The organism is Sporosarcina siberiensis (assembly GCF_042681925.1).
Classification (GTDB): domain Bacteria; phylum Bacillota; class Bacilli; order Bacillales_A; family Planococcaceae; genus Sporosarcina; species Sporosarcina siberiensis.
In genome coordinates this window covers 1-57,671 of the sequence record NZ_JBHUGI010000014.1, presented here as the reverse complement: position 1 = coordinate 57,671, position 57,671 = coordinate 1, and the positions used below count along the sequence as shown (strand labels likewise).

The following is a 57,671-nucleotide window of genomic DNA, read 5'->3' as shown; positions in this document are numbered from 1 at the left end:
CAACATTCCAGGAGATGCCTCATGTGCTTTACGATCAAGTCTTTGCGGCTGATGTTTCCCAAAGAATGTTTGAAACACAATAATCATCGAGTAAACAAATGTGAACACACTTGCAATCCAAGCAACAACTGGAATGAACGTTCCCCACGTACCTATATCAAACAAATTAAGAGTACTAATGTTTAAGGCAGCTTCAAAAAACATTTCTTTACTTAAAAAACCATTGAAGGGCGGTAAACCTGCCATTGAAAAACTACCTATAAGAGCGATGGTAAACGTTACTGGCATCAATGCCATTAGACCGCCTAATCTACGGATATCACGAGTCCCCACATTGTGGTCAATAATTCCAATAACCATGAATAAGGCACCTTTAAACGTTGAATGATTGATGAGATGAAACAATGCAGCAAATGTTGCTTGCGTAAAAATAACCGAATCTGCACTATAACCGGAATTGAGAGCGGCCGACCCGAATCCGAATAAGCTCATAATGAGACCCAATTGGCTAATTGTCGAATATGCAAGTAAAGCTTTTAAATCTGTTTGTCTTACAGCATTAAACGCACCCCAAAACAAAGTGAAAATACCAACAAAGCTCACAGTATAAAACCAAGTAGCTTCACCGCCAAAGACGGGCGTCAGACGCGCTACAAGGTAGATTCCCGCTTTCACCATCGTTGCAGAGTGTAAATATGCACTAACAGGTGTCGGTGCCTCCATCGCGTCAGGAAGCCATATATGAAAAGGAAACTGTGCAGACTTTGTAAACGCACCAAGAAGCACTAAAATCATTGCCAATATAAACAATGGGTGATCCGTATACTGGCCAATTACAGCAATAATTTCACGCACACTAAAGGATTCGGTCATCGCATAAAGCATTATAAAACCAGCGAGCATCGCCACTCCACCGGAAACAGTAATGAGCAAAGACTTTTGTGCACCATAACGGGATTGCTTACGGTGGGACCAAAATGCGATGAGTAGAAATGACGAAATACTCGTCAATTCCCAAAACACGTAAAGTACCATTAAATTATCCGAAAAAATTACACCAAGCATCGATCCCATGAACATAAGTAAATAAACATAAAAATGGCCTAGCGATTCCCTATTCGATAAATAATAGATTGAATATAATATTACAAGTGTTCCGACGCCAGTAATTAGAAGGCCAAAAATCATACTGAGGCCATCCAAATATGTAGTGAAATTTATTCCGTAAGTTGGAATCCATTCTAGTGTTTTTATGTATGTTTTCCCGCTAGCGACATTAGGGATATAGCTTGCAAGACCAATGAATAAAATGAGTGGAACAAGCAAAACAAACCAACCAATATTTATAGTCGGTATTTTTTTGTATATAAAGGGAATAAATAGAGCAGCCAAAAAGGGAATAAAAATCACCATTGCTATTGTATACAAACAAAAACCTCCAATCGGTGACTCATAAAATCACTCTGAAATACCTGGTACTCGAAATCTTTTCATAAAAATCCGGTGTGCACTTGACTCACACTGTGGCAAAATGGATAATAGGATGTTATAGAGACCTAGAATTATACTAATTGGAAAAGACTAACGTGATGAAAGAAGTATTTTTGCGCAGGTAACCAAAGTGAATTATACACTATAATCAGCTTATTTGCACCGAGTAGTCCTGTCTATTAGACTTTCCACTTGTACTCTTATTCATTCTCATATATAATTACTAAGTTTTCAAATTCTCAGTAACCAATTGGCAATAAATTATTATTAATAAAGAGGTGAAGAACCGTCATGGGCAAAGTAAAAGGTCGGATGGACGAGAGTATTCTCGTTTGTGTCTACTATGGTCCAAATGGTGAACGTCTCATTAGACGCGGACATAAAATGGCGAGTATTATGGATTGTCCGATGTATATTTTAACAGTAGACGCTCTTCCATTCGATGAATTTGATGCAGAAAAGTCGGAATATGTTGAGCGCTGGAAAGAGCTCTCCGAAGAATTAGATGTTGAAGAATTCATTATCCGTGATAATGATAAACGCCCTTCCGCCAAAGTAATTGCAGAGGTCGCACACAAACACAACATTACACAAATCATTATTGGCCAGACTGCACAAAGCAGATGGGAAGAAATCACAAAAGGGTCTTTTATGAACGTATTACTACGTGAAATTACTTTTGTAGACTTCCATGTTGTTTCCGTTGATCGGGCTATTAAAGAGGAAGTTGATGGTATCTTCGAAAAGGGCGTTCGAGCTTATTTAGTTAAAGACGGAGACGGCTTTCGTATCAAGTTTACTTTATCGAAAGATGCTCAGTATGAAGGTATTTTCTTCAAAGAAATAGGTACTGATTTTAACAATGGGATTTTCAAGTTTATGGCAAACAGTAAAATGTGCAATGTACATATTACTGATGACCAAGTTGCAGACCCTTCAACTATTACTTGCAAGTTATAATATTTCCAGCGGAAGTCTCCTTCAAGGAGACTTCCGCTTTTTTCATGGCAAAAAACTCCACATTATATGCAAAGAAAAAAGGGCAGAAATTACTCTGCCCTCTCCTCGCCTACTATTTTGACTTCAAGTTCTAACTCAACGTCAAACTTCTTTTTCACTTCGGCTTTCACCATCTCAATTGTTCGAATGTAATCAGAAGCTGTTGCTTTATTTTTATTCACAATGAATCCTGCGTGCTTCATAGATACTTCTGCACCGCCGAATCCTCTGCCTTGCATTCCACTTTCTTGGATTAGTTTGCCTGCGAAATAACCGGGTGGTCTTTTAAACACACTTCCCGCCGATGGATATTCCAGCGGTTGTTTGGATTCGCGTTGATGCGTAAGATCGGCCACTTTTGCATCAATTTCTTCTTGAACACCAGTTGCAAGTTGAAAATCAGCCGACAATACATAATAACCTTCTTTAGTGATAATACTTTGACGGTAGCCAAGTTCCAATTCTTCTTTGGTAAGTACGACGAGTTCTCCCGTTTTCGTGAGTACCGTTGTTTGAACAATAATATCTTTTATCTCACCACCGTAAGCACCAGCATTCATCGCCATAGCGCCTCCAATAGATCCCGGAATTCCACAAGCAAATTCCAACCCAGTCAACCCTGCCGCAGCTGCACCTCTTGAAGCGTCGATTATGAGTGCACCACCCTCTGCATGTACAGAAGTTCCATTTATTCTAATTTCATTTAGTTTAGACAAGTGAAGAACAATTCCGCGTACACCACCGTCTCTAACAACCATATTCGATCCATTCCCTAAAAGAAGTAAAGGTATTTTTTTCTCATATGCGTAACGCACTGCGGATTTCGTTTCTTCAATGGTTGCTGGGATAACTAGTAAATCTGCTGAACCACCTAGTTTTGTCATCGTATATTTATTAAGTGGTTCATCTATTTTCAATATACCTTTTGTTATTTTAGTTTGAAGTTCATTAAACCAATGATGCTTTGACATCAACATACAGTCCTTTCGATAAAAACCTTTTCATCACTATAAGTATGCTCGGAATCTGTACTTTTGACAAGGCTTTCTAATAAAAAAAATATGGTAACATTTCACACTATTTCGTTTTAATTGGTAAGCTTAATTAAAATAGCTTGACTTCAAGGTAATATGCTTTATAATAAGAATTAGATTTAAAAAACTAAGGAGGAATTTTATTATGACAAAATGGAATATAGACGCTTCACATACAAGCGTTGGTTTTTCAGTAAAACACTTGATGGTTTCAAAAGTAAGAGGACGCTTCACTGGTTTGGAAGGTACACTTGAAGGAAATCCTGAAGATTTGACAGGCGCTAAGATTGAATTTAAAATCGACGCATCTACAATTCACACAAACAGCGTAGACCGAGACAACCACCTACGTTCTGGAGATTTCTTCGATACAGAAACATATCCGAACATTACGTTTGTTACGACAGACATTGTGAAAAAAGGAAACAATAAATATGAGCTCATTGGCGATCTTACAGTTAAGGACGTAACAAAAAAGGTTACGTTTAAAACAGACTACGAAGGTACAGCGGTAAACCCTTGGGGTGTAAAAACAGCTGCATTTGAAGCAGAAACTAAAATTTCTAGAAAAGAATTTGGTCTTACATGGAACCAAACGCTTGAAGCGGGCGGCGTTCTTGTAGGCGATGACATTAAAATCACAATTGATGTGCAAGCAAACCCAGCCGAATAAAAAAAAGTCCGGACATTCAATCGAAAAGATTGTGTGTCCGGACTTTTTTAACTATTTACTGTTAAATCGATCGAATGCCTTCTTCTTCAGTGACTTTTCGTAAGGCATCGGCAAATGTTTCTGCCGGTTGTGCACCAGAAATTGCATACTTTCGGTTAATAACAAAGAATGGAACTCCTTGTACGCCTACTTGTCTTGCTTCACTAATATCCGCTTTCACGTCTTCTGCAAACTCATCCGATTCAAGCATCTCATTCGCACGCTCTTGTGAAATCCCTGCGTCTACTGCGAGTTGTAGGAGAACTTCTTTACTTCCAACTTCTTTGGCGTCAATAAAGTTAGCACGCAATAAGCTTTCAGCTACAATTCCACCAAGGTTTTCTGTCTCTGCCAGTTTCACTAGACGGTGTGCATCAAATGTGTTGCCCGGTTTCATATTTTCAAAATCATAGTCCAAACCTACTGTCTTAGCTTGTTCAGAAATGTTATCAGTCATATTCACTGCTTCTTCTAGACTCATATTGTATTTTTTCGATAGAGCTTCGTGCATGCTCATTTCAGATGTTCGTGGTGAATTCGGATCAAGTTCATATGCCTTAAAAACAACTTCTACCTTATCTGTTAGTCCAGTAACCTCAAGTGCCTCTTCCAAACGACGTTTACCAATATAGCAAAACGGACAAACGTAATCCGACCATATTTCTATTTTCATTATATTTCACACCTTCCCATACCTCCATATTAAATCTTCACTAAGAAGGCAACAATGAATATGCCTGATTAAAATTATAGGGGGTATATCGATGTCCAAATCTTTATGGCTTTCGACAGCTTATCCGCTCGACAATTTTCCTACCTTACAGACGGACATCCAATGTGATGTGTGCATCGTCGGAGGCGGGCTAAGTGGGATAGCCAATGCTTATTTCCTTGCGAAAGAAGGTAAGAAAGTCATACTTCTCGAGAAAAATAAAATACTAGAAGGTGCTACTGGAAATTCAACAGGAAAATTTACTGCACAGCATACTCTCATTTATGGAAAATTAATAAAGAAGTTCGGTATAGAAGCCGCAAGACTCTATTACGATATAAATATAGAAGCATTAAACTTCGGAAAATCATTCACGGGCTCGGATGAATTGGTAGATGTAGATTCCATTTTGTATTCACAAACCAAAAGTGGGACTGATTTGCTAAAATATGAAGCCGAGGCCTACGAATCGCTTGGTATTCCAGGTGAGTTTGGCAGATATACCGAACTTCCGGTACGAATGGATGCAACACTTGCATTAATGAACGAATGTCAAATACACCCTGTACGCTTTGGGCAAAAGCTAGCCCAATTGGCCATTGAAGCTGGCGCACAAATCTTTGAGGATTCTGGTGTATTACTTATGGATTTAAAAGAAAATGAACTCACTCTCCATTCCCATCAAAAAGTACGATTCAAGAAACTTGTTCTTTGTACACATTATCCAATTGAGACACTACGAAGTATGCAAACCATGAAGTTATCTGTCAATCGCTCTTACATAGTTGCAGCAGAAGCAGACATCTTACTGCATGGCCAATACATTTCCGTCGACTTCCCCAAAAGATCGATTCGAACCGCAAGAATCGATGGGAAGACTTACTTTTTGTTGTCTGGCGAAAGTCATCCTGCTGGAGCTACAGGAAATACTCAAGTTCGATATGACCAACTCTTTTCTGAAGTTCAGGAAAACTTTGGACTGTCTGATTTCACACACGCTTGGTCAACGCAAGATCCACAAACGCCGGACATGATTCCCTATGCTGGCATACTATCTTCGGGAATGCCCCATGTGTATTTAAGTACGGGATATCGGAAATGGGGCCTTTCCAACTCACTTGTATGCGCAAGAATTATTAGTGATTTAATTGTCGGAAGGAGGAATTTTGCAACCGAATTATTTTCACCAACTCGTACAAATTTTGGAACTTCCCTCCTTCAAGCCTTAAAGAATACCGGACATGTAACAAAAGAGTTTGCTATCGGTTTTACATCGCGGAGAGACTCGCCTACATGTACTCATATGGGTTGTAAAACAAGATGGAATAGCGCGGACGAAACTTGGGATTGTCCATGCCACGGTTCCCGTTTTAGAAAAGATGGATCGGTCTTGGAAGGTCCAGCTACAAAACCACTCGACTTGTAATGTAATGAGTCCCTATTTTCGGTATACTACCGTTAAAGGGGTGTTCAAATGACTTTAAGAGAAATAAAGAGGGTGCGATGGACCGATGAAGATCGCTATCCATTTAACCCAGATCTTATACAAAATTTTGAATCGCTCAAACTGGACGTTCCAGTCACAATAATTGCGGGTGATAACGGTAGCGGAAAAACGACTCTTTTAGAAGGAATAGCAGCCGCTGCGGGAAGCACATTAATAAGTGGAGAACATATGGAAATGGATAAATCCTTTTCTCCCGCATTTGAATTGGCAGACGAACTAAAACTCATTTGGTCCGTGAAGACTGGAAACGGCTTCTTTTTCAGGGCGTCTGATTTCATCACATATACAAGAAGCTTGGCAAATATCCGCGAAGAAGCTCGTATCACCATGGAAGAAATTAAAAAACGTGATCCAAATAGTCTTGAAATTTTACCCTATGCTAGAACGTATTATGAACTTCGTCATCTATACGGGGAGGGTCTTGATAAAAGGTCCCACGGGGAGAGTTTTCTTGATTTGTTTCAAGCAAGATTTAACCCGAATGGATTTTATATTTTGGACGAGCCCGAAGCACCACTATCACCAAGCAAGCAACTTACATTGCTTGCTATGATGCATGACATGGCGAAAAAAGGCGCAAGATTTCTCATATCTACGCATTCTCCAATACTTATGGCTTATCCAGGGGCAGACTTATATGAGATTCAAGAAGGTGAACTTGTAAAACTTCCATTCGAAGAGATTGGGCATGTCCGTTTAACTAAGGACTTCTTGCAAGAACCCGAACGCTATTTCAGACACTTATTTGATTGAATACAAAACAGGCTACACCGATTTGACTGGTGTAGCCTGCTTTTATTCGCTTTTATTTCAACGCTTCTGTTAAGACGGGTACAATTTGCATCTTTCTTGAAACGATTCCTTTTAACATTCCGCGATTGTTTGAGAGTGCTACGTTGAACGCCGAGCTCGCACGTTCGGCTTCTTTTCCTAGTGCTAAAAAGGTAGAGTCGTTATGGATAATATCTGTAACTACGAAGAGGAACAAACCTAATCCTTTTTCTGCAATTACGCGGTATATAAGGTCTTCAAGTTCACCTTGCTGACTCATTATGGATTCGACGTCCACTGCATTTACTTGTGCAATTTCAATTTTAATTTCATCAATCATGAATTCTTTAGCATCCAGTGCAATTAAATCCTCAAGTGATTTGCCGCTCAGATCAGTTCCAGCCTTCAGCATTTCAAGTCCGTAAACGAGTGGATCTGTTTCACAAATCAAAGCGAGTTCATCCGCGGCCAAACGATCTTCCTCTGTGAATGTAGGAGATTGAAATAAAAGAGAGTCCGAAATAATAGCTGACAACATAAGTCCGGCAATGTTTTTCGGAATTTCAATGCCGTTTTCTTTATACAGCTTTTTCACAATCGTTGCTGTACAACCAACCGGCTCCGCTCGGTAATAAAGTGGATCACTTGTTTCGAAGTTTGCAATTCTATGATGATCAATCACTTCAATAATTTGTACATCTTCAATGTCATCGACACTTTGCTGCTTCTCATTGTGATCGACTAAAATAACTCGTCCCACTTCGGTAGCAGCTTTCTCTATAAGTCGTGGAACTTCAAAGCCAAAATGCTCTAATGCGTAGGCTGTTTCACCTGTTACCGTACCCAGTCTAACCGCTTCAACATTCATGCCCAATTGCTCTTTTAAATAGGCATAACTAATCGCCGCTGTAATTGAGTCGGTATCGGGGTTTTTATGTCCAAAAACAAATACTTTTTCCATTCAAAATTTCCTCCTGCTCTTCTATAAAATATAGTATCTATAGTATCACAAATTCTTACCTAACAAAATCGAAGCAAGTCCCTCATTGTTTTCAACAAAGTCAGCCAAAGTATACGAATCTAACACTTTAAAATAAGCATCCAATGCATCATGCAAGACATTTTTCAATTTACATACTGGCGTAATGACACATTGATTCGTAGCACAATTAAAACATTCGACAAGATGAAAATCTTCTTCTGTCTTACGGACAATATCACCTATATTAATATCACCTGGTTTTACATTTAAACGAATACCGCCGCCACGTCCACGAATTGTTTCAATAACACCTATTTTTCCGAGCTCGTGCGTAACTTTCATCAAATGATTTTTAGATATATTGTAGGCATCTGAAATTTCTTGTATCGTAGACAGCTCTTTATCGCCTTTTACACCTAGATATAGAAGAACGCGTAGAGAAAAATCCGTATACATTGTTAGACGCATTATTTCACCGTCCCATCCTTTTTTAATTATAGCCTTTGTGGCCGTTTCGTGAAAGAATTGTGGCTAAATCAACAACAATCCTTAAAGATGTATATTGGATATATCTTTAATTATCGATATCGTTTATTCTAAAAGCATACGAACAAGAGAGGTTGTGCAGATCAATGTTATCACAAGACACAATGAAAATTATCAAATCTACTGTACCAGTATTGGAGCAACACGGAAATACAATCACAACTGTTTTTTACAAAAATATGTTCGAAGCTCACCCTGAACTTCTAAACGTTTTCAACAGCGTAAACCAATCTCAGGGGCGCCAGCAAGCAGCACTTGCAAACACTGTTTATGCAGCTGCGGCAAACATAGATAATCTTGCAGCAATTATGCCTACAGTGATTCAAATCGCACATAAACATAAATCACTTGGTATTACAAAAGATCAATATCCAATCGTAGGATATTACCTACTCGGTGCGATTAAAGAAGTACTTGGCGATGCTGCGACTCCTGAAATCATTGCCGCTTGGGGTGAAGCATATGGCGTCATCGCAGATGTATTCATCAACATAGAAGACGTAATGTATGCGGATGCCGAACAAATGGATGGCGGCTGGAGAACATTCAAAGATTTCACCATTGAAAATAAAGTGGTGGAAAGCGAAGTCATTACATCTTTCTATTTAAAACCTGTTGACGGGATGAAATTACCTTCTTATAAGCCAGGACAATACATCTCCCTTCGCATCAATATTCCAGGAGAAAAAAACACATTAATTCGCCAGTATAGTTTATCACAAGCTGAAAACGGTGAAGAATATCGTATTTCTGTGAAGCGCGAACAAGATTTCGAACCGAACGGTAAAGTATCTTGCCACCTTCATAACCAATTAACCGTAGGCGATACAATTGAAGTAAGTATTCCAGCAGGTGTTTTCCACCTAGACGTTGAAAATACAACGCCTGTTACACTCATAAGCGGTGGAGTCGGAATTACACCAATGATGAGTATGTATGAAACAATTGCGAAAGAAACACCAAACCGACCTGTAACATTTTTGCATTCGGCACGATCACGTTCGCATCACGCATTTGGAGATAGATTGCTTAAACTAAATGCTTCACTTACAAATTCAAACTATGCTGTACTTTATTCAGAAGAAGGCGATGGCTTCATTTCACATGAATTCCTCGCGACTAATGTATTGGAAGGCAGCGATGTCTATGTATGTGGACCAACACCTTTCATGCAATCTGTACTTCGAGATCTCTATGCACTTGGAATGCCGGAAGATAAAGTTCACTTCGAATTTTTCGGCCCTGCAGTTCAATTAGAACTCGTTGAAGCTTAATAAGCACTTCAGTCAAAATAAAACAGCCATTATCCAAGTTGGATAGCGGCTGTTTTTTGTTCGAATTTTTTTATATAATCGATGCTTAAATTATTAAACACATCCGGCTGATCAATATTGCATACATGTCCAGAATCTTTTATTTCAATAAATTCAAATACATCAATCTGACTCACTACCTCTTTAATGGACGGCATAAATAAATAGTCTTGATCCCCCATTAGAAATAAAGTCGGTATAGAAGTCGTTGAAATTTGAAGTCGGTATAAATAAGGATTGATAAATTTCATAAGTGCAAACCACTTAATAAATTCCTTTTGGCACATCCGTTTCGCTTGGTTGACGAATGCGAGTCTAGATTCCTCATGTTGTTTTCGAGGCATTAAAATATACGCAAACAATTGATATAGAAGCATATATGGAATAAAACGCTTCGTTAAGCGAGCAATCCACAGTAAGGTTTTCGTTCGAATGTCAAAACGAATAATTGCGCCTCCAAGAATGAGCGATTTCACCCGTTCTGGATTAGTGTCCGCAATCGTTTGTGCAACAATTGTTCCAAGTGATATCCCAATGACATGCGTAGAGGCAATCCCAACCTCATCTAGTACGTCTACTACTTCTTTTGAGACTTCTTTGAATGTATCTCCCTTTTTCCAGAGATCTCGTTCAGATTGTCCGTGTCCACGAAGATCAATCAGAAGTATATTATGTTCTTTCCTAAATCCTCTTATTTGCTTGTACCAAATAGATGAGCTTCCGCCTGCACCGTGGACGAAAGTAACCCATGGAGAAGACGGGCTAATTTCATATGTTTTGTAATGAAGCAAGCCGTTCACCCTTCCTAGTATTATACTTACTATTAAACCATTATTCGCGGGTTCCTTTCAACTTCTATATACGTTCTTTCACATATTTCGTCAAATAAGCTTCATAGAATAGACATTTTTTTAATATAGAAAAAAAGAGTGCCCCAAATTTCGGGACAATCTTATCTCTTTACTTTGTCCGGTAACCTAAAGGATGCAAAAATTAGTGCTGCCACGAGGAACGTTCCTAGATATCCGATTGTTGGATAAAATATCGCTACCAGATCTGTAAATCCGACAAAGCTTGCCGCAAAACCAATCATAAGGGTTATGAACACAAATACCTTGAACTTGACTGTACCGATTGTAATGAAGCGTGCACCGAAGGCATAAAACATACTTACTGCCGTATTAAAAATCATACCAAATAGAATGAACGCCATGAAAACCCCAAATATTGGAGAAATACTATTCACAAGTCCCAACATAGGTAAACTAAGATTGGCAACTTCTTCAACTTTCGAGTATATTGCTAAATTACTCAGTACAATAAGTAATCCAATACCGAGTCCTCCAACAAGTCCACCCCACGCCGCAACTCTTTCATCTTCTTCAGTACCACCCATCACAATGGCCATTGAAGCCCCAACTGCAATATTAAAGGATACATAATTGATGGCAGAAATGAACCAATTCGGCAATGATGTTTCTAAGTCCAAAGCGATTGGATTGAGTGCAGTAAAGGACTCACCCATTGTTACTAAACTATAAATTGCAACAATAATGACGGTTAATACTAAAAAGGGTGTAATGCTACCAATTACAGCGACTACTTTTTCCACGTTAAGCATAACAGTCAACAAAACGAGAATTACCAATATAAGACTACCTAGGAAACTTGGCAATCCGAACTGTTGATTTAAATTCGCGCCCGCTCCCGCAATCATTACTACACCTACACCAAACAAAGTAAAGATGATAATGTAATCCACGATAATTCCTAAATAACGCCCACTTATTTTATATACAACTTCTTTATGGGATGTGGTACGCATCCGACTGCCAAGACGAGTTAATGTCATCCCCAAATATGCAAACAACGCAGTCGCAATTATTGTTCCGATAATTCCAAGAAGACCAAAGCTTGTAAAGTATTGTACTATTTCTCGTCCAGAAGCAAATCCAGCACCGACAACGATACCAATGAAAGCGCTTCCCATTTTTAAAACCTTTTTCATGTTGACCTCCAATTTATAATGCCGCCAATCGAGATGACTAGTCTGCCTAGTATTCATAATGCTAGGACTGAAGTTTGTGACTCTGACTTAACTTATCACTATTTAAATAATAGTTCAACATTAAAAAAAGACCGAATAAACGGTCTTTTCACAATCAATTCTCTTCATTTTCCAATAGACCTACTTTAAGGATTGTAACAAGTAATTTCAGACCAGGACTAAAATACTTACCTCTATAAACATGTTTTTCACACCATTCTACTTACCTAAAACACAAAACATATTAACGGTATTTAGATACATATTTAGACCCTTTTTCAAAAAAGCGCCACGGATAATCTACTGCTTCGCCTGTGTTTCCTATCCCAACCCTAGGGCCTGTCTCAATTTCCTTGACTTCAGGCCCTTCAGAAATGAATAAAGGCTTTTCAGACCAGTGGTGGCCGTAATACTTCATCGTGATGCCAAGCGCCTTAGTGAGCTTCCCAGGGCCATTTGTCCAGTCCTTCATTTGAATTTTCTCGCCGCGATTCATCTGCATTTGTTCAAAACCCTCTATAGGTTCTGCCGCGCGAATTAAAACCCCGTGAGGCACGCCAACAGCACCACTCACCACATTCATCAGTATATGAGTATGCATTTGATACGTGTAAACCAGTCCAGCTTCTTTAAACATTACTTCTGTTCGTTTCGTTGGTTGATTGCTAAAACTGTGAGCTGCCCGGTCAATCGGTCCCTGATATGCCTCTGTTTCAACAATCCGAGCAACAAGGTAAGGAACCGAGGATCCCGGAGGCTGCTCATGAACAATGTATTGTCCTATTAAATTCCTTGAAAGCTCTAGGACAGGTGCTTGGAAAAATGTTTGATCTATAGGTTCATACATAGGAATACTCCACTCCTCGACTGTATTCTACCTATTTACTCTTTAATTAAACCCTTTTCAATAAGAAAGTCTCTCGCTACATCTTCAGGCTTGTCCTTATCCAAATCTACACGCGCATTCATTTTCAGCATATCTTCCTCTGTAATTTGACCTGCGAGTTTATTTAATGTTTTTTCAAGGTCAGGGAATTTAACTAATGTCTCTTGTCGAACAATGGGTGCGGCATCGTATTTCGGGAAAAATCCAAGATCATCTTTAGTGGTTGCTAAATCAAACATTTGGATTCGACTATCCGTTGTGAATGCTGGAATCACATCTACATCGCCATTTTTCACTGCTTCATACATTACATTTGGATCCAGACTTTTAGTTTCTTTAAAGTTAAACGGATAAGCTACAATCATATCTTCATAGCCGTCACCTTTACGTTCATAAAACGCATGAGGAGCACCAAAAACTACCTCTTCGTTGCCAGTTTGGGCTGCGAGTTCCGAGTAAGTCCCAGCATCATATGATTTTTCTTTCGAATACGCTAATGTGTAACCATTCTCAAAGCCAAGAGGTTCCAGCCATGTGACACCAAATTCCTCTTCATACCCTTTTTTTACCCGCTCAAAAACACTTGCAGAACTTTCACCGGAATCGGATTCTTCCTTCAGTACATCTTTAAGTCCTGTCCCTGTATATTCCACATAAACATCAATGTCCCCTTTTTCAAGGGCAGGCGTCATAATAGCCACTTCACCTAGTCCATCCTTAATTTCAACTTTATAATCTGTTTCACTTTCAATATATTGCCCTAAAATATGAGGTAAAATGAACTGCTCTGTCCATGGTTTTCCACTGATTACAATTTCATCTTTATTACTACAAGCTGAAAGTAAAAGTACAGTTGCTAATAATACAATACCTAATCCTTTTTTCACGTCAAATTCCTCCTATGCTTCTTTCGCGCCTTTTGGTGTCACTTTCTTTTCAATCCATTTCAATAAAAAGTCAAATGCAATTGCAAGAAGTGCAACCGGTATTGCTCCCGCTAACACCAGAGAGTTATTATAAGATTGTAATCCTCTGTAAATCACATCTCCAAGCCCACCAGCACCTACAAAAGTTGCCAGCGTTGCAATTCCTACAGTCAAAACCGTGGCCGTTCGAATCCCTGCCATAATAACCGGAAGTGCAATCGGAAACTCGATTTTCTTTAAAATCTGATTTTTAGTCATACCCATACCTCGCCCAGCTTCGATAATTGACTCATCGACACCGGTTAGACCTGCATACGTATTCCGGACAATTGGTAATAGTGCATAAATCACGAGCGCAATCAGTGCTGTCTTTGAACCTATCCCAATAATCGGAACAAGTATACCGAATAAAGCAAGACTTGGAATCGTTTGTAAAATTGCTGTCACACCAATAATAGGTTCCGCAAAACGACGATATCGAGCAACAAGCATACCAACCGGTAAGGCTATCAAAATCCCTATAAAAAGTGCTGAAAACGATAAGAAAATGTGTTGAATGAATGCTTCTATTACCAAGTCCGAGCGACTGCTAACCGTTTCAATAAAGTCTCTCACGACGAACCACCACTTTTCATTGAGGCTTGTAACAGCGAGTGATGTCCTATGTAACCTAGAATTTGTCCATCTTTCTTAACTGCCAAACGGTGATTCGGGGCTTCATCCAACAGAGCAATCGCCTCACTAACCGTAATCGATCCATTGACTTCATTTGCTAATCCGTCCCATGACTGATCGTAATAGTGCACGAATTCACTAAGTTTCTGTTGACCGAAATCGCGTTGACGTGCGATACGATCAATTCCTATAAAATCACGCACGAAATCCGACTCCTGTTGTTCAATCAGTTCGGAAGGAGTCCCTATTTGTTCAATTTGTCCTTCTCGCATAACGATAATTTCATCTGCAATTTCAAGTGCTTCATCCATATCATGGGTAACAAAAACAATCGTTTTCTTGATTTTCATTTGTAAATTCTTTAATTCTTTTTGCAATTGTTCTCTACTAATTGGGTCCAATGCCGAGAATGGTTCGTCCATTAATATAATGTTCGGATCACTTGCGAGGGCACGACTTACACCTACGCGTTGTTGCTGTCCGCCCGATAATTCAAAAGGATAACGCTTTTTAAATGTATCTGGCTCCAAACCCACCATCGTAAGTAACTCATCCACGCGAACATTTATTTTCTCCTTGTCCCACTTCAATAGTTCGGGCACAAGTGAGATATTATCCTCAATTGTCATATGTGGAATGAGACCTATACGCTGAATTACATAGCCAATCGAGCGTCTTAACTCAACCACGTCCCGATTCGAAATTGGTTCTTCATCAATCCAAACTTTGCCTTCAGACGGTACTTCCAAACGATTTATCATACGCATTAGTGTCGTTTTTCCACATCCACTTGGCCCAATTATCACGGTAAGCTTATGTGTTTTAATCGTTACGGACACATCTTTTAAAGCCTCAGTTCCATCAGGAAATCTTTTAGTTACATTTTCAAACCGAATCACAGCATCACTCCTATCTTCAAAACCTACCTTGCGTCGCACTAAAACACCTTTTCAAGAGTATACGTTTGTTAGGGCCTTGGACTTATCCTCTCTATTTCCCCACTTGTCATTTTCTAAAACCTATTGGATATTTGCGAGCAGACGTCCGATTTTCAACCAATCCTCATCGAGCGTAGGTCTATGTGACGGTCGATAAAAAACGGATGCCGGGTGGAACGTAGGAACGATTGTAAAGCTTTCATTCGTCCAATGAAACGATGTGTCCTCAAGATCATTCAAATACTGTACAGGACGTTGAAGCAACTCACCGTGAAGATCTGTTACTCTTGCAGTCTTCCCCAATAATCTTTGAAGACCTACATTCCCCAGCGTCACAATAAGTTGTGGCTCAATATTGGCAAGTTCATAATCAAGAATTGGCGCATGTGCCACTATTTCTTTTATTGTCGGAGGACGATTGTATTTGCGCTCTGTTAATGACCCATCCCGATTTTTCTTCGAACCCCATCGATACGGCCTACTTCTCACGGCACTTGTAATATAAACATCTTCACGAGTTAAACCAATTGTTGATAAAGATTTCATCAGTTCCGTTCCAGCACGGCCAATAAACGGTATTCCATCCACCAGCTCAAACTCACCAGGTGCTTCCCCAATAAGCATTAATACTGGCTTTTTTGGACCGCCTCCATAAAGAAATCCATCAACAGGAAAACCTTCAATTCGCTTTTTACCTATTGCTGCAATCGACTCAGGTATACGAAACAACAACGATCCCACCTTCCTACAAGTGTTTTTCTCAATTAAAAAGAGTCTACCCAGAAGAGGTAGACTCACATTCATTCCAATTCCAATTGTTTCGTCTCTGTCCCTAGGAATACAACCGCAAATACCGCGATTACGATTGCTACGCTGAAAATGCTGAATATAAAACCAAATTCAAAGCCTCTAGCCAAAAGAACACCTACGAGTAGAGGACCAAATATACCTCCCACTCTTCCAACCGCAGCGGCCATTCCTGAACCTGTTGCGCGAATGGCTGTAGGGTATTGTTCCGGGGAATACGCATACAGCGCACCCCAAGCTCCCAAGTTGAAAAAGGATAAGAGCGATCCGTAGAGGATAAGCATTGAAAGTGTTTCTGCATTCCCAAATAAAAATGCACTTGTAGCAGTACCGAGGAGGTACGTAGCTAAGACGAATTTCCGTCCAGCCCTTTCAATTAACCAAGCGGCTGAAAAATAACCAGGCAATTGAGCAAGCGTCATAATAAGAACGTATTGAAAACTCTTGATCATAACAAAGCCTTTCAGCACCATGACACTCGGTAGCCATAAAAACATTCCATAATATGAAAAGACAACCATAAACCAAACAATCCAAAGCATAAGCGTTCTTTTAATATATTTTTTTGACCATAGGCTTGTAAGTTTCGATACCATCGATTGTTTTGGTTTCCCATCCTCAACAAACTTCGGTGAATCCGGTAAGTTTCTACGAAGATATAGTGCATAAAATGCCGGAAGCGCCGTTATAATGAGTGCGATTCTCCAACCGTATGAAGGTATAACAAAGTAAGCGATTAGTGCCGCAATCAACCAACCGGCTGCCCAAAAGCTCTCCAGTAATACTACTACTCGTCCACGTTCGTTTGCTGGAACACTTTCTGAAACGAGTGTTGATGCTACAGGTAGCTCTCCGCCTAATCCTGCTCCTACAAAAAAACGTAAAATTAAAAATGCTGTTAGCGTCATAGAAAATGCGGATAATCCACTTGCGATCGAAAAAAGGACTATCGTGAGCATAAATACAGTTTTTCTCCCAATACGATCCGCTAGTAAACCAAAACCAAATGCACCGACGGCCATACCAATTGAATTGACACTTCCAATCCAACCCGCTTGGGTAGATGTTAAGTTCCAATCAATTGCAATTGCCGCAATTACAAAGGATAGAATTCCTACATCCATTGCGTCAAACATCCATCCCGTTCCAGCCAGCCCCAATAATTTATTCCTTGAAATCTCTTTGTTTTTCTTAGCCAATTCCTTCATAGCCTCCGATGTATACCCCTATGTCATGACACTAGTCCACTATACTGTATTTGCCGCCCTATGGCAAAATGTTTTGAAGGTAAAAAAAGGATTGGCTCAGTTACGAACCAATCCCATTCTTATTAACCATTATAGCGCTGCTTCTACTTCTTTAATCATTTCCTTCATTGAAAGCAATCCGCCGCCAGACAAGTACCAGTACTCGCCGTTTAGATAAACCATTTTATCATTTTTAAATGCATCTGTTTTTATTACTAAATCATTTTCAAGTGAATCTTTTACGCTAGATTCATTCCCAATAGCCGCGTCACGGTCGATAACGAAAAGAATGCCCGGATTGGTAGAGAGAATATATTCAAACGTAATATTTTGCCCATGTGTAGAAGCTTCAATTTTCTCGTCTGCAGGTGCAAACCCAAACACATCATGGATAATACCAAAGCGTGAACTTGGACCATAAGCACTTACTTTACCTTCAGTTCCTAACACAATAAGAGATTTTTCTTCTACAGCAGAAGCTTTTTCTTTAATTGCAGCAATTTGGGCATCGATTTCAGCAAGTTCTGATTTCATATCGTCTTCTTTGCCGAAGATTTCACCAACTAATTCCATATTATGTTTGAATGACTCCATGTAGTTTGAATAATCGAGACCGACAAATACTGTGGGTGCAATTTCCGCAAACTGATCATACATATCTGCTTGACGAGCAGATATAAAAATCACATCTGGCTTCAATGCGTGAAGTGCTTCAAAGTCAGGTTCTTTCAAGCTGCCGAGGTTTTTGTACTTAGAATCTTCGTATTTACTTAGATATCCCGGAATGTTCGATTGTGGAAGCCCTGCTACTTCGACACCTAATTCGTCAAGTGTATCAAGCACGCCAAAGTCAAAAACAACTACTGTTTCAGGGTTTTTATTGATTTCAACTGCGTTCGTATCTAGTTCGTGTTTGATAGTTACCTTTTCAGCCTCTGCTTCAACAGCTGGTTCTTTATCGGTAGTTCCTGAAGTTACAGGTTTCTTCTCATCTTTCGTGCCACATGCCACCATCACGACTAGTAAAGCCATCATCATAATTGTTAGTAGTACTTTTTTCATCCCAAAACCATCCTCTTCTTTTTTTAAAATGAATTACGAATTAAAATAAACGCATATACGACAATTACTCATTTGCTTTATCGGTATTTCCATATCGTAAATTTCTCTTAATGATTCCGAATTTATAATATCATTCGTAGGTCCATCTCTTACGACTCGGCCCTCTTTTAGTGCAACGATGCGATCTGAATAAACCGAAGCAAAGTTAATGTCATGAAGAACGATAACAACCGTTTTTCCAAGTTCATCCACAAGTCTTCTAAGAATTTTCATAATCTGTACAGAGTGCTTCATATCTAAATTGTTAAGTGGTTCGTCGAGTAAAATATAGTCCGTATCTTGAGCTATAACCATTGCAATAAATGCCCGTTGCTTCTGCCCACCCGATAGTTCCTCGAGATAATCGTGCTCCATATCCATCAATTCCATGTAATCCATCGATTGATTGATGATTCGTAAATCCTCTGCACCCAGCCGTCCTCTGGAATGCGGAAACCGACCAAAGGAGACGAGCTCCCGAACAGTCAATCTAACATTCATGTGATTCGCTTGCTTCAATATCGACACACGTTTTGAAAACTCATTGGATTTCATTTTTTTCACATTATCGTTATCGACAAGAACTTCACCCGTATCTGCATCTAAAAGACGACTCACCATTGAAAGAAGCGTTGATTTACCCGCCCCGTTTGGTCCAATGAAGGAAGTGATCTTCCCACGATGAATATCCACACTTACCTTTTCAACGACCGCTTTTTTGCCATAATACTTACTAATTTCACGGACCTGGATCATGTAGATCGACTCTCCTTTAATAGTAGATAGATAAAGTAAATTCCGCCAACGAAATTGATAATAACGCTTAGGGTTGTAGAGAATGTAAAGACGCGTTCAACAATCCACTGCCCGCCAACGAGTGCAATAACACTCATAGCTGATGCACCGATAATAAGTACAGAGTGTTTATACGTTTTAAAAAACTGGTAGGACAAGTTGGCAACGATAAGACCAAAAAACGTAATCGGTCCTACTAGAGCTGTTGAAACCGCGATTAAGATTGAAGACAATATTAAAATCTTTTTAACGACCTTATTGTAGTTGACGCCTAAATTGATCGCTGTATCTCTTCCAAGCGAAAGGACATCAAGATCATTAATCGATTTCCAACCAATTAGTAAAGAAATCCCTACAATCGCAAGAGCCCACCAAACGAGATCACCACCGACATTATTAAAGCTCGCAAACATTTTGTCTTGAACGAGCAAAAATTCATTTGGATCAATAAGCACTTGTAAAAATGTCGATATACTACCGAAAAATGTGCCTACAATTATTCCAACCAATAGAAGGAAGTAGATTGGCCGTTTCCCTGATTTAAATAAGAAACGGTATAAAACTAAAGCGAATACAACCATTGCAGCAATCGATACTATAAAGTTGATATGTTTATTAACAATCATTACATGACTCGAACCAAGAAAAAAGATAATAACAGTCTGCAGCAATAGATAAAGTGAATCTAGCCCCATTATGCTCGGTGTCAAGATACGATTATGTGTGATTGTCTGAAAAATAACAGTTGAATACGCAACAGCCACTCCCGTAATCACCATCGCTAATACTTTGATGCCACGACGCGGTAGTGCATAATCAAAACTTCCGTTCAAACCTTGGAACAGATATAGACCACAGAAAACAGCTGCAATAGCAGTGAGTACAATTATTTTTGTGAAATTACGCATAGGCTTTCCTCCTAAACAACAAGAATAGGAAGATCCCACTACCAATAACACCAACCATGAGACTAATTGAAATCTCATACGGATATATAAGAATCCTACCTAATATGTCGCAAACAAGTAAAAAAACTGCGCCCAGCAGTGCGGTATGCGGCAACGTTTTCTCAATATTATCGCCTTTAAAAATAGATACGATATTTGGAATGATTAAACCAAGAAAAGGAATCATTCCGACTGTCAACACAACTGTTGTCGTAATTAGTGCTACAAGCACCAATCCTATATTGACAATTCGCCTATAAGCAAGTCCGAGGTTTCTAGAGAAGTCTTCTCCCATGCCTGCCACAGTAAAGCGGTTTGCATACAAGTAGGCAATCACAAGAACTGGAATACTTATGTAAAGAAGTTCATAACGCCCTTTCATAATCATCGAAAAATCACCTTGTAACCAAGCCGACATATTTTGGATGACATTCGATCTGAATGCAAAGAACGTTGTTACAGATGATAAAATACTACCGAACATGAGACCGACAAGTGGAATGAATATTGCATCCTTAAACTTAATACGGTCAAGAATTTGCATGAATAAGAAGGTTCCACCAAGTGCAAATGCGAAGGCAACAATCATTTTTTCAAGCGTTGAGGCATTTGCAAATAACAGCATGGACACAAGAATCCCAAGTCGCGTTGCATCAAGCGTTCCCGCTGTTGTCGGTGAAACAAACTTATTTCGACTTAGCTGTTGCATAATGAGCCCAGCTATACTCATCCCTGCACCTGCAAGGAGAATAGCAATTAATCTAGGTAAACGACTAATTAAAAAAATTTCAGTTTCCTCGGATTTGAAATCTAGCAGATCCATCGGTGTAATACTACTCACACCTACAAATAAAGATATGAGTGATAGAACGATAAGTGCTAGGAATAAATAACGTTTCTTCATGGGTAACCCCGATATAAATTATTTGAATCTAATTGAGAATCCAGTACTGAAAACCATTATCAATTAGGCTCAATACCTACTATATATCAAGGGATAGTGGAGTGTCAACCTATAATTGAAAATGATTCTCACTCTCTTTTCATTGAGAATTCAAGAGGTTATATTAATAAATTCTAAAAAAACGCACACTCCCCTATAGGTAAAGTGTGCGTTCCAGCTATTATTGTTCCACAGCGTTATCAATTACTTCTTGTGGAATTTTTATTTCTTTAATTTCATTTATTTTGGTAATCTGCGCTTTTGTATTTTGCTTAACCCTTAACATTTCATCACCAGCTGGCATCTCAATATCTAAAACCATATTAAAGGCGTTTGTGTAAAATGTCTTTTTATCGATAAAGATTTCATAATCCATTTGGTGAATAATCATAGTTTCCAATGCCGCTAATTCTTCTTCACCCATACCTTCTGTCATACCACTTGCATCTAGTTGTTCTTTTACGAGCTCTTGAAAGTTTTCACCGGACGCTTTTAATTTCAATATATAGTTTTTGTCATCCTGTTCAAACTTGAAATCTTCTACGTATTTCACAAGTGTTCCAAAATCCAATGTCGGATCTGCACTATCCAAAATCGATTCCGATAATTGTTCAAGCAACTCATTTGGAAGTTGAATCCACGAATCCGAATCAGGTTCTTTCATGAAAAAGCCATCTGAAGTCATATACGTTTCAGCTTGTATAGATTCATCGACGCCTTCCATTTCCATTTCCATCCTTTGGTACATAGACATTGGCTCTAAAACCATATCCATCTCCATAAATGTTTTACTTTCCATGTCTAAATCTTCACCTGGCATTTTTATGTTTTGCGTCATCTCAATTTCAGCATGCATACTCTTTTGATTTTCAGATGCCTCCTGAGTTTTCTGGAATAATTCTTGAATCGTCAATTCACTACTAGTTGCTGATTCTTTTCCAGGTTCCCCTTCGGCTATATCATTACATGCTGCCAGTCCTAATACAAGAACCCCCACCGAAAAAAACTTCAACCAATTTCTCAATGATATCGCTCCTTTTCTCTTTTACCTATACTAACATATACGTATATTTCTTGAATAAGTTCCCAATCTAATCGATATCGCTTAAAATAATGTCTAATGCACTACACCTAAAGATGTACCTGTTTAACCAAATCACATGCTCTATTATTTCGACTTTTGAAATATATCGTCGTTTTCTCTCCAAAAATCCGCTATACTATCCATTATGAACAGAAAGGGGATTATTTAATTGTTAATAAAGTTCTTTTCCTATTATAAACCGCATAAACGACTTTTCATTATCGATTTTTCAAGTGCAATTTTCGTTGCATTACTTGAACTTGCCTTCCCTTTAGCCGTTCAGTGGTTCATCGATAAGCTGCTTCCAAGTGGCGATTGGGGAAAAATCGTCACCATCAGCATCCTACTGTTAACCATCTACATATTCAGTACATTTTTACAATACATTGTCAGCTATCTTGGTCATAAGCTCGGCATTAATATAGAAACGGACATGCGTCAACAACTGTTCAATCATGTGCAAAGACAGTCGTTCCGATTCTTTGATAATACAAAAACAGGCCATATTATGAGCCGGATTACGAATGATTTATTTGATATCGGAGAACTTGCTCATCATGGACCCGAAGATTTATTCATCGCAATCATGACACTTGTCGGCGCATTTATATTGATGTACAGCATCAATCCAGAACTAGCACTTATTGCAATCGTTATGGTACCTCTGCTAATAATCTTAGTTACGTTTTGTAATATTAAAATGAATGCCGCTTGGACGAACATGTACGGTAAAATTGCGGATGTGAACGCACGTGTTGAGGACAGCGTTTCAGGCGTACGTGTCGTGCAATCTTTTACAAACGAAGATTTTGAAATTGGTCGTTTTAAAAAAGATAATGGCAACTTTAGAATCGCGAAACTCGTTGCTTACAAAGTGATGGCCTGGACCCATTCGAGTATGTATATGATGACCCGATTGATGACTCTCGTTGTTCTAGTCGTCGGTGCTTGGTTTACAATCACTGATAAAATAACTCCTGGTGAACTCGTAGGATTTATTTTATTCGTCAATTTGCTTATTAAGCCCGTCGACAAAATCAGCGCTCTTTTGGAATTGTATCCAAAAGGAATGGCAGGATTTCGAAGGTTCCAGGAATTAATCGATGTAGATCCTGATATCGAAGATCTACCTGATGCGGTCGAAGTAGAACATTTAAATGGAGACATTGCATTCGATAATGTTCACTTTATGTACGATGCACATAACGAAGTCCTATCGGGAATCAACTTGAAGATTAAATCAGGCGAAACCGTAGCCTTCGTTGGTCCTTCCGGAGCTGGAAAAACGACGATTTGTTCACTTATCCCTCGTTTTTACGATGTAACTGAAGGTGCAATAACAATTGATGGAATGGATATTCGTAATATAACAACGAAATCTCTACGACAACAAATCGGGATTGTTCAACAAGACGTCTTTTTATTCACAGGTACGATTCGAGAAAATATTGCTTACGGTAAAGGCTCGGCGACAGATGAAGAAATATTCGAAGCCGCAAGAAAAGCACATTTAGAATCAATGATTGACGGGCTTCCACTTGGCTATGAAACTCAAATTGGAGAACGCGGACTCAAACTTTCCGGCGGACAGAAACAGCGTCTTGCCATTGCCCGTATGTTCTTGAAAAATCCACCAATCCTAATTTTAGATGAAGCGACATCTGCACTCGATACAGAAACAGAACGCATCATTCAACAATCGCTCGCAGAACTTGCAGAAAACCGAACAACACTCATCATCGCACACCGACTCGCAACAATTCGTGATGCAGACCGGATTCTAGTTGTCACAGAAGAAGGTATTACCGAGGACGGAAAATACGACGATTTGGTCAATAAAGGCGGCCAATTCGCCCGTTTGCATAACATCCAATTTAAAGAGGTTAGAAGTTAGGACGACGTTGCGAGGTTTTCGGGAAACGTTGAGAGGTTTGGACAGAACATTGCAAGGTTTCCTAATAACGTTGCGAACTTTGGGAAAAACGTTGCGAGGTTTCAAGAACGTTGCGAACTTCTAGCAAAACGTTGCGAGGTTTCCTAATAACGTTGCGAACTTTACCAACCAAATCCTCTTAACCAAAACAAAAGTCTGTACTCCATGACGAAACAGCTCATGGAGTACAGACTTTTTTATTGCACTAAAATAAATTCTTCAAACCGCTTGCGATCTGATGCGAGCATCCCTACAGTCATATATGTTCCCTCTTCTTCGTACGTAACATCCTTCACACTTGCTTCATTATTCAAGTAGGAAACAACATCACCGCGGTCAAAAGGAACAAGAAGTTTACATGTGATGTATTTATCAAAAACATGACTCTTAATTAAATCCACTAACTCATCCAAACCTTTTCCTTCTTTAGCGGATAGCCATATATTATTATCACTTACTTTTGGATAGCTTACATCTGCTAAATCAGCCTTATTAAAAACATTTAACGTAGGAACGTTTTCTACACCGACATCTTGCAATGCTTTATTTGTAACATCCATCATAAAACGATATTCAGGATGAGAAACATCGACAACTTGTAAGAGTAAATCTGCATTCCTTGCCTCTTGAAGCGTTGAGCGGAATGCTTTTATAAGATGCGTTGGCAACTTACCGACAAAACCAACTGTATCCGTAAGTAGAAACTCTTTATTGTCCGGCAAACGAACCCTGCGGACAGATGTGTCAATTGTAGCGAACAGCATATCTTCTTCAAACACTTGTTTTGTTTCTTCAGCATTCATCCTTTTGAGAAGCTCATTCATAATTGTCGATTTCCCAGCATTCGTATATCCAACGAGAGATACAACTGGAGTACCGCTTTTCGTCCGTTGCTTCCGCTGGGTTTCACGTTGATCTTGAACACTATCAAGATCTCTTTTCAACTTCGCGATTTGGTCTTCAATTATTCTACGGTCCAGTTCAAGTTTCGTTTCTCCTGCACCTTTGTTTTGTAATCCTCCGCCCGTACCGCCGCCTTGTCTGCCAAGTGAAGCACGTAAACCGATAAGTCTCGGCAACATATATTGAAGTTGCGCAAGGTCTACTTGCATCCTAGCTTCGCTTGTTCGAGCACGTCTGCCGAATATATCTAAAATGAGCATCGTGCGGTCAATCACTTTACATTCCAAACTGTTTTCTAAATTTCTAATTTGCGAAGGTGATAACTCGTCATTAAATATTACTAAATTTGCATCTGCTTCATCATAGTAATTCTTTATTTCATCAATCTTTCCCGTTCCAACATAATGGGATGGATTTCTCCGTTCGAGGTTTTGCGTCACAGTCCCCACTACTACAACTTCAATTGCCTCTGCAAGATTTTGTAATTCTTCCATTGAATACTCAAAATGAGTATCCGTTTGTGTTTTCACGCCAACTAGAATGGCACGTTCAATTATCGAATCCAAATAAAAACTCCTCCCAACAAACTATAAATGATTGTATAGTAATGGAACTATTCTCTACGTTACATCAAGCTTTTCCAATCAACACATCAGACAATCTTTCTTTATCCATTTCATTCACCTTCTGAATAAAGTTCAAAGTAGCATTTGGCAATATGAGTCGACTTCCACTACGCTCCAAAGAGAATAGATTTGCCCATTTCTCAGCTGTTTCTACTGGATACTCTACACTAAAAACACATTCTTTAACTTCAAATTGCTCGCTACTCGAACTAATTGATCCATCTGCACGAAGAATTTCATAACGTTTATCGTCTTTATCATCCCATTCAATTAGGAGTGGGAGTGGAAGTGTATCCGAAATTTGCTGTTCAATATTCAGCATTCGCCATTTTCGTATTTTACCGTCAACCGTTTTTCGTTCAGACTTTAGAATGCCTGATGAGCGAATCCCCTTACTCGTAATTCTTTTATGAAGCGCTTCAAGGTCTTCGACGGCAAGACAAATTGTTCCCCAACCTTCATCATCCAAAAGAAGTTGTTCAATAAGCGGATGCTTGGTCTTCTCCGCAATTTCCTGGTTTTCAACTGCAATCCATTCAATGTAAGCATTCTTTAAATACATGAGCGCATTATAACTACCCCACTGTAAATGGCTACCGCCAATAACTGCATGTTTTCCTTCAGACTTTTGTTCAACCACTATTTCTTCAGGTGTTTTACTCGCAAAATAAACAGCATGATCCAATTTAATCATACAGACCCCTCTTTCCATTTATGTATTCATTTTTTCTAATGAGCATCTCCATTAAAATCTATAGAAAAACCCGTAACTTTTTACAGTCACGGGTATTCAAATTAATTATTGATCTCTTTTGAGTATTTTAACCGTATCCGTAAATTCTTTTTCAATTTCAGCATTATGTTTATATGTCATCTTACTTACAACAACAGTAACAATAAGACAAAGTAGGAAACCCGGTACAATTTCATATAGATTACTTGTTGCAAATTGTACAAACTCAGGCATCTTAGTATAGAATTTACCCGTAAATTGTTCAAAGTTACCCCAAACAATTACCGTTATTGCACCAACGAGCATTCCCCAAAGTGCACCTTTTGCTGTAATCTTTCTCCAGTAAAGAGAAAGAAGTATAATCGGACCAAACGATGCGCCAAAACCTGCCCATGCAAATGAAACAAGTTTAAGTATCGTATCATGGTCACCCCACGCGAGAAACGCTGCGACAACAGAAACTAAGAGTACAGCCAGTCTGCCCAAAAATACATATCTCTTATCTGACGCATCTGTTTTAATAACCGCTTTATATAAGTCTTCCACCAATGCAGATGATGTAACAATTAGCTGTGATGATATTGTGCTCATTATCGCTGCAAGAACTGCTGCAAGCATTATTCCTGCAATGAATGGGTGGAAAATCACTTGTCCTAGTGCAATGAATATAGCTTCTTTGTCAACGAGTACCGCTCCGGCATTTTGCTGAAAGTAAGCAATCCCTACAAGTGCCGTTGCAATTGCTCCTAGCAAACTTAAAATCATCCAACCGATACCGATTCTACGTGCGCTTTTTGTTTCACTTACCGATTTTATCGCCATAAAACGAACTATAATATGCGGTTGCCCGAAATACCCAAGTCCCCAAGCGACAGCTGATAATACGCCGATAAACGTTGCACCCGATACGAAATTCAATAATTGAGGATCGACCTCTCGGATACTAGCCGCAGTTTCGGCTAATCCGCCCGTAAGAAATATCCCAAAGGTGGGAACAAGTATAAGTGCTAAAAACATAATGAGTCCTTGAATAAAGTCCGTATAACTAACTGCAAGAAACCCTCCAAATAGTGTGTATGCTACAACGATAGCAGAAACAATTAGAAGACCTGTATGATATTCAAGACCGAAGGAACTCTCAAAAAACACACCGCCTGCAACCATCCCTGAAGAAACATAAAATGTAAAGAATATAAGAATTATAATTCCTGATGCAATGCGTAAAAGTCCCGACTTATCCTTAAGCCTGTTTTCCAAAAAACTTGGAATGGTGATGGATTCATTTGATACTTGTGTGTAAACTCGTAACCTTGGTGCAACGAATAACCAGTTTAAATAAGCACCAATTGTAAGCCCAACCGCTATCCAAGCTTCAACCAACCCGCTTAAATAGATTGCTCCTGGTAATCCCATTAGAAGCCAACCAGACATATCCGAGGCCCCAGCACTTAACGCTGTAACGGCAGGACCAAGAGATCGTCCGCCTAACATATAATCTGTGAGATTTGTTGTTTTCCTAAATGCATAATAACCGATGAGCAACATTGCGGCCATGTAAAGTATAATTGCAATTAACTGATACATATCATCCGACATTTTAAATTCCTCCTTTTAAGTAATATGGCAATTATAGCACAAATAAGTTAAACACATCGTTTATTTAGAAAAAACACTTTACTTATAGTATACTACTGTGATATGACAGAATTCTTTCACTTCAACATCATTTCCCGGGAAATCTTCGTATTTCGACAAGGAGGAATCATTAATGAATCACGAGAAATGGCTTCAAGAAACAATCTCAATGGCGATTGAAAACGTGAATAATGGTGGCGGACCGTTCGCTGCAATCGTCGTACAAAATGGAAAAGTTATAGGTAAAGGTACGAATCTTGTGCACCTAAACAACGACCCGTCTTCGCACGCAGAACTCTTAGCTATAAAAGAAGCGTGCCAAGCATTAGCTTCAACAGATTTATCCGACTGTGTTCTGTATGCCAGCGGTGAACCCTGTCCTATGTGCTTAGGGGTTGCTTACTCAACAACAGTCGGACAAATTTACTATGCCTGCAGTAAAACGGATGCTTATAATGAAACATCGTTTGGCATTCCGGTATCTCCATTCTATTCAGATCAAAATAAAGCACCCGAACAACGGACCGTCCCATTTATTCATTTCGAAACAGAGGATGCACTTGCGCCTTTTCATAAATGGAAACAGAAACAATAATTATAAAAAGCGTATTCCCCTTACAGTGTGAAGGGGAATACGCTTTTTTTAGTTTTCGTTTATTCAACCGGGGTTACTCTACCGCGCTCATCTTTGTAAACAAGATGGTGTCTTTCAAACTTTGTCGGTGAATCAAGACCTGCTGCCGCAGCAATTCGAAAAAGACCTTCACGCATCGTTAATATATAATTGGTAACACGGTATTTCTTCTCCTCAACGACAAGACCTTTTTGTAACTTCGCATCTGTCGTTGCAACACCTGCTGGACAATCATTTGTATGACAACGATGCGCCATGATACACCCTACAGAAATCATGAAGCCACGTGCTACTTGAACGAGATCTGCGCCCATTGCAAGAACAATAGCGGCTCGATCTGGTGTTGTAATTTTACCGGAAGCAATAATTTTTACCCGGTCCCGCACGTCAAACTTTCTAAGCGCATCATCTAGAAGAATAATTGCAGAACGAAGGGGTAATCCTACACTATCTGCAAGATCCTGATATGTAGCACCAGAACCGCCTTCACCGCCATCTAATGATATAAAATCGGGACCTTTTCCAGTCTTACTCATAAACGATGCAAGTTCTTCGGCATCCGGTTGACCACCAATCACAATTTTAATGCCAACCGGTTTACCAGAATAATTTCGCACTTTTTCTATAAAATCGAACAGTGTTGGGAAATCATCAAATTGATGAAAACGGTTCGGACTGTTGATTGATACGTATGGTTTAACGTTTCGAATCGCCGCTATTTCCTCAGTTACTTTTGAACCTTCAACATGGCCACCACGCATTTTAGCGCCTTGGGCAAGTTTAATTTCAAATGCTTTTACTTGAGGCATATCTGCTTTTTCTCGAAGTAAGTCCCAACTGAATTCACCATCCAACGTCCTGAAGCCAAACAATCCTGATCCGATTTGTGCAATAATGTCCGCATCACCTGCTAGATGATGATTCGACAAACCGCCTTCTCCAGTATTCATCCAAGCACCCTGTGCCATTCCGATTCCTTTTGACAAAGCAGTAATTGCATTCTCTCCTAAAGCACCGAAACTCATTGCAGATTGCCCAAGTAAGCTTCGAACGTGAAACGGGTGCTCGCAGTTTGGTCCGAGTACAACCGCATCTTCTTCTGGCAACAACCAAGGTAGTGTCGGAAGTGCTTCACGATGCTCTTTTCGGGCAAACAAACTATCTTCATCTACGATATAACGCATCGTATCTACTAGGTTTTCATTATCAACACGCATTTCTTCATTCTGTTTTGTGAACATTGAATTTCGTATAAAGAATCCCGCTTCATCAAAGTCACGTTTTGAACCAAATCCAATAACACTATTTAAATACTTTCCTGGAAGCACCATACGTAAATACTCTTCGCGGTTGAAGGGTTGACCGTCATTATCATCGTCAAACAAATATTGCCGTAATTCAGGACCGGTCTTTTCGAGCATATACCGCATCCGACCTAAAATTGGATAATTCCTTAGAATCGCATGTTGCTTTTGTTTCTTGTCATAAAAATACAGAAAGATTGCGATTATTATTGGGATGATGACTAAGAACAATACAAGCAATGTTGTTGTAATGGAAATACTTTCAAGCCAACTCATATCTTCACACCTTTCTAAGCTATATTAGTAGTTTACCACTATTCTCGCATGGTAATCTTAATTCATACAGAAAAAAGTATTTATTCTAGGAGGAGTTTAATGGTTATTCAATTATTGACATCACACGCATCTGTAAGAAAATACAAGGACCTACCTATATCAAATGAAGAAGTACATGAGATAATCCGTATTGGGCAACATGCAGCAAGTTCTCATTTCGTCCAAGCCTATTCAGTGATACATGTTACAGATAAAGTGAAACGAGAAAAGCTTGCTGAGTTCTCAAAAAACCCCGTTCAAATTTTAGGAGCAGGCGCTGTACTCGTCTTTTGCATCGATTTTCATCGTCTGAAAAAAGCTGCAAACTTACTAGATAAAGACATCGACTTTTCTTATGCAGAGAGTACGCTTGTTGGCGTTACAGATGTCGCACTTTTCGCACAGAATGTAGCCATAACAGCGGAATCTAAAGGGTACGGCATCTGTTATATCGGTGGCGTACGAAATGCTCCTGCCGAAATTAGCGATTTACTTGGTTTGCCAGAAGGCGTAGCACCTATGTATGCGATGACAATCGGTGTTCCCGATGAAGCGAATGAAGTGAAGCCAAGACTTCCAGTAGAAGCGATTGTTCATGAGAATGAATACGACAGCGAAAAGTACAACGAAATTTTACCATCCTATGATAAAACATTAAACGACTATTATATGAGCCGTGGATCTAATCGGAAAGATGCTGCCTGGTCAGACTCTATGGCCAAATTTCTAGGTTCTCCTAGACGTACGCATATGAACGAATTTTTGAAAACTAAAGGATTTGACTTTAAGTAGGAGAGATTATTATGAACTTCGAGGAATTAATGAAGTTACTAACCGAACGATTTACGAACGGCACTTTTATAACTGGGACGATAAGTCAACCACGCTCTAAAACCGATGACCTAAAACGTGTTCGGATGAAACCTATTGAATTGCGCGGTGAGCTGCATATTCAATTCGAATATCAGTTTGAACGTATTTTAAAACATGAAAACATTTCCGTAAACAAATTGTATCCAAAGCTCCTTGAATTACTTGAACAGTTTAGACAAGTCCACGCCGAATTTTCCGACGAGAAAGTTCACGTACAATTGTCCAAAAAATTTAAAGTCTTATGGAAATCGGAAAAAGTACAATCGGAAAAAGTCCTTAACTTATCGCATAACAGAAAGAAAAATTACTTACTTGATGAAAATACTCCGTATCCCTTCTTAGTTCGGCTAGGAGTTCAAACGCCAGATGGTAAGGTAAAGAAACAAAAACACGATAAGTTCAGACAAATAAATCGTTTTGTTGAATTCATTGATGATTCTTTGGTACATCTTCCAAAGGACAGAACCATTCGGATTTTGGATTTCGGTTCTGGTAAATCCTATTTAACTTTCGCGCTTTATCACTACTTACGAATTGAAAAAGGCCTCGACATAAAAGTAACGGGCTTAGACTTGAAAAAAGAAGTGATTGAAGAGTGTAGCTTGATTGCAAAAGACCTTGGCTACGATGATCTTGAATTTCTCGTCGGTGACATTAACGATTATAACGAGGAAACATCCATCGATATGGTCGTTACATTACATGCGTGTGACATAGCAACAGACATGGCTCTTGCACGTGCTGTCAAATGGGGTGCGAAAGTTATTTTAAGCGTTCCTTGTTGCCAACATGAATTGTTCCAACAAGTTCATTCACCTGCACTTGATGTAATGCTTCAACACGGATTAATTAAAGAACGCTTCTCCGCGCTCGCAACCGACTCCATCCGCGCGGAACTGTTGTCACTCGTTGGATACGAAACACAATTGCTTGAATTCATCGATATGGAGCATACGCCGAAAAACATATTAATACGTGCGTACCATACAGGTAAAAAACCAACAGACGCCGACCGAACTCGATATACGGAGTTCAAAAAACTATTGAATGCCAAACCGTTTCTAGAACAAGAACTTGGAAGCCTTTTGGAATAACTACAAAAACCATTCCAGTCAGATAATTGACTGAAATGGTTTTTTCTTAATGAACTACAATGCTTCTATTCGACTACTAATTCCACATCCAAAAACACATACCCATCTCTTTCATGTTCACCAGAAAATACAAGAGGCACTCGTTCACTAAAAATCGGTCCATCTACAACAACTGTATGGAATTCGCCTGATTCTCCGCATGCATCAATACCGAGTTTCTCAAGTTCATCCATTAGTTCAATGGTGAATGCTCGTCCTATGAAATGGGCAGGCATCATTTTCGTGTTCACAACGACAATATATGCAACAAACCCCGCAGCGACAAATTCTTCGAGAATTTTGCGTCTCGGTTCCAACCATAATGGGTGAACAGCTTCTAGGCCTACTTTGGTACAGGTTTTCTGGACCCACTCTAAATGATCCACAAGGTCGATATCCCCGAAAACACCGTAGTCAATGCCGGCCTCTTTACATTCTTTCATTGCATCCAAAAATTCACTTTCATAGCTATTCCAGTTCGACCCACGAATCATAAATGGTATGCCCAAACTATTTGCCTGTGCTTCTACCACTTCAATTGGAAGTGCATGGGATTTCGACCGTTCCTCGTCCTCTTCGAACATTGTCCATATTCTTTTTGGGATCATGCCCGATTGAATCGCTCGGTAATAAGCCATTGCAGAATCTTTTCCACCACTCCAAGAAGCAACGAATTCTTTATTCTTCATCATATACCATCTGCCCATGAAATTCGGGGATCCACTTTTCTCACCATTCGAATCATATACGACTGAAATCCTAATTTCGGCCAAAAATAGGACGCCAAAGGATTGGGCGTATGCCAATCTGCCATAATATACTTATATCCTTGCTCTTCCATCTCTCCAAGACAGTAGTCGGCTATTGCTTTCCCAATTCCTTTGCCACGCATCTCAACGTTTGTCGATGCCGCTGCCAAATGCGCGGAATTTTCCGGTGTAACGATTGAACCTTCTGCATTTGCTGGGTAGTACACGTGAAATGCTGCGGGGATGCTATTTTGTTCCGCAATCCAAATTGTAGATTCATCATCCACTGCTAAAGCCGTATATTCTTTACGAACTTTATCAATGGATTCTTTTGTAAGTGGGCTCCATGAGGGTGCAGCTGCTTGGTGAATCGAGTTCCAAGGTGCCATTTTTTGAAGAAGTGAACTATCATTTTTCGTCACTTCACGGAAATTTACACGAGCTGTTCCATCACTTTTGGCTACATAAGAATTTAATGATAAGATTGCATAACGCTGATCAAATCTAAAAGATTGTTCCAAGAGTTCCAATATTATTGGGTCGTTACCCACCGGTGCAAATAATACATGTTCAAAATAACCGTTTCGAACCCATTCGGCTCCAGCTTCTGCATACATTAATCGAACGAGTCTTGGTTGCTCGCCTTCTTTAATGGCGAGCGATGGATAACTGACTGAAACATGGCGTCCGCGTGTTGCATTTTGTTTGAATTCATATAGTAAATAGCCAATCACCTCATCAAAGCGTAGCGTAACAATTCCAGCAGTAAATGGTTTACTGGCCTCTTCTCGCAATACTTTAGCCGTCTCTTCAGCATTTTCATAACGTTCAGGAAGGAATTCGAAACGCACCCTTTCCTTCATCTGCCTACTTGCTAGCAGTTCCGCCATTTGTGGTATGTACTTTTCTTCAAATTGAACAAATCGAATCATTTTCATCCCTCCATTTGAATTATACATATATAAATTATACCACGATTTTTGGCTAAAGTACGCTAGTTAACTGAATATTCCTCACTCGGCAAGCAAACTTTCCACACAAGATATCCGTCTTACTATAGAGAACACATTCGCGATGTGTTAGAAATTGGAGTAGGTGAACTTTCTGTCATGACAAGAAATGAAAAATATAAACTAGTTGAAGACTTTATAATCGAAAATAGGGAAGCTCATTACCGTTTAGCTTATAGCTACGTGCGTAATAAAGAAAATGCACTGGATATTATTCAAGATGCAATTGAAAAAGCATTGAAATCGATTGATCGCCTGACGGAAATTCGTTATTTGAAAACATGGTTTTATAGAATCATTGTCAATACAGCAATTGATTTTATTCGAAAACATAAAAAGATGACATTTATGGATGATGATCTTTTATCACACCATTTACCAAATGTAGAAGATGAACTGGAAGATATTGATCTACAAGAAGCGATTGATCACTTACCTTTACCTTATAAAAGCATAATTATTCTTCGATTTTTTGAAGATTTACAAATTGATGAGATATCTAAAATTACAGGTTTAAATATAAACACAGTTAAAACCAGATTATATGCAGCTCTAAAAAAATTACGACTTGAAATCGGAGAGGAGTTTCGAATTTGAAACGATTAAACAAATTGAAAAAGGATTACTCTGAGGTCGAGATTCCCTCAGAGTTGGAGAGTGTTGTGAAGTCATCCATTCAGCAGGCGAAAACTTCACGGACAAAACGTGGCCCTTTGAAAAAATGGTCCATAGGAGTTGCAGCAGCGGCGGCTTTATTTATCGGGAGCATCAATATAAGCCCATCCTTTGCACAAGCGATGGCTAACGTTCCGGTGCTCGGTTCAATTGTCGATGTTTTTACCGTTCAACAATTGACTGTCGATGAAAATACGTATCAGGCCAATTTAAATACCCCTGCAGTCATTGGTTTGGATGACGAGCGACTTGAATCTTTGTTGAATGAAAAATACATCAAAGAGAACAAAGCATTATTCGGTCAGTTTGAACAGGATGTTGAAGAAATGAAACAAAAGGGTGACGGGCATCTCGGAGTTGAGTCAGGGTATGAAATCTTGACAGATACCGATCAATTGCTAGCGATTGCACGATATGAAGTGAACACTGTTGGATCTTCATCAACAACAATGAAATACGATACAATCGATAAGCAGAACAGTATCTTAATCACATTACCAAGTCTTTTTAAGGACGATGCTTATGTAGACGTTATCAGCTCGTATATTGTACAGGAAATGCAGAAACAAATGGCTGCGGATGAAAATATCGTGTACTTTTCTTCAGAGGATGGTTGGCTTGAGAAAATCACGCTTGATCAAAACTTCTATATTACAAGCAATCACAAACTTGTTATTTCCTTTGATAAATACGAAGCTGCACCAGGTTCTATGGGCATCTTAACTTTCGAGATTCCGACAGCCATTATAAGAGAATTATTGGTGAGTGACACGTATATAAACTAAAGGTTGACTGGACCTATTCTATAATCAGAATTGTGTCTGAATTGTAAAGGGGACTGTCACCACTCCAACCCCAAAAAAACCACACCTCTTCTATGCATATAGAAGAGGTGTGGTTTTTTTGAGATATACTGGACGCCTTTTATGAACTTGCTTACGAATTACCGATCATTTTCGATGGATCTACATATTCATCAAACTGTTCTTCCGTTAATAATCCTGTTTTAAGTGCAGCTTCTTTCAACGTAGATCCTGCCGCATGCGCTGCTTTTGCGATTTTCGCTGCATTTTCATACCCAATATGAGGATTAAGTGCAGTTACAAGCATAAGAGAGTTTTTCACATGATTATCAATTACTTCACGATTCGGTTCAATTCCAATCGCGCAATTGTCGTTAAAGCTAATCATTGCATCAGAAAGTAGTGTTACCGATTGTAAGAAGTTGTAAATAATAACAGGTTTGAAGACGTTCAGTTCAAAGTTCCCCTGGCTCGCTGCAAAACCAATTGTTGCGTCATTCCCCATTATTTGTGCAACAACCATTGTAATTGCTTCACTTTGTGTAGGGTTTACTTTGCCTGGCATAATTGAACTACCTGGCTCATTTTCCGGAATGGTAATTTCACCAATACCTGAGCGCGGTCCACTTGCCAACCAACGAACGTCGTTTGCGATTTTCATGATGTCCGCAGCTAATGCTTTAATCGCACCATGTACATAAACAACTTCATCGTAACTCGTGAGTGAGTGGAATTTGTTTATTGCTGATGTGAATTCAATTCCAACTGCTTTACTAATCTCTTCTGCTACTTTATCGCCGAATCCAGCTGGAGCGTTAAGTCCTGTTCCAACAGCAGTTCCGCCAATCGCAAGTTCTTTCATCGAGTCAACGCTGTCTGAAATCATTTTCTCTGTTTTTTCAAGCATACGGTGCCAACCGCTAATTTCTTGTCCTAAAGTTAATGGTGTTGCATCTTGTAAATGCGTACGACCAATTTTAATAATATCCATAAATTCTTCAGACTTTTTGCCGAACGTTTCCTTCAACTTATCAAGTGCCGGTATAAGTTCATTTTCGACAGCTAACACTCCAGCAACATGAAGTGCTGTTGGGAAAGTATCGTTCGAGCTTTGAGACTTATTCACATCGTCGTTTGGATGTAGACGATCTTCTTCACCCCACTCTTCAAGAAGTTGGTTCCCACGGTAAGCAAGTACTTCGTTCATGTTCATGTTTGACTGTGTTCCACTACCTGTTTGCCAAACAACAAGAGGGAAATGGTCGTCTAATTGGCCCGCAATTACTTCTTCAGCCGCTGCAGAAATAGCTTTCATTTTTGCTTCAGAAATATTTCCGTGTGAGTGACTTGCGATAGCAGCAGACTTTTTCAAATGTGCAAATGCACGAATAATACCAATCGGCATCTTTTCTCCACCGATTTTAAAATTCTGCAAGCTTCGCTGTGTTTGCGCACCCCAAAGTTTGTCCGCCGGTACTTTAATTTCACCAAACGTATCATGCTCAATACGATATTCCATTATTCATCCGCCTTTCATTATGTATAATTAGATCCATTCTCATTATAACACGCTCCGTAACTTAATTTCTTCAAATTGAAAAGACCCAGTTTCCCCAAGTCTTTTACTTCCATTTATATTGCTTTTTCTTCAGTACTGCAAGGAAAGCATCTACAATTTCCGGATTAAACTGCGTTCCTTTTCCATCAACAAGCTCTCGAACCGCATCTAATATAGGAATCGCAGCCTTATACACACGGTCAGTTGTCATCGCATCGAACGCATCGACGACAGCCACGATGGAGGATTCTAGTGAGATTTCATCCTTTTTAAGCCCATAAGGATATCCTTTCCCATCATATCTTTCATGATGTTGCTCGACAATAAATGCCGCATCCTTGAGCCACTCGACGGGATGATTCCGCATAATCTTGGCGCCATCTATTGTATGAGCTTTCATAATGTTCCATTCTTCAGTCGTCAGCTTACCCGGTTTGTTTAATATTTCAAGCGGGACTACACGCTTTCCAATATCATGAAAATAAGCGCCCCATCTGAGTATACTCAATCTTTCTTTCGGCAACCCAAGATGCGACCACACCTCAATTGAATAATCTTTAATTCGGTTGCAATGCATATATGTGTAGCCGTCAAGTGCTTCAATCGCATCCGCTTCTTTTTGAAGAATTCTTGTTTCAAAAAATCCAGGTTCGAATTGTTCAGCGGTCATTTTAATTAATACTTCAGCCTTTGTCACGCCATGGAATGTGATAATCTTCTCGTAATCAGCCGCATCGATTGTTTCACCAATCCCCAAGACGCGACGAGCATCCTCATATTCCAACTCCACGATACCATCCAAAAGTGTATACGTTTCAAACGTTTTTTCAGTTGAGTTCAAATTGTATTGCACCCGAAACACTGCACCTTTATGCAATGAATACAATGCATTTGACAAGCCGTTCCATCGTCCAAGTAAAGAGACGTCCGCATAACCAAGTCGGAGGAAGGGATATCCATTGCGTTCCAAATCACTATATGATGCATCCTTTGACATGTTCATAACAACGACCTCCGCTAATTGAGACATGTGATTGCTGAACCCTACTAAGATAAGTAATTATAACAAGAATCTGATAACTTTAATAGAGCTTTATGTCGAACAGAGCATTATTTTCTATATTCTAATAGCCCCCCTTCTGAGAGTTCGCCATCGTGCATTTTATAAACTCTGTTTGCTGTATTTGCAACCTCATCATCGTGCGTAATAATGACGAAAGTAATTCCACGCGTTTTGTTAAGCGATTGAATTAGGAACAGAACATCTTGCTCTGTTTCAGTGTCCAAACTACCCGTTGGTTCATCAGCGAAAATAACAGGCGGATCTGTAATGAGTGCGCGCGCAATGCTCACTCGTTGTTGTTGACCACCGGACAATTCATTCGGATAATGATTTTGAACTTCTGAAAGTCCTACTTGCCGCATGAGTTCTTTCACTTTTTCTCGTCGTACACTATTACGAATTCCTTTTAATTTCAGAGGCAATTCGATATTTTCGAAGGCATTTAAACCCGGCATAAGTTGAAAGTTTTGAAAGACAAAACAGCAATCTTTAACGCAAAAAACCCGAGCTGAAACTCTCGGGCTTTACTTTATTATTCATTTATACAATTAGATTCGGAAGTGTTTAATGCTTTCCGCCATCTTCTTGGAAGAGTTTCGAAGTTCTGTGATTGTCTCTTCAAGTCTGCTCACTATTTCCACTTGTTCACCAGATGATTCGGCAACACCTGTTGTCCGTTCTAGATTTTCATTCATAATTCCGCTCATATGCTCACTTGATGCCAGTACTTCTTCTGAACTTGCGGACATTTCTTCAGTGACTGCAGAAACATCTTGAATTTCCTCGTCTACACGTAATACAGATTCAAGAACACGATCTAAGTTTTGGCCTATGGCAATAACAGACTGGGTACCGGTAATTACTAACTTAGAACTATTCCCCATTTCACTTAATGCCTGATTCGTGACTTCTTCAAACAGTGTTAAATGACTTCTAATTTCTTCTGCAGACTTTCTAGAGAGTTCTGCTAGGTTCCGCACCTCTCCTGCAACCACCGCAAACCCTTTCCCGTATTCTCCTGCACGTGCAGCCTCAATTGCAGCATTCAATGCCAACAGGTTTGTTTGATTTGCAATGCCGGTAATTACTTCGACCATTTCTTCTATTGAACGATATCTTTCTCCCAAAACTTTTACATGGGACTCTGTTGCTAATACAGACGTTTCGATATTCTGTACTTGAGTCACCACAGCCCGTGTGTCTTGTACGCTTAACTCTACTAGAGAAGTCATATCGCTAGAAGATTCCGCAACGGTTGCTGACGACTCAGAGATTCGTTGGATACCCGTTGCCATCTCTTCCATAGCACTAACAACCTCGTTATTATTTCCCCTTTGTTCCTCTCCACCAGCTGCAATAAGTATGATACTTTCTGCAATTGAATCATTCGAAATACGGACAGACTCCATTGCTTCACCAAGTGCATCAACAGCTGTCTCTACTCCTTGAGAAGTGTCATTTATTTCAGTTAATGTACCTTTAATTTTCAGAAGAGAATGTGTAAATGACTTTGCAAAATCAGTTATCTCATTATCATGTTTATATGTTACCGATTTTATGAGGTCTTCGGCACCAGTTATATCTCCATCTGCAAATAATGTAGACGCTTGTTGCATCTTTATTAACGGATTTAGTGCAGTCTTTATAAACCTATACATAACAAGTAATGCCGATAATCCAATCAATACAATTATCCCAATTGATATTGGTAATGTTGTAGCAAGAATCCCATTTTTTATTGTCCCAATTTGGGTGGCTGCAATATCCACGCCAAGAATTGCAACTACTTCCCCATTTGAATCGTATAGCGGTACGAATGATGATAAAAATTGTCCGAAATCTTCATCTGCGAGTAAACCTGTATGATTATTCGTGCCTTTAAGAACCATTTCAACATCTTTATATTTAGTTGCAGATGAAGCATCTCCAATTGCCGCTGCCCCGTCGATATCATCCAGCGGCATCCCATCCACTAGAAAAGTGACTGGTGCATTTTTTTCAGGTACTGCATATGTATAGGCATACATAACACCATTTTGTAGTCGCAACTCGTTTAATTCCTCACGTAGTTCCCGGTACAAATCAGACTCTGTTGGATTTTCACTGAATTCCTTATATTTATCTCCATCTAGAAATGCTGACATATTTGTTGCGGTGTTAATAGCCTGACTCCCTACCGACTTATTTACGGTTAAGCCTGTGTTGACAAACAATATAATTGAAAATAATAGTCCAAGTACAACTGTAGTACCAATCATATAAAACATTATTCGTTTACCTAATTTCGAAACATTCACTATGACATACACCATCCCATTCCTATGTTTCTATATATATCGACCTATTAACGACATTGTTTAACCGTTATTAGAATTTTCGATAAAAAAAGAACCCCCATTTGAAATGAAGGTCCTTTCCCAGTTTTTAATAACTTAACTTTCCTCGTTCTTCGTCTCTTCTTGCTCTGTTGTTTTCTCACTTTTAATTTCCTGTGCAAGCTGATCAAGGCTTGGGCGTAAATTACTTTTGCCTGAGAAGTTTTCAAGCATTTCTTTCACATCAATGCCTGAGGATGCTTTTAATGTTTCTTGTAGCGTTGACATAAGATTTGTCGCGTAAGACGTTACTTTATTTGCCCCGCCGCCTTCACCGCCACCTGTATCTACAACTGTGATCTTATCGATATTTGCAAGTGGACTTGCAATTTGTTTCGCGTACTCTGGAATCATTTTAACGATCATATCAAGTACTGCCGCTTCACCGTACTGCTGGAATGCTTCTGCAATTTTACGTTTCGCTTCTGCTTCTGCAAGACCTTTCAGACGAATAATATCTGCTTCTGATTCACCTTGTGCACGTAAAGCATCCGCTTTTGCCGTACCATCAAGACGAACTTTTTCAGCATTCGCTTTTGCATTTGCTTCTATACTATACTTTTCGGCATCTGCCTCTGCTATACGTCTAGATTTATCGGCCTCGGCATTTTGTTCAATTGCATAACGGTCTGCATCCGCTTTTTTCTTAACTTCCGAATCGTATTGTTTTTCACGACGAAGAATTTCTTTTTCTTCTAGTTCAATTTGCTTCTGACGCTCAATAATTTGAATTTGCATCTCTTGTTCCATAACTTCCTGTTTGGAGACTGCCGTTTGAAGCTCGTACGCTTGGTCAGCACGTGCTTTTGCAGCGTCTTGTTCTTGGCGGTATACCGCAGTTTTTAACTCATTTTCTTTTTGTGCTTCAGCAATTTCAGTCGCTCGTTCAATCTCTGCTTTTTGTGCTTCCTTCGACGCTTCTGCATTTTTAATACGCGTTTCTTTTTCTGCTTCTACGGTTGCGATATCTGCATCACGTTTTACTTGAGCAATACGCGGCTTCCCTAGTGAGTCAAGATACCCGTTTTTATCGCGCACATCTTTAATTGTGAATGAAACAATTATAAGTCCCATTTTAGAGAGATCCTGCGACGCGACACGCTGTACTTCTTGGGAAAACATATCTCTATTTTTATAAATTTCTTCAACGGTCATTGATCCTAATATAGAACGTAAGTGACCTTCCAATACTTCTTTCGCTTCATTTTCACGTTCTTCTTTCGATTTTCCTAAAAACTGTTCTGCCGCTGTAGCAATTTCCGTAATGGAACCACCAATCTTTATGATTGCTGTACCATCCGCCATAACGGGAACTCCTTCACCGGTATAGACTTCCGGCGTAGTTACTTCAAGCTTACTTGATAATAAACTAAGTGGTTTTGCTTGTTGAAAGACCGGTAAGAGAAATGTTCCTCCGCCGCGAATAATTTTAACTCGGTTACCCGAATCATCCGAATGTACATTTTTCTTTCCCAAATAACTTCCTGTCACAATCAAAGCCTCATCTGGTCCAACTGTGCGATATTTCGTTATAAAGACAAGTATCATTGCAACTAAAACAAAGACGACAACACCAATTACGATTAAAATCTCCATCTTCCAATTCCCCCTCTTTCGTTATTTAAAGCGAAACGGTTCATACTCTTTCACAATAAATGTACCACTTTTCACTTCAATAATAAGTACTTCTTTTCCGTAATCAATTGGTACATTTTCATACCCTGCTGCTCGTTTGGAAATAACTCCATTCACCGACTCAATCACAATTTCACCGAAACCATCTACCGGAACTGGAATGATTACTTTTCCTACTTGACCAATTAGAGAATCATCCGAGTAAGCAAGCGATACTTCCGCTGATTTGAGCGGTAGTAGAACGAAGAAATAAAGCAATAGAGCTAGTATGAACGCAATAATAAGTGCACTCACAAGAATATAGCCGGAATTCCACTTTGTCGAAAGTTCCATAATATATCCCGCCGCTGCTGCAAAAGTTATGAACGACAGAATAACTGCTGGATCAAGGAACGGACTAACTTCTCCAATACCTTCAGCCAAATCACTTATAAAGACATATAGAATTGCTGCAATACCTGCGATGATTAACGTATATAAATATACTTGCACAATTGGTATACCAAACAGTTCCATTTCATCACCTCCACGATCTACATTTCATTGTATCCCCTATACTTACGAACAGAAAGAATAAAAGTTTCAATTTACTGAAAACATTTTATTACAAAAAAATATTTTTAGTAAATTTTTCGTCTAATTTTGCTCTTTATTGTTATGATAGATATATATTTAACTATTTCCGAAAATGGGATGGAGGTTCGTTCATGTTTAGCCAAAGAAAACCGGATCCTTTTTTCATAGCTCTCCTAACAATTGCTGAACTTGTCCAAGAAGCAATTCACTATGCTGATGATTTTAAAGTAGAGACTGCTGCTGATTTAAAAGAAGTGAGCATAAGATTGAAAAAGTACGAAAAAGAAGGCGATGCTCTTATTTACGACCTTACAACGAAGCTTAATAAATCATTTATGACACCAATTGAACGTGAAGATATTTTACAATTATCACTTAGAATGGATGACATTCTTGATGGCGTAGAACATTTCGCGGCTCATTTGGAAATGTTTTCTCTCATTGAAATCGATGAGTATGTTCAATTGTTTATGGCTAATATCGTTAAGAGCACTGATGAAATTGTCAAAGCTGTCAAATTGCTCTCTAGAAAAAAACTTGTGGAAATGCGTGACCATGCCATTCTCATTAAGAAGTATGAAGGTATTTGCGATGAAATTTATCGTACATCAATCAAACAATTATTCGTCAATGAAAAGGACCCGATTCGCATAATACAATACAAAGATATTTATGAACAACTTGAAGATATTGCAGATTATTGTCAAGACGTTGCAAATACGCTCGAAGCAATTATTATGCGTAACGCTTAGGGAGGCTGACAGGTGGAAACAGTACTTGTCCTTACAATACTCGTCGTCATTTTCGCATTAGCATTTGATTTCATCAATGGTTTCCACGACACAGCAAACGCAATTGCAACGTCGGTCTCTACCCGCGCTTTAAAACCGAGACCTGCCATTTTAATGGCCGCAATAATGAACTTTGTTGGAGCACTTACATTTACGGGTGTCGCAAAAACGATTTCAAAAGACATTGTAGATCCATTTCTTCTTGAAAATGGGTCTCTCGTAATTTTAGCTGCTCTTATATCTGCAATTCTTTGGAATCTAATCACTTGGTATTTTGGGATTCCTTCTAGTTCTTCTCATGCTCTAATCGGATCTATTGCGGGTGCTGCAATTTCCGCTGCTGGGTTCGGCGTACTAAACTACTCTGGATTCATTAAAATATTGCAAGCACTTCTTATATCTCCATTTATTGCGCTTATAGGTGGATTTCTAATGATGACCTTGTTTAAAATTCTATTAAAGAATAGAAACTTATTTAAAGCAAACCGTCGGATCCGCTATTTACAAATCGGAACAGCTGCACTTCAATCTTTTACTCACGGAACGAACGATGCACAAAAAGCCATGGGAATCATAACAATGGCACTTATCGCGGGAAATCTTCAAACGACGGACGACATCCAATTATGGGTTCGAATTGCCGCGGCAACTGCAATGGGACTTGGTACATCGATTGGCGGTTACAAAATCATTAAAACCGTAGGCGGAAAGATTATGAAAATCAGACCTGTAAACGGTGCTGCCGCAGACTTATCATCCGCAATTATTATATTTAGCGCAACGTTGCTTCATCTACCCGTGAGTACGACCCATGTTATTTCTTCTGCAATCATGGGTGTCGGAACGGCCCAACGTGTAAAAGGAGTAAAATGGGGTGTGGCTCAGAAGATTGTGATTACTTGGATAATTACACTACCTATTTCTGCTATTGTTGCTGCACTTGTCTATCGAATACTCATATTGTTTTTATAACTTAATCATTTCTCTTGCTTTATCTTTCGGGCGATGTTATGATAAAGAAGAATTATTTTTGTTCGGCGCGATGGTCACAGAATAAATCTTGACCGCTTCAAGACTTGAGCAAGGATAGTAATACAATGTGTGCATAACGCACACGAGGAGGAAACACACATGGAACAAGGTAAAGTGAAATGGTTTAACGCAGAAAAAGGATTTGGCTTCATCGAACGCGAAGATGGCGACGACGTATTCGTACACTTCTCAGCTATTCAAGGAGAAGGCTTCAAGTCTCTTGAAGAAGGCCAAGATGTAACGTTTGAAATCGAGCAAGGCCAACGTGGTCTTCAAGCTACAAACGTAAACAAAAACTAATTTGAACTAACCATTCAAAAGCCACCCCCTTCGGGGGTTGGCTTTTTTTCTATGCTCTTTTTTATTCCCAATACTAACTTCTAAATAAATCGCCATTGTTTACTGCGCAATTAAAACATTAGAGACACGAATGACACCGCTTGTTCATTAAGTTTCATTTAACTCTCCTTTCACATATAGAGATTAAAGACTTTTCATATTCTTTAAGTTACTATAGATAAAAGAATAGATTTACTCTTTACGAAGGAAGGGGCGAATTCCAAAATGAACACACTAGCAAAGTTCGTTATGAAAACACATAAATACATTATTTTTACATGGATTGCCTTTTTTGCAATCATGGTCTATTTCGCAATTAGTCTTCCTGGAATGCTTGAAGGCGATGGTTTCCGCACAAATGGAGAACATTCCGAGGTTATGGAAATCGTCTCAGAAAAGTTTGATATGCCTGCTGAAACCATGTTTTTAGTTTTTGAAAAGGTTGATGACGATTTAATAAGTACGACACTCGAAAATGTTGAAAAACTTGGTGTGACTTTGTCCATCAGTTCACCTCTGGATGATCAGACTCTTTATAAAGAAGATGTTTCCTATGCGATGCTTCATTTTGATAATGAAGCAGAAAGCATGTCAGATGTTGTCACCGATATTAGATCTGTCATTGGTGATGAAGCCGGTATTACACTTACTGGAGCTTCTGCAATCGCAAAAGACATCAATACCGCAAGCCAGAAAGACTTGATAACTGCAGAAGCAATTGGATTACCAATTGCCATTATTGTTCTTCTGTTCGCTTTTGGAACGGTAGTCGCTTCTTTTGTCCCACTCCTTATTGGGATTGTTACTGTGATTTCATCATTTGGGATCCTTACATTACTCGGCGCCCAAATTGATCTTTCCATTTTCGTTCTAAACATTATTCCAATGCTCGGTTTGGCTTTAAGTATTGATTTTGCATTATTATTCATAAGCCGATACCGCGAAGAACGTAAACTGGGTAATTTTGAAGATGCTGTTTCCACAACGATTCGAACTGCAGGTCGCTCCGTTATTTTTTCTGCCGTCTGTGTTTTCATCGGACTCGGAGCAATGATGTTGATTCAAGTGGACATCTTCCAAAACATTGCACTCGGCGGCATGATAGTCGTTTCCATGGCGGTACTCAGCTCAATCACTCTCTTGCCTGCCGTCTTAATCGCACTTGGTGATCGTATCGATAAATGGCAAGTACTTAAACCGAAAGCAAACGGCTCGGATAACTGGCGGAAATTTGCTAACAAAGTTATTAAACGACCTGTTTTAATTACATTGGTCGCTTTAATTTTACTAGGCATCGCTATGATTCCTGTGAAAAACATGGAGCTTACAATTCCAGAAATTGATTCATTACCGGAGTCCTATGATTCCAGAACGGCTTTTGAGTTAATTGACGAGCAATTCGGGCTTGATCAGCAATCCTCTGTTTACGTTATAGCGGAACGAACGGGCGGTTGGGAAGATAAAGACGGCTTACTTGAAATGGCAAAGCTTGAAAAGGAACTTACAAGTGAATCCATGGTTGATGAAGTCAGCACTATCTTTACAGTAGGAGAAATAAGTTCTGTAGATGAATGGACGCAAGCTATGGAAGTTCCAGAAATGGAAGCAGCTCTCACTCCTCTCATGGATACTTTCGTTAAAAAGAACCAACTTATGATACCTGTAACTCTTGCAGCAAGTGGATCTTCCGAAGAGGCACAAGAATGGGTTCGTGATTGGTCTGACAAGGAAACAGATTGGAATTTATCGATTGGTGGACAACCAAAATTCAATCAGGAAATATTTGATGAAATTTGGGATAAAATCGGTTATGTACTAGGACTAATAATCGTTTCTACATTCATCATTCTTATGATTGCTTTTAAATCACTTATTATTCCTATCAAAGCAATTTTAATGAATGTCATTGGCCTATCAGCAACGTTCGGAATTCTTGTTTACATTTTCCAATACGGACATTTCGGCCTTACTGCAGGGACAATTGCACTGATTATACCGGTCATTGTTTTCAGCCTTGTATTTGGACTGAGTATGGATTATGAAGTATTCCTTATTTCACGTATGCAAGAAGAATACTCGATTTCATATGATAATGATAAAGCAACGGTCGAAGGACTGGCAACGACAAGTAAAGTCATTACGTCCGCTGCTCTTATAATGATTGTTCTGACAGGTGCTTTCGCGTTCACTGATGTCATGCCGGTTAAACAAATCGGTGTAGGTATCGCTATAGCGGTTGCAATCGACGCAACAATTATAAGACTTCTTCTCGTACCAAGTCTGATGAAAATGTTCGGCAACTGGAATTGGTGGTTACCTTTTGGAAAAGGTCTTTACAAAGGTAAGAAGAAATAACCGACTCCAAGAAGAAAAAATATGCATTGGATTTTCATTCTAACCCGTTCAGTTCACTGATACAAATATAAAATAAAGCATTCAAAAACCACTAATTCGTATACGAATTAGTGGTTTTTTGAATGCTTATGTATCGACGTTTAAAAGTAAATAAAGAGTGCTTTAGCAACCAAATCGACATTTAAATCATACGATTTACGATGATTATTGTATGGTGAAAATAATTCACTGTCTTTTGCTTAACAAGTAATACTTCCCCTTCTTTATGCCACAAGCGCAACAAAGTAGAGAATGTCTAACACGTTGATTTCCGTTCCAGACGATCACGTTCCGCTAGCGAAGAATAAAAACCATTCTTCTATTGGGCGGGCGGGGACCAACCCGAAAGACAATGATGTGCCCACAACGCTTCGCTTTTACTCGTAAAAGCCGTTCTTCGTGACGGCTCTCGCTACGCTCCCCTTGGTTGTTTCACCTGTCCTCGGGACGATTTGAATATTCATTCGTCCTTGATCCTCCCGGAGTCCTCTTTAGCCGAGGCCCACACGAGGTGGGTCATGCAGTCGTTACGACAGGACGTCGTGGTTTAAGACTGCCTTGCACTCCAATCAACTAGGTGTCTGGAAATAAAGTTTGTACGACAAACGCCGCCGATTGCCGCACATTTCCTACTTTTCACCGCATCATCTGATTGTACACATAAAAACCATATAAAACGGGTAACAACAAGCCAAGTGCCAAACAAATAACTGCTGCTAACTTTGACTGTTTAACAACACGTTCATCGTTTAGTCTTAGATGTTGGAAAAATGTAAGTGTAAAATAAAAACAAATAATGATTAAAATTGTTGAGAGCATACCAATCCAATTTCCTGCCCCCATAAAATTCATATCGTTCATTCTATCGATCTCCTTTTTCAGTAATCTGGCTCGATTGCGATATAGATGCAACCGCTTACAATAGTGATAGGTAAGCCTTTGAAGTTATCTCCAGCTTTTCCCCCACTTCACACCGTACATGAAACTTTCGCTTCATACGGCGTTCCAACTAATCCAATTCAATCCAGTCATAAACACTTTTGAATTCGTTGCTTCATTTGTGTCTCAACTCTTCCGTTTCAATAAGTCGGTGCCTTCCGTGGAAGGTGAACCTCTATTAGTCTTACAAGAACCTTATTAACCGATAAAGATTTGTCTAACATGATTGAATGAATCTTTTACTAGTCTAGTGGCTATCCCTCCACGTTCATTACACGCTTCGACGGTACTGTGCCACCACTTTCACTGATATGAAGAAAAGTTATACAGTCGCTAGTCTCACGACTATTTTCCTTTTCAACGCTTTATCAAGAGTAAGCCCTCCACGTTATCAGCTTACAACGTTGAGTTATATCTATTATGGAACAAACTTAGGTGCTTCCTATGAGCCTGTTAGCATTGCATGTGCCTGTAACACATGATGGATTTTCATATTGCCTATTCTTACTCATCCACAGCTAACCCTACATCTGGTAGTAAATACATTTCTATATAACGCGCGTCTAGACCCGTACATTCAGAAGTTCGTCAGCAATACAGTATCTTATTGTATTTACATTGCATTCTCACCATATTTGTTCAACCCAAGCATCATGATTCACACCACCCCATCGGGTAGGCTTTCGTCAGCCAAACTAAACTGTTACGGTAAATTCTCACGCCTATTAGCCGAGCTTATAACACGCTTTTCCTTACTAATCAGCGTGCTACTCGACGCAGGGGAAGCCTTTCAGAGCGTTACCTCGTCATTCGACTTCTCGATATAACCCTTTAATTTTAGAAATCTAAAACTACCTGATCTTTACCGAAATTGTGTGACCACATTTCATTTGAACCAGGAACGTTTCGCACAAGCAATCGCGCCCATTTGTGTCATACTAATCTTGTTTTGAACCTTTATCTTTTTCGTCATCTTCACCAAATAAAAAACCAAGACCAATAAAGAAGGTAAGTGAATTAACAATCAGTAATTTAATGGATAAAAAACTTTTTCATAGCTAATTAATTCCCCCTTTTTTTTATTTAGCTTTCTAATATTTAGCAATATTATTATCTTCAAAATTTAAATTGAGGGGTTCATGAGATAAACCTTCTGTAGAGCTCTTCTCGGTCACTGGAACACTATCATCTACAACTTCGAAACCAAGTTTGTCCATCCAAATGTGTCCAGAACCATTTAACAATACTCCAAATGCTATCGCTTCACTTTTCACTGGAATATCCAATACAACGCTGAAATGATTCCATTCATTCGTTCCCTTGATCGGACGATTCATCATATTATCAAAAGCAAGTACCTCTCCAGAAGAATGATCAACCCGCATCCACAAGCCCGCAGCCTCTTTAACGTCTGTACTTTTCACAAATGCAGAAAACCGAACTCGCTCTCCCCGGTATCGATCTGACTTAATTTGTTGCATCAATGTCGCAAAGCCTCGTGCTTTTTCATCCTTTGATCGCAAATATGCCGAATAATTACCATTATGCACAATTCTATTGTCCAAACCTGTTTCATAATCAAATGGTGTTTCCCCCGTCATAATCCAACCGGTAGGTGTATTATTTTCTGTACTCACAATGAACTCTCCTTTGCTAACTATTTTTCTAAGCAGTTTCCGATAATGTCCTGGCGTTATATCGTAAACTTTCTTAAATGCTCTTGTAAAGGATTCCTGCGAATTAAAGCGATAAGTCATAGCGATGTCAATAATTCTCTGATCCGAAGTAATTAATATCCTTGCACTTTGGGTCAGCCGACGTTCTCTTATATACTCAGCAATTGATTTCCCAATAATCTTCCGAAAAATACGTTGAAAATGAAATCTCGAATACCCCGCTTGTTCAGCTAAAAGGTGAAGCTGTAATTTATCTGTTAAGTGTCGTTCGATAAAATTTAGTGACTTTTGAATAGCCTTTTCATGATCTTGATAAGACAATTAGACACCTCCTCGACCTTCTGATTTCAGTATAACTATATAATTTTTATGAACTTTGACTTTTTGTGCTAAGTTAAAACAAGCGCAAATCTGAAATGCGATTTGCGCCCGTTTTCTATAATCAAATGGTCCTTTTCTTAAATACTTTATAAAACAAACGCATCCTTTTGCAGTTATAGACCCAATCGTTAATTATCAAAATCATCATCAAGCCACGATTTCTTCTTTACCTCTTGGTCAGATGTTTTTTCGAGAGATTGTCCTACGACAGACTTGTTAATTCCTTCTTTGACAGCTTTAAAAATCACTAGATACAAGATGAATAATCCCACAATCCAAAGAATAATCATACCAAATAATTGACCTGCCATTATATATCACTCCAATTCCTGTATGATAATTGGCTCCGATTGCGATATAGACGCAATCACTTATAAAGCAATCGCCCGTTAATTTAAGAACAAAAGACTACTTTTGATAACAAGTTTCATACTCATTCATCATTAACCAACTCCGACACGCTAATCCTCTATCATGATAAATCTCTGTTTCCACATCTAATTTCATACTATTGTGTTTATAAGGTCCTGCGTTGGTTATGAACAACGTTTTTTCATCTGCCCAATCCAGAAGAATATTGTTATTTGCATCACTATAATAAATTATTTTCTTATTATCATTTTCATGATGTTTTGTTATCTCTACCCATACATTAACTCCTCCTGCTGCACCACCATATGGTTCGTAATAAGCATTTGCCGTATATTCCTCAGTAGGCGATAAAATAGGACCAGGTCCGTTTTGGATGAATTCTTTATCAATATCATCAAATGTAAAAAAATACACCTCATATACATAGATTGAGGATACCAAAAAAACCCCAAATATCATTGCAATCAACATTTTTTTAGGAAATGGTTTCTTTTTAATAAATGAGATTATTATCTTAACCGATAATATCAAAAATATAATTAACGTAACAAAAGAAATTAAGAGACCAAACAAAATTAAAATAATAATCCCCCCTTTTTATAAGTACAAATAATAATTATCCTTACAATATTCCTCTATACGTAAGGTGGCATGATTGTAGCCAAGCCCTTATTCATTAATCGTGCCCGATTTCAGAATAGCACTATGAGGCACTCTTCGAAAATGGCGGTTACATTAAAGATAGTATTTCACTTGCACTCTGGTCCACCTCTTCTAGTTGCTCATCTCTAGTTGGTGTTTCGTTCATCCTAATTAAGTCATCGCTCAGTAGCTTTTTTTCATAAATAGGCAAGTCTTTAACTATATGCTCTAAACACCAGTACTTCCAAACGGCATCTTCAGTTAAAAATACCCTTTTTAAATGGGGAACAATCTCTTGTGGATATGCTGAAAGTACTTCAACAACCCCGGACGCTATGGGCCAATTCATGTCCTGAATCCATTCAAGAAGACCAGGCAGTAGAGGAACAACGTCTTCGTTCCTCATCAATTTAATCTTATTTATCCTTTCAAAATCAAACTTATCTCTTGGAAGTAGCTCATTGAAATTACCCATTTTGCACCTCACACTACAATGATTGGAAATTGTCTCATCAAAGAAAATGGCATGCTTACTTGATCTGGCCACGATTTTTTACACTGGAATCGCATCCGTTTGTTTCAAGTGATTTCATTTTTCAAATTTAACTACTGTCTTTTCTGGCAACTCAATTTCATCAATGTCTAAATTATTTAATTGTAGAATGATTTCGCCTTCTCTTTTTGAAGACTCATCCCCCACCCAACAACTATATAGTTCAAAGAAATCATCTTTCTTTATATAACTATTCATCATTTCACATAGGGCTAATAATTTTGCTTTAGATTCAATCAGCATTGGTTTGTATACATATTTAGTAATCTCAATTCCCCAATCACTGGAAATCTCGTATATAAAAGGTGTAGTAAAGTGATTCCTTTAAACTTCTTGGCGATGAGATTCATCTGAAAAACAATCACCAATAATAATTAGATTTTTGGAATCACCATCACTTAAAGGAATCTCTACGTTAGTTCCCAGATAACTTGCTAGACTCATTTCCGATCGCCCCGTTCCCATTTGAATATCTTAATTTCAGCTTTTCTCAATCTGGCCCAGTTTGTTTAAGATACTTTTTCAAATAATCCACTCCGTTGCTTGGAGTGCAGGCGTCGACTCCAGCGGGAACAGCGCGAGCTGAAAGCCCCGCAGGTAGCGAAGCGGACGAGGAGATTGAAGCCGTGCCCGCGGAAAGCGTACGCCGGAACGCAAAGCAACAGTTTTTCTACATTCGATTTTGGCCCGATTCTTGAATACGTGCTTTATAATAACTACACTCCGTTGCTTGAAGTGCAGGCGTCGACTCCGAGAGGATCAGCGAAAGTCGTTACGAAGAACGGCTTTTGCGAGATAAAGCGTTAGCTTTTCGAGCATATCTTTGCACTCGCCTTGAGACCCTGGACGGAGCGCAGCGAAGGAAGCGGCTCAAGCCACGCCCTCCGGAAAGCGTACGCCGGAACGCAAAGCAACAGTTTTTCTACATTGGATTTGGCTCCGTTTGTGGTATAAGCATGTCTTTACTATATAATACGTTCATAAAATACGAAAGGTTTCATTATTTAGAGTGTTCCGAACTCAAGCAACTATCTTTCGACCTTCTTATTTCACTCGCTGTTTCTATACTATAAGTATCCAATAGATTCTATTAAAACAGAATCTTATTAAGTTTATTGAAAAATAAAAGCACCGCTATATGCGATGCTCGTTAATGCTCTGATTCGATTTTGACTGGCTTGTCCGTTAAAACTTATGCTTCTCAACTGAAAGGATTCGTTTCTATCCCCAGTGTTTTTTTCTATAACTTGTTCAATTGATTGTTCAGCGCTGTTCTCAATGCGCTCAATGGATACTGTCATTGAATAATAAATTATAGCTATTGCAAGAAATACAAAAAAGATAATTCCAATGACGAGTACTCTTCCCTTCATTAAGAATCACGTCCGCTTTGTACTTGCTTGAATTGTTCCTCTCTCAAATACGCTTTTGCTTGTCCATAAGCACCAAAGCTTTCTTCCAAGTTCAAACCATGATAAAGGTTCCAAAACTCTTCCTCTTCAACAAGTAAAAGCTCTTCACCATTCGGTCCAACCCACTTCTCTTCAATCGGCTGCACTTCACCATCTGGATCTTCGGAAAGATTTTTAATAGCTGCTGCGATGATACTACGAAATTCCTCTTCTGTTGCTTCACGAATGTTCACAAGTCCGCGTTCATCTGGTTCATAGCCGTGAAGTCCCGCAACATAAACAAACCCATTGCCGTTTGGATGTAGATGTTGAATTACAACCGTTTTATCAAACAAACTTTCCTTATAATGATAATTTACTCTTTTCATTGAAACATCATTGCGCGTTAGTTCCGGAAATGATTCGATAATTTCTACTTTTTCTTCAAATGTTAACAAATGTATTCACTCTCTTCATGTCTGATTTTAATTAAGTATACCATCATTCTTCTTTTACAGATAATCCTAAAACACGTGCAAAGCCAATCGCTTGATCTGTCGATACAATACAACCTGCTAGTTTCGAAAGTGATACTTCTATACCATCGTATGTACTGTTGGATAAATCTACACCCTTTAAATCCGTTTCGGAAAAGTTGATATTGTCCATTTTACATTTATCAAAACGAACATCTTTAAAAGTACATTCGTAAAAGTCAGCATCTACTAAACTGCATTGGTTAAAATCAATTTCTTTCATTCCAGAAAAACTAAAGTTAATATATCTTCCATCGCATTCTTTAAAGGATGTATGACTTACTTTCGCATTTGCAAAGTCTGCACCCGTCAGTTTCGAATTGATAATTTCACATCTATGAAATATGGCATTCTGAAGATTGGCATTGGAAAAATCGCACGTATCAAACACTACATCAACAAATTCTGCTGTTCTGAGTTCACTTCCAGAAAACGAAACATCTTTGAAAATGACATCATCAAATGACAATCTCTGTTCCTCGTCACCTGCTATATTTCCACCATCAATTTGTACTCTTTCTACGTAGCCATCATTACCCCAAAGGTTGTCCGCTAATAATGGTTCACGTACTGCAGACAATTTGGGACGCATTCTTTTACCGACTTTCTTTACCATAAAAGCATCCCCTTATCGTGTTCGAAACTCCGTAATGATGATAAATAAAATAACCACCGCGATTGCCAGTATATAAAACCAACCCGGTACACTGCTTAGACCAGAAAACATTAATAAACCCCTTCCCACTTGTCTACTTCTTCTTTACACCACTCATAACAGTGAAATCAACTGTAATCATTGGAATATCCATACTAAGAGCTTGCTCTAGCTTCTCAGGACTCGCCCCCCACGATAGTGGCGTCATTCGAATAAGCGGTGCCAGCAACTCTTTGTCTAACGGAAATTCATACGCAATACGATCCGTTTGCACAGATTCAAAATGTTGCTCAAATCGCATAACATGATCTGAATCCTTCTGTCCTTTTGGATCGTCATAGAATATAGCCCTAAGCTCTTTTAAGTAGTCCTCTCCAGGAATAACCTTCAAGAATAAACCCTCGGACTTTAATAGGCGAAGGAATTCTGCATAATTTGCAGGAGACAACACATTTAAAATTACATTAAAAACAGAATCACCAAAAGGACAATTTGCTAGGTCTGCAACGCACCAAATGTTTCCTGGATGTTCTTTCGCCGCAGTAGCAATTCCTTCTTTCGCAAGATCGATTCCAACCCCCGTAACGTCATCCGGTAAACGTTGAAGTATTGCTGCAAGCTGGGACCCTTCTCCGCATCCAGCATCAAGAATTGTACCACTACCCTGAGGCAATACTGCTCCGTAAATATAATCGAGTAGAGGTTCAAAAAAACCTCCATCAATCACTTTTTTTCTTGCCGAAAAAAGCGACTTATCGTACTTAGTTACATGTATATGAGAAGATAAATTTACATAGCCAGCCTTTGATAAATCGAAGGAATGATTCTCGGTACAAACCATTTTGGATTGCTCTACGATTTCCATTCCAGCCGAGCAAACAGGACATTTGAACAAGTGTTCATTTCGTTCAAGAGCTTGTGCATTTATCACTTTTTTAGATAGTATCATACGATTATAACCCCGATCATTTGTTGTTTCTTAAGTATACCGTTTTTAAATGCCCAGTGGGGAAAATCACTCCATTGTATTCCTAGTGTTGTGACAGGTTATAATAGATCGAAGGAGGTTTCACCTTGAAAAAATTATTTTTATTCGCTCTACTCATTTCAACCATCTATCTAGCCAAACCAATTTGGGAAGAACCTGTTTCCAAGTATGTAGATATTTCATTTCTAGATCCTGTCGATGAAAAGATTCAGTCCTATTTGACTAAAGAATCCGTATCCACAGTCGTTCAATATATTGGTGAAACGACGGACAAAGCTCTAAATTTACTATCCTCTAAGCTAACCGAAAACGAAACTTCAACTAGCAATGTAGAAAAACCTGTATTATCAAAACCTGAACACAGTCAGTTTTCGATCCATAACATAGAAATTGGAACTACTGAAGATGAGGTATTCGAAAAACTAGGTGAACCAAAAAGCCATTCAATGAATGAATACGGCACCGAATGGTTTACGTACCATACGGATTACAGTAATTTCATAATGGTTTCTTTTGATAAAAATCGTTTGGTAAATGCATTATATACAAATGATGATTTAATAGCATCTAGTATAAATATTCGTTATGGATCTTCAAAATCCTCAGTTCGAGAACTCTTAGGTGAACCCCTTAAAGAAATTAGAAAAGGATTGAATGTCTTTATTCTTCAAGATAGCGAAGGGTTCGATTTCTTCCTAATAGGTGATACCTATACGTATGTATTTTATGACCTTCATCAAAACGATAAAGTCACCGCAATTCAGCTTGTCTCAAAATCACTTGAACTGCAAAAAGCCAGCATTTACGCCGGCAGAAATGCAATTCTTCAACATGGGTTTGAACAACAATTGTTCGACCTTACAAACGCCTCACGTGTCCGAAACGGGTTAAACAGTCTCAAATGGGAAGAAAGTGTCGCAGGTACAGCGAGAAAACATAGTAAAGATATGGCTGTTAACGACTTTTTCAGTCATGATAATAAACAAGGTCAATCCCCATTTGACCGTATGGAAATAGACGGTATTCCTTTTCGAGGGGCCGGTGAAAACCTCGCGTACGGCCAATCGAGTAGTATATTTGCCCATGAAGGTCTCATGAACTCAGCTGGTCACAGAGAAAATATTTTACTAGATACTTACAGCCATCTTGGCGTCGGTGTTGCTTTCAACGAAGCATCACAACCTTACTACACAGAAAATTTTCTACAAAAGTAACTTTCACTTTTTAATTGCAGCACAGGCAATACGTTCTCCAGAGTTACCTGATGGATCCGTTTTATAATCATCCGGATCCTTATGGATCACTAATGAACTTCCGTCACTGTCTAACAGTGAGTCTAAAGAGAATTCCTTTGTTGTTAATTCAACTTTGATTTTCCCGCTTTTATCTACTTCAATATTAGGTAAATCACCTAGATGGAATCCCTTTGAATTTTCAAAACCATGTTCTTTGGCCAGTGGGTTAAAGTGTCCACCCGCCGATTCAAAATCAGGTGATTTACATTTCCCTTTGCTGTGTATATGAGTTCCGTGCAACCCTGGCGTTAGCCCTTCTGCTGTAATGTGAATCGTTACACCTTCAGTCGCTTCAGTAAAGGTTACTTCACCCATCTTTTCCCCATCTGTATTGATAATCGGTGCAGCAACCATTTTTGCAGCTTCACCACTTACAGGTATCCATGCACTCCTTTGTACACATCCAGAAAGAACAAGAATCACTATAAAAGCAGTAACTAGTAAATACATTTTTTTCAAATTAAACTCCTCCTTAAAAATACCTATCTAAAGAAGGGTTGCCCAATTTGAGCGGAATTATGTATGCAAATAAAATCCACCACACCATTATGTATATTTGGTGTGGTGGATTTTCTATTGGTCGGTAGGGTGACAGCGTATAATGTAATATAAGTCAAATGCCATTTTTCGCGAAAAATGGCCGCACGAAACCAAAGCCTTCAATAATAATTTTTAAAAACTCAACAATCAC

The 57,671-nt window shown here is 39.0% G+C and carries 55 protein-coding genes and 2 pseudogenes (1 of these 57 running past the window's edge); 16 read left to right on the top strand and 41 right to left on the bottom strand.

Annotated features, from left to right (window positions below):
- On the bottom strand, positions 1 to 1,428 hold the 5' portion of the coding sequence (locus ACFSFY_RS06160) for a Na+/H+ antiporter subunit A (RefSeq protein ID WP_381536306.1). Its footprint begins 984 nt before the window's first position; 1,428 of the gene's 2,412 nt are visible here — the first part of the coding sequence; the start codon lies at positions 1,426 to 1,428; its stop codon lies off the left edge, out of view.
- Between the two features lie 354 nt (positions 1,429 to 1,782).
- Between ACFSFY_RS06160 and ACFSFY_RS06155 the strand changes: the two genes are divergently transcribed.
- Positions 1,783 to 2,451, top strand: coding sequence for a histidine kinase (locus tag ACFSFY_RS06155; protein ID WP_381536305.1), 669 nt, complete (start codon positions 1,783 to 1,785; stop codon positions 2,449 to 2,451).
- A gap of 89 nt (positions 2,452 to 2,540) precedes the next feature.
- Here the strand turns inward: ACFSFY_RS06155 and murB are convergent, their stop codons facing one another.
- Positions 2,541 to 3,461 (bottom strand): UDP-N-acetylmuramate dehydrogenase, encoded by a 921-nt coding sequence (murB, locus tag ACFSFY_RS06150; RefSeq protein ID WP_381536304.1) that lies wholly within the window; start codon positions 3,459 to 3,461, stop codon positions 2,541 to 2,543.
- Positions 3,462 to 3,669: 208 nt separating this feature from the next.
- On the opposite strand from murB, the gene ACFSFY_RS06145 reads away from it, so the two are divergent.
- On the top strand, positions 3,670 to 4,197 hold the full coding sequence (locus tag ACFSFY_RS06145; protein ID WP_381536303.1) for a YceI family protein: 528 nt from the start codon (positions 3,670 to 3,672) through the stop codon (positions 4,195 to 4,197).
- A gap of 61 nt (positions 4,198 to 4,258) precedes the next feature.
- On the opposite strand, the gene ACFSFY_RS06140 is transcribed toward ACFSFY_RS06145, so the two are convergent.
- A complete protein-coding gene (locus ACFSFY_RS06140) occupies positions 4,259 to 4,909 on the bottom strand; it encodes a DsbA family oxidoreductase (RefSeq protein ID WP_381536302.1) in 651 nt (216 codons plus the stop codon).
- Positions 4,910 to 5,000: 91 nt separating this feature from the next.
- On the opposite strand from ACFSFY_RS06140, the gene ACFSFY_RS06135 reads away from it, so the two are divergent.
- Both ACFSFY_RS06135 and ACFSFY_RS06130 read left to right on the top strand, forming a co-directional pair.
- Positions 5,001 to 6,374, top strand: a complete 1,374-nt coding sequence (locus ACFSFY_RS06135) for an FAD-dependent oxidoreductase (protein ID WP_381536301.1) — start codon at positions 5,001 to 5,003, stop codon at positions 6,372 to 6,374.
- A 48-nt stretch (positions 6,375 to 6,422) separates the two neighbouring features.
- On the top strand, positions 6,423 to 7,208 hold the full coding sequence (locus tag ACFSFY_RS06130; RefSeq protein ID WP_381536300.1) for an AAA family ATPase: 786 nt from the start codon (positions 6,423 to 6,425) through the stop codon (positions 7,206 to 7,208).
- 52 nt (positions 7,209 to 7,260) lie between these two features.
- On the opposite strand, the gene ACFSFY_RS06125 is transcribed toward ACFSFY_RS06130, so the two are convergent.
- Together ACFSFY_RS06125 and ACFSFY_RS06120 are read right to left on the bottom strand one after the other, a co-directional pair.
- Positions 7,261 to 8,187, bottom strand: coding sequence for a manganese-dependent inorganic pyrophosphatase (locus ACFSFY_RS06125; RefSeq protein ID WP_381536299.1), 927 nt, complete (start codon positions 8,185 to 8,187; stop codon positions 7,261 to 7,263).
- A 45-nt stretch (positions 8,188 to 8,232) separates the two neighbouring features.
- The gene (locus tag ACFSFY_RS06120) at positions 8,233 to 8,676 is read right to left on the bottom strand and encodes an RrF2 family transcriptional regulator (RefSeq protein ID WP_381536298.1); all 444 of its coding nucleotides are present in this window, start codon (positions 8,674 to 8,676) and stop codon (positions 8,233 to 8,235) included.
- A 164-nt stretch (positions 8,677 to 8,840) separates the two neighbouring features.
- Here ACFSFY_RS06120 and hmpA point away from each other — a divergent pair, with 164 nt between their 5' ends.
- On the top strand, positions 8,841 to 10,028 hold the full coding sequence (hmpA, locus tag ACFSFY_RS06115; RefSeq protein WP_381536297.1) for an NO-inducible flavohemoprotein: 1,188 nt from the start codon (positions 8,841 to 8,843) through the stop codon (positions 10,026 to 10,028).
- A 29-nt stretch (positions 10,029 to 10,057) separates the two neighbouring features.
- Here hmpA and ACFSFY_RS06110 read toward each other — a convergent pair whose 3' ends face one another.
- The 13 genes from ACFSFY_RS06110 to ACFSFY_RS06050 form a co-directional block, all read right to left on the bottom strand.
- A complete protein-coding gene (locus ACFSFY_RS06110; protein WP_381536296.1) occupies positions 10,058 to 10,858 on the bottom strand; it encodes an alpha/beta fold hydrolase in 801 nt (266 codons plus the stop codon).
- A gap of 161 nt (positions 10,859 to 11,019) precedes the next feature.
- The gene (locus tag ACFSFY_RS06105) at positions 11,020 to 12,075 is read right to left on the bottom strand and encodes a YkvI family membrane protein (RefSeq protein ID WP_381536295.1); all 1,056 of its coding nucleotides are present in this window, start codon (positions 12,073 to 12,075) and stop codon (positions 11,020 to 11,022) included.
- Between the two features lie 283 nt (positions 12,076 to 12,358).
- A complete protein-coding gene (locus ACFSFY_RS06100) occupies positions 12,359 to 12,961 on the bottom strand; it encodes a DNA-3-methyladenine glycosylase (RefSeq protein WP_381536294.1) in 603 nt (200 codons plus the stop codon).
- Positions 12,962 to 12,996: 35 nt separating this feature from the next.
- The gene (locus ACFSFY_RS06095; RefSeq protein WP_381536293.1) at positions 12,997 to 13,887 is read right to left on the bottom strand and encodes a glycine betaine ABC transporter substrate-binding protein; all 891 of its coding nucleotides are present in this window, start codon (positions 13,885 to 13,887) and stop codon (positions 12,997 to 12,999) included.
- 12 nt (positions 13,888 to 13,899) lie between these two features.
- The gene (locus ACFSFY_RS06090; protein ID WP_381536292.1) at positions 13,900 to 14,541 is read right to left on the bottom strand and encodes an ABC transporter permease; all 642 of its coding nucleotides are present in this window, start codon (positions 14,539 to 14,541) and stop codon (positions 13,900 to 13,902) included.
- Positions 14,538 to 15,500, bottom strand: a complete 963-nt coding sequence (locus ACFSFY_RS06085) for an ABC transporter ATP-binding protein (RefSeq protein WP_381536291.1) — start codon at positions 15,498 to 15,500, stop codon at positions 14,538 to 14,540. The genes ACFSFY_RS06090 and ACFSFY_RS06085 overlap by 4 nt, the downstream gene beginning before the upstream one ends.
- A 120-nt stretch (positions 15,501 to 15,620) precedes the next feature.
- A complete protein-coding gene (locus ACFSFY_RS06080) occupies positions 15,621 to 16,268 on the bottom strand; it encodes a uracil-DNA glycosylase (protein WP_381536290.1) in 648 nt (215 codons plus the stop codon).
- Positions 16,269 to 16,339: 71 nt separating this feature from the next.
- Positions 16,340 to 17,482 carry an MFS transporter gene (locus ACFSFY_RS06075; protein ID WP_381536422.1) on the bottom strand — a complete coding sequence of 381 codons (1,143 nt, stop codon included), beginning with the start codon at positions 17,480 to 17,482 and terminating at the stop codon, positions 16,340 to 16,342.
- A 201-nt stretch (positions 17,483 to 17,683) separates the two neighbouring features.
- Positions 17,684 to 18,655 (bottom strand): siderophore ABC transporter substrate-binding protein, encoded by a 972-nt coding sequence (locus ACFSFY_RS06070; protein ID WP_381536289.1) that lies wholly within the window; start codon positions 18,653 to 18,655, stop codon positions 17,684 to 17,686.
- Between the two features lie 33 nt (positions 18,656 to 18,688).
- Complete coding sequence (locus ACFSFY_RS06065) at positions 18,689 to 19,450, bottom strand: iron ABC transporter ATP-binding protein (protein WP_381536288.1); 762 nt, start codon at positions 19,448 to 19,450, stop codon at positions 18,689 to 18,691.
- Complete coding sequence (locus ACFSFY_RS06060; RefSeq protein WP_381536287.1) at positions 19,447 to 20,397, bottom strand: iron chelate uptake ABC transporter family permease subunit; 951 nt, start codon at positions 20,395 to 20,397, stop codon at positions 19,447 to 19,449. Before ACFSFY_RS06060 ends, ACFSFY_RS06065 begins: the two co-directional genes overlap by 4 nt.
- Positions 20,390 to 21,340 (bottom strand): ABC transporter permease, encoded by a 951-nt coding sequence (locus ACFSFY_RS06055; protein WP_381536286.1) that lies wholly within the window; start codon positions 21,338 to 21,340, stop codon positions 20,390 to 20,392. The genes ACFSFY_RS06060 and ACFSFY_RS06055 overlap by 8 nt, the downstream gene beginning before the upstream one ends.
- A 220-nt stretch (positions 21,341 to 21,560) precedes the next feature.
- Positions 21,561 to 22,403, bottom strand: coding sequence for a DUF6612 family protein (locus ACFSFY_RS06050; protein ID WP_381536285.1), 843 nt, complete (start codon positions 22,401 to 22,403; stop codon positions 21,561 to 21,563).
- Positions 22,404 to 22,632: 229 nt separating this feature from the next.
- Between ACFSFY_RS06050 and ACFSFY_RS06045 the strand changes: the two genes are divergently transcribed.
- Positions 22,633 to 24,357 (top strand): ABC transporter ATP-binding protein, encoded by a 1,725-nt coding sequence (locus ACFSFY_RS06045; RefSeq protein WP_381536284.1) that lies wholly within the window; start codon positions 22,633 to 22,635, stop codon positions 24,355 to 24,357.
- A gap of 236 nt (positions 24,358 to 24,593) precedes the next feature.
- On the opposite strand, the gene hflX is transcribed toward ACFSFY_RS06045, so the two are convergent.
- The 3 genes from hflX to putP all read right to left on the bottom strand — a co-directional run bounded on the left by hflX (position 24,594) and on the right by putP (position 28,254).
- The gene (gene hflX, locus ACFSFY_RS06040) at positions 24,594 to 25,865 is read right to left on the bottom strand and encodes a GTPase HflX (protein ID WP_381536283.1); all 1,272 of its coding nucleotides are present in this window, start codon (positions 25,863 to 25,865) and stop codon (positions 24,594 to 24,596) included.
- Positions 25,866 to 25,929: 64 nt separating this feature from the next.
- Positions 25,930 to 26,619: a VOC family protein gene (locus ACFSFY_RS06035; protein ID WP_381536282.1), complete on the bottom strand. Its 690-nt coding sequence runs from the start codon at positions 26,617 to 26,619 to the stop codon at positions 25,930 to 25,932.
- 105 nt (positions 26,620 to 26,724) lie between these two features.
- The gene (gene putP, locus ACFSFY_RS06030) at positions 26,725 to 28,254 is read right to left on the bottom strand and encodes a sodium/proline symporter PutP (protein WP_381536281.1); all 1,530 of its coding nucleotides are present in this window, start codon (positions 28,252 to 28,254) and stop codon (positions 26,725 to 26,727) included.
- A 172-nt stretch (positions 28,255 to 28,426) separates the two neighbouring features.
- Here putP and ACFSFY_RS06025 point away from each other — a divergent pair, with 172 nt between their 5' ends.
- Positions 28,427 to 28,888, top strand: coding sequence for a nucleoside deaminase (locus ACFSFY_RS06025; RefSeq protein ID WP_381536280.1), 462 nt, complete (start codon positions 28,427 to 28,429; stop codon positions 28,886 to 28,888).
- Positions 28,889 to 28,947: 59 nt separating this feature from the next.
- Here ACFSFY_RS06025 and ACFSFY_RS06020 read toward each other — a convergent pair whose 3' ends face one another.
- On the bottom strand, positions 28,948 to 30,507 hold the full coding sequence (locus tag ACFSFY_RS06020; protein ID WP_381536279.1) for an FMN-binding glutamate synthase family protein: 1,560 nt from the start codon (positions 30,505 to 30,507) through the stop codon (positions 28,948 to 28,950).
- Between the two features lie 99 nt (positions 30,508 to 30,606).
- On the opposite strand from ACFSFY_RS06020, the gene nfsA reads away from it, so the two are divergent.
- Both nfsA and ACFSFY_RS06010 read left to right on the top strand, forming a co-directional pair.
- Complete coding sequence (gene nfsA, locus ACFSFY_RS06015; protein WP_381536278.1) at positions 30,607 to 31,338, top strand: oxygen-insensitive NADPH nitroreductase; 732 nt, start codon at positions 30,607 to 30,609, stop codon at positions 31,336 to 31,338.
- Positions 31,339 to 31,349: 11 nt separating this feature from the next.
- Complete coding sequence (locus ACFSFY_RS06010; protein WP_381536277.1) at positions 31,350 to 32,513, top strand: class I SAM-dependent methyltransferase; 1,164 nt, start codon at positions 31,350 to 31,352, stop codon at positions 32,511 to 32,513.
- A gap of 65 nt (positions 32,514 to 32,578) precedes the next feature.
- On the opposite strand, the gene ACFSFY_RS06005 is transcribed toward ACFSFY_RS06010, so the two are convergent.
- Both ACFSFY_RS06005 and ACFSFY_RS06000 read right to left on the bottom strand, forming a co-directional pair.
- Positions 32,579 to 33,241: a Dph6-related ATP pyrophosphatase gene (locus ACFSFY_RS06005; RefSeq protein WP_381536276.1), complete on the bottom strand. Its 663-nt coding sequence runs from the start codon at positions 33,239 to 33,241 to the stop codon at positions 32,579 to 32,581.
- Positions 33,241 to 34,233 carry a GNAT family N-acetyltransferase gene (locus ACFSFY_RS06000; protein ID WP_381536275.1) on the bottom strand — a complete coding sequence of 331 codons (993 nt, stop codon included), beginning with the start codon at positions 34,231 to 34,233 and terminating at the stop codon, positions 33,241 to 33,243. The genes ACFSFY_RS06005 and ACFSFY_RS06000 overlap by 1 nt, the downstream gene beginning before the upstream one ends.
- A 177-nt stretch (positions 34,234 to 34,410) precedes the next feature.
- Here ACFSFY_RS06000 and ACFSFY_RS05995 point away from each other — a divergent pair, with 177 nt between their 5' ends.
- Positions 34,411 to 34,908 (top strand): RNA polymerase sigma factor, encoded by a 498-nt coding sequence (locus ACFSFY_RS05995; RefSeq protein WP_381536274.1) that lies wholly within the window; start codon positions 34,411 to 34,413, stop codon positions 34,906 to 34,908.
- A complete protein-coding gene (gene rsiV, locus ACFSFY_RS05990) occupies positions 34,905 to 35,771 on the top strand; it encodes an anti-sigma-V factor RsiV (RefSeq protein WP_381536273.1) in 867 nt (288 codons plus the stop codon). The genes ACFSFY_RS05995 and rsiV overlap by 4 nt, the downstream gene beginning before the upstream one ends.
- 151 nt (positions 35,772 to 35,922) lie before the next feature.
- Here the strand turns inward: rsiV and fumC are convergent, their stop codons facing one another.
- From fumC to ACFSFY_RS05960, 6 genes and pseudogenes are all read right to left on the bottom strand, one after another.
- Positions 35,923 to 37,308 carry a class II fumarate hydratase gene (gene fumC / locus ACFSFY_RS05985; RefSeq protein ID WP_381536272.1) on the bottom strand — a complete coding sequence of 462 codons (1,386 nt, stop codon included), beginning with the start codon at positions 37,306 to 37,308 and terminating at the stop codon, positions 35,923 to 35,925.
- 103 nt (positions 37,309 to 37,411) lie between these two features.
- The gene (locus tag ACFSFY_RS05980) at positions 37,412 to 38,350 is read right to left on the bottom strand and encodes an HD-GYP domain-containing protein (protein ID WP_381536271.1); all 939 of its coding nucleotides are present in this window, start codon (positions 38,348 to 38,350) and stop codon (positions 37,412 to 37,414) included.
- Positions 38,351 to 38,457: 107 nt separating this feature from the next.
- Positions 38,458 to 38,889, bottom strand: a pseudogene (locus ACFSFY_RS05975) (ABC transporter ATP-binding protein); the annotation flags it as partial.
- Positions 38,890 to 38,958: 69 nt separating this feature from the next.
- Entirely contained in the window at positions 38,959 to 40,707 is a 1,749-nt protein-coding gene (locus ACFSFY_RS05970; RefSeq protein WP_381536270.1) for a methyl-accepting chemotaxis protein, read from the bottom strand.
- Between the two features lie 135 nt (positions 40,708 to 40,842).
- A complete protein-coding gene (locus tag ACFSFY_RS05965) occupies positions 40,843 to 42,381 on the bottom strand; it encodes a flotillin family protein (RefSeq protein ID WP_381536269.1) in 1,539 nt (512 codons plus the stop codon).
- 21 nt (positions 42,382 to 42,402) lie between these two features.
- Entirely contained in the window at positions 42,403 to 42,936 is a 534-nt protein-coding gene (locus tag ACFSFY_RS05960; protein ID WP_381536268.1) for an NfeD family membrane protein, read from the bottom strand.
- A 191-nt stretch (positions 42,937 to 43,127) separates the two neighbouring features.
- Between ACFSFY_RS05960 and ACFSFY_RS05955 the strand changes: the two genes are divergently transcribed.
- The 4 genes from ACFSFY_RS05955 (at position 43,128) to ACFSFY_RS05940 (ending at position 47,513) form a co-directional block, all read left to right on the top strand.
- On the top strand, positions 43,128 to 43,748 hold the full coding sequence (locus ACFSFY_RS05955; protein ID WP_381536267.1) for a DUF47 domain-containing protein: 621 nt from the start codon (positions 43,128 to 43,130) through the stop codon (positions 43,746 to 43,748).
- Between the two features lie 12 nt (positions 43,749 to 43,760).
- Entirely contained in the window at positions 43,761 to 44,759 is a 999-nt protein-coding gene (locus ACFSFY_RS05950; protein WP_381536266.1) for an inorganic phosphate transporter, read from the top strand.
- 159 nt (positions 44,760 to 44,918) lie between these two features.
- On the top strand, positions 44,919 to 45,119 hold the full coding sequence (locus tag ACFSFY_RS05945; protein ID WP_067205063.1) for a cold-shock protein: 201 nt from the start codon (positions 44,919 to 44,921) through the stop codon (positions 45,117 to 45,119).
- A gap of 264 nt (positions 45,120 to 45,383) precedes the next feature.
- Positions 45,384 to 47,513 carry an MMPL family transporter gene (locus ACFSFY_RS05940; RefSeq protein ID WP_381536265.1) on the top strand — a complete coding sequence of 710 codons (2,130 nt, stop codon included), beginning with the start codon at positions 45,384 to 45,386 and terminating at the stop codon, positions 47,511 to 47,513.
- A gap of 675 nt (positions 47,514 to 48,188) precedes the next feature.
- Here the strand turns inward: ACFSFY_RS05940 and ACFSFY_RS05935 are convergent.
- The 10 genes and pseudogenes from ACFSFY_RS05935 to ACFSFY_RS05890 all read right to left on the bottom strand — a co-directional run bounded on the left by ACFSFY_RS05935 (position 48,189) and on the right by ACFSFY_RS05890 (position 55,646).
- Positions 48,189 to 48,413 (bottom strand): hypothetical protein, encoded by a 225-nt coding sequence (locus ACFSFY_RS05935; RefSeq protein WP_381536264.1) that lies wholly within the window; start codon positions 48,411 to 48,413, stop codon positions 48,189 to 48,191.
- Positions 48,414 to 49,582: 1,169 nt separating this feature from the next.
- Positions 49,583 to 50,488 carry a helix-turn-helix domain-containing protein gene (locus tag ACFSFY_RS05930; RefSeq protein WP_381536263.1) on the bottom strand — a complete coding sequence of 302 codons (906 nt, stop codon included), beginning with the start codon at positions 50,486 to 50,488 and terminating at the stop codon, positions 49,583 to 49,585.
- 188 nt (positions 50,489 to 50,676) lie between these two features.
- Positions 50,677 to 50,859, bottom strand: coding sequence for a hypothetical protein (locus tag ACFSFY_RS05925; protein ID WP_381536262.1), 183 nt, complete (start codon positions 50,857 to 50,859; stop codon positions 50,677 to 50,679).
- A 97-nt stretch (positions 50,860 to 50,956) separates the two neighbouring features.
- Positions 50,957 to 51,493, bottom strand: a complete 537-nt coding sequence (locus ACFSFY_RS05920) for a DUF5412 family protein (RefSeq protein ID WP_381536261.1) — start codon at positions 51,491 to 51,493, stop codon at positions 50,957 to 50,959.
- A gap of 157 nt (positions 51,494 to 51,650) precedes the next feature.
- Complete coding sequence (locus tag ACFSFY_RS05915) at positions 51,651 to 52,037, bottom strand: DUF5071 domain-containing protein (protein WP_381536260.1); 387 nt, start codon at positions 52,035 to 52,037, stop codon at positions 51,651 to 51,653.
- A 114-nt stretch (positions 52,038 to 52,151) separates the two neighbouring features.
- Positions 52,152 to 52,559, bottom strand: a pseudogene (locus ACFSFY_RS05910) (hypothetical protein).
- 668 nt (positions 52,560 to 53,227) lie between these two features.
- The gene (locus ACFSFY_RS05905) at positions 53,228 to 53,488 is read right to left on the bottom strand and encodes a hypothetical protein (RefSeq protein WP_381536259.1); all 261 of its coding nucleotides are present in this window, start codon (positions 53,486 to 53,488) and stop codon (positions 53,228 to 53,230) included.
- Complete coding sequence (locus ACFSFY_RS05900) at positions 53,488 to 53,964, bottom strand: hypothetical protein (RefSeq protein ID WP_381536258.1); 477 nt, start codon at positions 53,962 to 53,964, stop codon at positions 53,488 to 53,490. The genes ACFSFY_RS05905 and ACFSFY_RS05900 overlap by 1 nt, the downstream gene beginning before the upstream one ends.
- Positions 53,965 to 54,007: 43 nt before the next feature.
- Positions 54,008 to 54,658, bottom strand: a complete 651-nt coding sequence (locus ACFSFY_RS05895; RefSeq protein WP_381536257.1) for a pentapeptide repeat-containing protein — start codon at positions 54,656 to 54,658, stop codon at positions 54,008 to 54,010.
- Between the two features lie 133 nt (positions 54,659 to 54,791).
- Complete coding sequence (locus ACFSFY_RS05890) at positions 54,792 to 55,646, bottom strand: putative RNA methyltransferase (protein WP_381536256.1); 855 nt, start codon at positions 55,644 to 55,646, stop codon at positions 54,792 to 54,794.
- Positions 55,647 to 55,771: 125 nt separating this feature from the next.
- Between ACFSFY_RS05890 and ACFSFY_RS05885 the strand changes: the two genes are divergently transcribed.
- Positions 55,772 to 56,899 (top strand): CAP domain-containing protein, encoded by a 1,128-nt coding sequence (locus tag ACFSFY_RS05885; protein WP_381536255.1) that lies wholly within the window; start codon positions 55,772 to 55,774, stop codon positions 56,897 to 56,899.
- 3 nt (positions 56,900 to 56,902) lie between these two features.
- On the opposite strand, the gene ACFSFY_RS05880 is transcribed toward ACFSFY_RS05885, so the two are convergent.
- On the bottom strand, positions 56,903 to 57,430 hold the full coding sequence (locus ACFSFY_RS05880) for a superoxide dismutase family protein (RefSeq protein ID WP_381536420.1): 528 nt from the start codon (positions 57,428 to 57,430) through the stop codon (positions 56,903 to 56,905).
- Positions 57,431 to 57,671 lie beyond the last annotated feature (241 nt).

Excerpts from the sequence above, each read along its gene's own strand:
- ACFSFY_RS05905 (WP_381536259.1), bottom strand. The coding sequence starts at position 53,488 with ATGAAGGGAAGAGTACTCGTCATTGGAATTATCTTTTTTGTATTTCTT.
- ACFSFY_RS06070 (WP_381536289.1), bottom strand. The coding sequence starts at position 18,655 with ATGAAAAAAGTACTACTAACAATTATGATGATGGCTTTACTAGTCGTG.
- ACFSFY_RS05940 (WP_381536265.1), top strand. The coding sequence starts at position 45,384 with ATGAACACACTAGCAAAGTTCGTTATGAAAACACATAAATACATTATT.
- ACFSFY_RS05980 (WP_381536271.1), bottom strand. The coding sequence starts at position 38,350 with ATGAACATGTCAAAGGATGCATCATATAGTGATTTGGAACGCAATGGA.
- ACFSFY_RS06145 (WP_381536303.1), top strand. The coding sequence starts at position 3,670 with ATGACAAAATGGAATATAGACGCTTCACATACAAGCGTTGGTTTTTCA.
- ACFSFY_RS06125 (WP_381536299.1), bottom strand. The coding sequence starts at position 8,187 with ATGGAAAAAGTATTTGTTTTTGGACATAAAAACCCCGATACCGACTCA.
- ACFSFY_RS06055 (WP_381536286.1), bottom strand. The coding sequence starts at position 21,340 with ATGAAGAAACGTTATTTATTCCTAGCACTTATCGTTCTATCACTCATA.
- ACFSFY_RS06025 (WP_381536280.1), top strand. The coding sequence starts at position 28,427 with ATGAATCACGAGAAATGGCTTCAAGAAACAATCTCAATGGCGATTGAA.
- ACFSFY_RS05960 (WP_381536268.1), bottom strand. The coding sequence starts at position 42,936 with ATGGAACTGTTTGGTATACCAATTGTGCAAGTATATTTATATACGTTA.
- ACFSFY_RS06075 (WP_381536422.1), bottom strand. The coding sequence starts at position 17,482 with ATGTTTGACGCAATGGATGTAGGAATTCTATCCTTTGTAATTGCGGCA.
- ACFSFY_RS05995 (WP_381536274.1), top strand. The coding sequence starts at position 34,411 with ATGACAAGAAATGAAAAATATAAACTAGTTGAAGACTTTATAATCGAA.
- ACFSFY_RS06100 (WP_381536294.1), bottom strand. The coding sequence starts at position 12,961 with ATGTATGAACCTATAGATCAAACATTTTTCCAAGCACCTGTCCTAGAG.
- ACFSFY_RS05880 (WP_381536420.1), bottom strand. The coding sequence starts at position 57,430 with ATGTATTTACTAGTTACTGCTTTTATAGTGATTCTTGTTCTTTCTGGA.
- ACFSFY_RS05895 (WP_381536257.1), bottom strand. The coding sequence starts at position 54,658 with ATGGTAAAGAAAGTCGGTAAAAGAATGCGTCCCAAATTGTCTGCAGTA.
- ACFSFY_RS05955 (WP_381536267.1), top strand. The coding sequence starts at position 43,128 with ATGTTTAGCCAAAGAAAACCGGATCCTTTTTTCATAGCTCTCCTAACA.
- ACFSFY_RS06065 (WP_381536288.1), bottom strand. The coding sequence starts at position 19,450 with ATGATCCAGGTCCGTGAAATTAGTAAGTATTATGGCAAAAAAGCGGTC.
- ACFSFY_RS06005 (WP_381536276.1), bottom strand. The coding sequence starts at position 33,241 with ATGAAGAATAAAGAATTCGTTGCTTCTTGGAGTGGTGGAAAAGATTCT.
- ACFSFY_RS06010 (WP_381536277.1), top strand. The coding sequence starts at position 31,350 with ATGAACTTCGAGGAATTAATGAAGTTACTAACCGAACGATTTACGAAC.
- ACFSFY_RS06120 (WP_381536298.1), bottom strand. The coding sequence starts at position 8,676 with ATGCGTCTAACAATGTATACGGATTTTTCTCTACGCGTTCTTCTATAT.
- ACFSFY_RS06140 (WP_381536302.1), bottom strand. The coding sequence starts at position 4,909 with ATGAAAATAGAAATATGGTCGGATTACGTTTGTCCGTTTTGCTATATT.
- nfsA (WP_381536278.1), top strand. The coding sequence starts at position 30,607 with ATGGTTATTCAATTATTGACATCACACGCATCTGTAAGAAAATACAAG.
- ACFSFY_RS05965 (WP_381536269.1), bottom strand. The coding sequence starts at position 42,381 with ATGGAGATTTTAATCGTAATTGGTGTTGTCGTCTTTGTTTTAGTTGCA.
- ACFSFY_RS06020 (WP_381536279.1), bottom strand. The coding sequence starts at position 30,507 with ATGAGTTGGCTTGAAAGTATTTCCATTACAACAACATTGCTTGTATTG.
- ACFSFY_RS05915 (WP_381536260.1), bottom strand. The coding sequence starts at position 52,037 with ATGGGTAATTTCAATGAGCTACTTCCAAGAGATAAGTTTGATTTTGAA.
- ACFSFY_RS05925 (WP_381536262.1), bottom strand. The coding sequence starts at position 50,859 with ATGGCAGGTCAATTATTTGGTATGATTATTCTTTGGATTGTGGGATTA.
- ACFSFY_RS06155 (WP_381536305.1), top strand. The coding sequence starts at position 1,783 with ATGGGCAAAGTAAAAGGTCGGATGGACGAGAGTATTCTCGTTTGTGTC.
- fumC (WP_381536272.1), bottom strand. The coding sequence starts at position 37,308 with ATGGAATATCGTATTGAGCATGATACGTTTGGTGAAATTAAAGTACCG.
- ACFSFY_RS06060 (WP_381536287.1), bottom strand. The coding sequence starts at position 20,397 with ATGCGTAATTTCACAAAAATAATTGTACTCACTGCTATTGCAGCTGTT.
- ACFSFY_RS06035 (WP_381536282.1), bottom strand. The coding sequence starts at position 26,619 with ATGATTAAATTGGATCATGCTGTTTATTTTGCGAGTAAAACACCTGAA.
- murB (WP_381536304.1), bottom strand. The coding sequence starts at position 3,461 with ATGTCAAAGCATCATTGGTTTAATGAACTTCAAACTAAAATAACAAAA.
- ACFSFY_RS05935 (WP_381536264.1), bottom strand. The coding sequence starts at position 48,413 with ATGAACGATATGAATTTTATGGGGGCAGGAAATTGGATTGGTATGCTC.
- ACFSFY_RS06000 (WP_381536275.1), bottom strand. The coding sequence starts at position 34,233 with ATGATTCGATTTGTTCAATTTGAAGAAAAGTACATACCACAAATGGCG.
- ACFSFY_RS06135 (WP_381536301.1), top strand. The coding sequence starts at position 5,001 with ATGTCCAAATCTTTATGGCTTTCGACAGCTTATCCGCTCGACAATTTT.
- ACFSFY_RS06130 (WP_381536300.1), top strand. The coding sequence starts at position 6,423 with ATGACTTTAAGAGAAATAAAGAGGGTGCGATGGACCGATGAAGATCGC.
- ACFSFY_RS05890 (WP_381536256.1), bottom strand. The coding sequence starts at position 55,646 with ATGATACTATCTAAAAAAGTGATAAATGCACAAGCTCTTGAACGAAAT.
- hmpA (WP_381536297.1), top strand. The coding sequence starts at position 8,841 with ATGTTATCACAAGACACAATGAAAATTATCAAATCTACTGTACCAGTA.
- ACFSFY_RS06105 (WP_381536295.1), bottom strand. The coding sequence starts at position 12,075 with ATGAAAAAGGTTTTAAAAATGGGAAGCGCTTTCATTGGTATCGTTGTC.
- ACFSFY_RS05945 (WP_067205063.1), top strand. The coding sequence starts at position 44,919 with ATGGAACAAGGTAAAGTGAAATGGTTTAACGCAGAAAAAGGATTTGGC.
- putP (WP_381536281.1), bottom strand. The coding sequence starts at position 28,254 with ATGTCGGATGATATGTATCAGTTAATTGCAATTATACTTTACATGGCC.